The sequence below is a fragment of the Streptomyces sp. NPDC127595 genome (assembly GCF_042671685.1).
In the GTDB taxonomy this organism is placed as follows: Bacteria; Actinomycetota; Actinomycetes; order Streptomycetales; family Streptomycetaceae; genus Streptomyces.
The window spans coordinates 1-53,027 of record NZ_JBHXWK010000021.1 but is presented as its reverse complement, the minus strand read 5'-3'; the positions used below and the strand labels follow the sequence as shown (position 1 = coordinate 53,027).

Sequence of the window (53,027 nt, the reverse complement as noted above, 5' to 3'; positions counted from 1 at the left end):
GGGGGGGGGCCGGGGCCCCCCCCCCCCCCCACCACCCCCCCCGCCCCCCCCCCCCGCGCCCCGGCGCCGGCCGCCTGACCCCCGGCCCCCCCCCGCCTCTGTGTGTCGGGCAGGTTTCGTGCCGCCCGTTCCTTTTGCCAAGGGTTAACCCCCACCTCTTGACGACCCCATGACGGCGTTCTCAATATGTTCCTCATAGCGCAACCCATCGTGCATTGCGCAACAGCAGAGGAGCTTGTCGTGCCACACGAGGTCCGTGCCGTAGTCGCCGTCAAGAAGGGCGCACCCGTCGAGGTGCAGACGATCCTCGTCCCCGATCCCGGCCCGGGTGAGGTGCTCGTCGCCGTACAGGCATGCGGGGTCTGCCACACGGATCTGCACTACCGGGAGGGCGCGATCACCGACGACTTCCCCTTCCTGCTGGGCCATGAGGCGGCCGGCACGATCGAGTCGGTCGGCGAGGGTGTCACCGACCTGGTCCCCGGCGACTACGTCGTCCTCGCCTGGCGCGCGCCCTGCGGAAGCTGTCGCTCCTGTCGCCGTGGCCGCCCCTGGTACTGCTTCGACTCCCGCAACGCCACCCAGCCGATGACGCTCCTCGACGGCACCCCGCTCAGCAACGCCCTCGGCATCGGCGCCTTCGCCGAGAAGACCCTGGTCGCGGCCGGACAGGCGGTGAAGATCGACCCGGCCGCCCGTCCCGAGGCCGCGGGCCTCATCGGCTGCGGGGTGATGGCCGGGTACGGCGCCGCGGTCAACACCGGCAACGTCGGCCGGGGTGACACGGTCGCCGTCATCGGCTGCGGCGGTGTGGGCAACGCGGCGATCGCGGGCGCCTGCCTCAACGGCGCAATGAAGGTCATCGCCGTCGACATCGACGACAAGAAGCTCGACCAGGCCGAGAAGTTCGGCGCGACCCACACGGTCAACTCCCGTGGCACGGATCCCGTGGAGGCCGTACGCGCGCTCACCGACGGTTTCGGCGTCGACATCGCCATCGACGCGGTGGGCCGGCCGGAGACGTACAAGCAGGCCTTCTACATGCGCGACCACGCCGGTGTGCTCGTCCAGGTCGGCGTCCCGGACCCCGAGATGAAGATCGAGATCCCGCTGATCGACCTGTTCTCGCGCGGCGGCGCCCTGAAGTCGTCCTGGTACGGCGACTGCCTGCCGAGCCGCGACTTCCCGTTCCTCATCGACCAGTACCTCTACGGTCTGCTGGACCTCAACGCCTTCGTCAGCGAGACCATCTCGCTCGATCAGGTCGAGGAGGCGTTCGCGAAGATGCACCGGGGCGAGGTACTGCGTTCGGTGGTGGTCCTGTGACCCCCGACGGCACGCGCCAAAGCGACGGCGTGCGCGTCCAACGCCTCGTCACCTCGGGCACGTTCAAGCACGGCTTGCGCGCCCAACACATCGTCCCCCAGCGGCCCGACGTCCCCACGCCCTGAGCGCGTCCGCTCCCCACCCCGGCAAGGAGGGGCATGTCCAGCACACCCGAAACCCATCCCCGTGTGGTCATCGTGGGCGCCGGCATCGTCGGCTGTTCACTCGCCGACGAGCTGACCGCCCGCGGCTGGACCGACGTCACCGTTCTCGAACAGGGGCCGCTGCCCGCCCCGGGCGGCTCCACCTCGCACGCACCGGGGCTGGTGTTCCAGACGAGCCCGTCCAAGACGCTCACGGCGTTCGCCCGCTACACGGTCGAGAAGTTCAACTCACTCCAGGTTGACGGAGTTTCCTGCTTCAACCAGGTCGGCGGTCTGGAACTCGCGACCACGCCGGAGCGCCTGGCCGACCTGCACCGAAAGGCCGGCTACGCCGCTGCCTGCGGTGTGCGCGGCGAGGTCGTCAGCGCGACCCGCTGCAAGGAACTCTGGCCGCTCATCGACGAGTCGACCGTCCTCGGCGGCTTCCACACGCCCGACGACGGCCTGGCCCGCGCCCTTCTCGCAGCCCGTGCCCAGCTGGCAAGGGCGACCGAAAGGGGCGCCCGCTTCCTGGACCGCCACACGGTCACCGGGATCGAGCAGGAGGACGGCCGGGTCACCGCCGTCGTCACCGACCGGGGCACCTTCCCCGCCGACCATGTCGTCTCCGCCGCCGGATTCTGGGGGCCGGTCATCGGCCGTATGGCCGGAGTCGAGGTCCCACTGCAACCGCTCGCGCACCAGTACGCGAAGACGAAGTCACTACCCGAGCTGGCCGGCGCGGAGTCGGAAGCCTCCAGGCCCATCCTCCGCTTCCAGGACCGCGACCTCTACTTCCGTGAGCACAACGACCGTATCGGCATCGGCAGTTACGCCCACAAGCCGCTCCCCGTCGACCCGTTCGCGATCCTCCCGTACGACGAGGCGCGCGCGAACGACCTGGAGATGCCGTCCTCGTTCCCCTTCACCGAGGAGGACTGGGCGCCGAGTTGGGACGACTGCCGCCAACTGATGCCGGCCCTGCGCGAGACGGAGATCGAGGAGGGCTTCAACGGCGTCTTCTCCTTCACGCCCGACGGCATGCCGGTCCTCGGCGAATCACGGAAACTCCGCGGCTTCTGGCTGGCCGAGGCCGTCTGGGTCACCCACTCCGCCGGGGTCGCGAAGGCGGTCGCCGAGTGGATGGTCGACGGACGCGCCTCCATCGACCTGCACGAGTGCGACCTCACCCGATTCGAGGATGCGCAGCGTTCACCCTCGTACATCCTTGAACGCGGTTCACAGCAGTTCGTCGAGGTGTACGACGTCCTGCACCCGCTCCAGCCGATGGAGCAGCCCCGTCCGCTGCGTGTCAGCCCCTTCTACGCCCGGCAGCAGGAACTCGGCGCCCACTTCCTGGAGGGCGGCGGCTGGGAACGCCCGCACTGGTACGAGGCGAACGCCCCGCTCGTCGACGCCCTCGGGCCGCTCCCCGAGCGTGACGCCTGGTCGGCCCGCTACTGGTCGCCGATCGCGGCCGCCGAGGCGAAGGCGACCCGCGAGAAGGTCGCGCTGTACGACATGACCCCGCTGCGCCGCCTCGAAGTCACCGGCCCCGGCGCCCTCGCCTTCCTCCAGCGGATGACCACCAACAACCTCCGCAAGAAGCCCGGCGCGGTCACGTACACACTGCTCCTGGACGAGACGGGCGGCGTACGCTCCGACCTCACCGTCGCGCGCCTCGCCGTCGACCGCTTCCAGGTGGGCGCCAACTCCCCCACCGACCTTGACTGGTTGATCCGGCACGCACCCGCCGACGTACACATCCGGGACATCACCTCCGGCACCTGCTGCATCGGTGTCTGGGGCCCGCTCGCCCGCGACCTCGTCCAGCCGTTGACCCGCGACGACTTCTCGCACGAGGGCTTCGGCTACTTCCGCGCGAAGGAGGCCTACCTCGGGCATGTCCCGGTGACGGCGATGCGGCTGTCGTATGTCGGCGAGCTGGGCTGGGAGTTGTACACCAGCGCCGACCTCGGGCTCCGGCTCTGGGACACGCTGTGGGAGGCGGGGCAGGAGCACGGCGTGGTCGCGGCCGGGCGCTCCGCCTTCAACTCCCTCCGCCTGGAAAAGGGTTACCGCGCCTGGGGCGTCGACATGACCGACGAGCACAACCCCTACGAGGCGGGCGTCGGTTTCGCCGTCCGTATGGACAAGGACGGCTTCGTCGGCCAGGAGGCGCTGCAAGGACTTGCTCAGGCCGAGCCGGCGCGCAGGCTCACACCGCTGCTCCTCGACGACCCGGCCGCCGTCGTCCTCGGCAAGGAGCCGGTGTACGTGGACGGCACCCCCGTCGGCTACGTGACCAGCGCCTCGTACGGCTACACGCTGGGCCGCTGCGTCGCGTACGCCTGGCTGCCGGCGCTGGCGAGCGGCACGGGCGTGCACATCGAGTACTTCGGCGAGAAGATCCCCGCGACCGTCGCCGACGAGCCGCTCTTCGACCCGAAGATGACCCGCATCCGGCGCTGACACACCTGCCGTCGACACACCCTCAGGAGGCTTACTGTGTCCCCGACTTACGACGTGATCGTGATCGGTCTCGGCGGTATGGGCAGCGCCGCCGCTCACCACCTCTCCGCGCGCGGCGCCCGTGTGCTCGGCCTGGAGAAGTTCGGCCCGGTGCACAACCGCGGTTCCAGTCACGGCGGTTCGCGGATCACGCGCCAGTCCTACTTCGAGGACCCGGCGTACGTACCGCTGCTGCTGCGCGCCTACGAGCTGTACGACGAGGTGGAGCGGGCCACCGGCCGGGACATCGCGACGCTCTGCGGCGGCGTGATGATCGGCCCTCCCGACTCGCTGACCTTCTCCGGCTCGCTCCGCTCCGCCAAGGAGTGGGACCTGCCGCACGAGATCCTGGACGCGGCCGAGATCCGCCGCCGCTTCCCCACGCTCAACCCGCACGACGACGAGGTCGCGCTCTACGAGGCCCGCGCCGGGTTCGTCCGCCCGGAGAACACCGTCGCCGCGCACCTCCAGCTCGCCACCCGTCAGGGCGCCGACCTGCACTTCGACGAGCCGATGACGCGCTGGGAGCCGTACAAGGACGGTGTACGGGTTCACACGGCCGAGAACACTTACACGGCAGGCCAGTTGGTGATCTGCCCGGGGGCGTGGGCGCCGCAGCTGCTCACCGATCTGGGGGTGCCGTTCACGATCGAGCGGCAGGTCATGTACTGGTTCCAGCCGAAGGCCGGCGTCCGGCCGTTCCTGCCCGCCAACCATCCCATCTACATCTGGGAGGACGCGGCCGGAGTACAGGTCTACGGCTTCCCCTCGATCGACGGGCCCGATCTCGGCGCCAAGGTCGCCTTCTTCCGCAAGGGCGTCGAGTGCACCCCGGAGAACATCGACCGGACCGTGCACGAGGACGAGATCGGGGCCATGGCTGACCACATGTCCCGCTGCATCCCCGACCTGCCCGGCACCTTCCTCAAGGCCGCCACCTGCATGTACTCCAACACCCCCGACGAGCACTTCGTCATCGCCCGGCACCCGGCGCACCCGGAGTCCGTCACCGTGGCCTGCGGGTTCTCCGGGCACGGCTTCAAGTTCGTGCCGGTCGTCGGCGAGATCCTCGCCGACCTGGCACTGAACGGCAGCACCGAACACCCGATCGACCTCTTCGACCCCCAGCGCCTCGCCGCCGCGCCCGCCTGAGGAGTACGCACGTGACGACGACCCCCATCTCCCCGAGCCCCCTCTCCCCCAGCCTGATCGCCACCCTCCCCGGGCGCTACTACACCGATCCGGAGATCTTCCGCGCGGAGCAGGAGCGGCTCTTCGAGTCGATGTGGTTCTGTGCCGTCCGCTCCGCCGATCTCACCAAGCCGGGCGCCTTCCGCACGGTCCAGGTCGGCCGCGAGAGCGTTCTGGTCACCCGTTCGCGCACCGGTGAGCTGCGCGCGTTTCTCAATATCTGCCGCCACCGCGGGGCCCGGCTGTGCACGGAGGAGGCGGGCGAGGTCCGCCGCAATCTTCAGTGCCCGTACCACGCCTGGACGTACGACCTCGACGGCAAGCTGGTCGCCGCACCGAATCTGATCAAGATGCCGGACGTCGACCGCGTCGAATACGGCCTGGTCAAGGTCGCCCTGCGGGAATGGCTCGGCTACGCCTGGGTATGCGTGGCCGAAGAGCCGCCCTCCTTCGAGGAGACGGTGATGGGCGCGGCCGTCGAACGGCTCGGCAACGCGGCGGCCATCGAGCACTACGGAACGGAGAACCTCGCCCTCGGCAAACGCATCACCTACGACGTGAAGGCGAACTGGAAGCTGATCGTCGAGAACTTCATGGAGTGCTACCACTGCGCCACGATCCACCCCGAACTCACCGACGTACTTCCGGAGTTCGCGGAGGGTTACGCGGCCCAGTACTACGTCGGTCATGGCGCCGAGTTCGGCGAGGAGATCAAGGGATTCACGGTCGACGGCAGCGAGGGATTCGCCAAGCTGCCCGCGGTAGCGGAGGATCAGGACCGTCGTTACTATGCGATAACCGTCAAACCGACCGTATTCATCAATCTCGTCCCGGACCATGTCATCCTGCACCGCATGTTCCCCCTCGCCGAGGACCGCACGGTCGTGGAGTGCGACTGGCTCTACGCTCCAGATGTCGTCGCATCGGGCGCCGATGTGTCGAAGTCCGTGGAACTCTTCCACCGGGTCAACACCCAGGACTTCGAGGCCTGCGAACGTACGCAGCCCGCGATGGCGTCCCGCGCCTACCGGCGGGGCGGGGTCCTGGTGCCCACCGAGCACCACATCGGGATCTTCCACGAGTGGCTCATAGGCATGCTGGGAGGCATGGATGGCTGATCTTTATATCGACGGCGCATGGACGAGTGCCCGGGAGAAACGGACCCGGGAGATCCGCTGTCCGGCGGACGGCTCGCTGGTCGCCGAGGTGGACGAGGCGGGCGGCCAGGACACGGTCGACGCGATCGCGGCGGCGCGCCGCGCCTTCGACGAGGGCCCCTGGCCCCACACGCCGGCGAACGAGCGCGGCGACCTGCTGCTGCGGGTCGCCGACCTCCTGGTACGCGACAAGGACGCACTCGCCCGCGCGGAGTCGCTCGACACCGGCAAACGCCTGGTGGAGAGCGAGTACGACATCGACGACATCGTGAACTGCTTCCGCTACTTCGGAAAGCTCGTGACGAGCGAGTCCGGCCGGGTCGTGGAGACGGGTTCGGCGGGCGTCGACAGCCGGGTCGTATACGAACCGGTCGGTGTCTGCGCGCTGATCACCCCGTGGAACTATCCGCTGCTCCAGACGGCATGGAAGGTCGCCCCGGCCATCGCGGCGGGCAACACCTTCGTCCTCAAGCCGAGCGAGCTGACCCCGCACACCGCGATCCATCTGATGCGCCTCCTGGAGGAGGCCGGGCTGCCCGCCGGCGCGGGCAACCTGATCCTCGGCGCGGGGCCCGAGGCCGGCGCGCCGCTGGGCGAGCATCCGGACGTGGACCTGGTGTCCTTCACCGGCGGTCTGCAGACCGGCCGCAGGCTGATGGCCGCGGCGGCCGGGACGGTGAAGAAGGTCGCCCTCGAACTCGGCGGCAAGAACCCCAACATCGTCTTCGCGGACGCCGACTTCGACACGGCCGTCGACATGGCACTGACCGCCGTCTTCCTGCACTCCGGACAGGTGTGTTCGGCGGGCGCCCGCCTCCTGGTCGAGGACTCGCTGCACGACCGCTTCGTCGACGAGGTCGTCCGCCGGGCCCAACTGATCAGGCTGGGCGGGCCGTTCGACGAGCGGGCACAGACCGGACCGCTGATCTCGGCGGCGCACCGGGCGAAGGTCGAGGCGTATGTCGCCAAGGGCCTGGCGGAGGGCGCGGTGCTGCGCTGCGGCGGGGAGCGCCCTGCCGATCCTCCGCACCCGGAGGGCTTCTACTATCCGCCGACCGTGCTCGACGAGTGCTCCGGCGGGATGTCCGTCGTACAGGAAGAGTCCTTCGGTCCCGTACTGACCGTGGAGCGGTTCACCGACGAGGCGGAGGCCGTACGACTGGCCAACGCCACCATCTACGGTCTCGCGGGCGGGATCTTCACCTCCGACGAGGCGAAGGCCCAGCGGGTCGCGTCCGCGCTGCGCATCGGCACCGTGTGGATCAACGACTACCACCCGTACGTCCCGCAGGCCGAGTGGGGCGGTTACAAGCAGTCCGGGTTCGGGCGGGAGCTCGGGCCGGCCGGTCTCGCCGAATACCGCGAGACGAAGCACATCTGGCGTACGACGAACCCGAGTCCGCAGGGCTGGTTCGACTGATCCGACCAGTTCCGGCCGTCGGAGCCGTGAACCCCGGCAAGCGCTGATCCGCTGATCCGGCACCCACGGACCGGCCCTATGATCCAGCACCCACACACCTACGACCCCGCACGAGCCGCACTCCCCCTCCCGCCCGGGAGAACTTCCCCCTTTCCAGGAGGCCGCTCATGACCACCACGGCTCAACCACCCGAGAAACACAGTCACGACGACTCGGAGCTCAACGAGTTCGGCTACAAGCCCGAGCTCAAGCGCACGCTCGGCAACTTCCACACCTTCGCCGCCGGCATCAGCTACATCTCCATCCTCACCGGTACGTTCCAGCTCTTCTACTTCGGCTACGGCAGCGGCGGACCCGCCTACTGGTGGTCCTGGCCGATGGTCTTCATCGGCCAGTTCATGGTCGCGCTGTGCTTCGCCGAACTCGCCGCCCGCTATCCCGTGGCCGGCTCCGTCTACAACTGGTCGAAGAAGGTGGGCAACCCGCACGTGGGCTGGCTCGCGGGCTGGACCATGCTGCTCGCCTCGATCGTGTCGATCGCCGCCGTGGCCCTTGCTTATCAGTTGACGCTTCCTCAGATCTCTTCCGTGTTCCAGTTCGTGGGCGACGGCACCGGCAAGTACGACGTCGCCACCAACGCCGTGCTCCTTGCCTCCGTACTCATTGTCTTCACCACCCTGGTGAATGCCCTCGGCGTGAAGCTGATGGCCAGAATCAACACGGCGGGCGTCTTCATCGAGCTGATCGCGACCGTCGTACTGATCGTGCTGTTCGCGGTCCACATCACGCGCGGTCCGCAGGTCGTCATGGAGACGAACGGCACGGGAGCGGGCATGCCCGGCGGCTACCTCGGCGCGTTCCTGGTGGCGTCGCTCGCGTCCGCGTACGTGATGTACGGCTTCGACACGGCCGCGTCGCTCGGGGAGGAGTCCGTGGACCCCTCGCGCAACGCGCCGCGCGCCATCCTCCGCGCCATCATCGCCTCGTTCGTGCTCGGCGGACTCGTCCTGCTGTTCGCCCTGATGAGCGTCTCCAGCCTGAAGGGCGAGCAACTCTCCACGGACGGCCTGCAGTACATCGTCCTCAACGTGCTCGGTGAGAACGCGGGCAAGGCCATGCTGTGGTGCGTGTTCATCGCGGTCACGGTGTGCGCCCTGGCCGTGCATACGGCGGCGATCCGGCTGGCCTTCGCGATGGCCCGCGACAACAATCTGCCCGCCGCCTCCAAGCTGGCCAAGGTCAACCCGCGGTTCCAGACCCCGGTCCTGCCCGCGGTGATCATCGGCATCCTGGCGCTGGCGATCCTGGTGGTCAACATCCGCCAGCCGCAGATCTTCACCGTGGTCACCAGCATCGGCATCATCATGATCTACCTCGCGTATCTGGGGGTCACCGTGCCCATGCTGGTCGCCCGGTTGCGCGGCAAGTGGCAGCCCGCGGGCGACGGCAAGTTCTCGCTCGGCCGCTGGGGCCTGGTCGTCAACATCGTCGCGGTGCTGTGGGGCACGGCGATGACGGTCAACCTGATCTGGCCGCGCTCCGCGGTCTACAACGCGACCCCTCCGTTCCACTGGTATCTGCAGTGGGGTGCGCTCCTCTTCGTCGGCATCGTGATGGGAGGCGGCTTCGCCTACTACTGGTTCGTGCAGCGGCACCGGACCGGGGTGCTCGCCGAGCACCAGTTCCAGCAGGCCCCGTCCGTCCCGCCCGAGGCAGCGACGGCGGCCGAGTAAGCGCACCGAAGTCAACAGCGACCGAGTAAGCGTCTGACTCAAGGAGGTCAACTCCCCATGAACGCAGATGAGTTCGACTACGTCGTGGTCGGTGGCGGCACCGCCGGCAATGTGGTCGCGGCCAGGCTCTCCGAGGACCCGTCCGTCACGGTGTGCGTGCTGGAGGCAGGGCCCAGCGACGTCGGCGACGACGACGTCATGAAGCTGGAGCGCTGGATGGGCCTCCTTGAGTCCGGCTACGACTGGGACTATCCGATCGAGCCGCAGGCCAGCGGCAACAGCTTTATGCGGCACGCCCGCGCCAAGGTGCTGGGCGGCTGTTCCTCGCACAACTCCTGTATCGCCTTCTGGGCACCCGCCGAGGATCTGGACGACTGGGCCGCGGCGGGCTGTACGGGGTGGAGCGCGGCGGAACTCTTCCCGCTCTACCGGCGGTTGGAATCGAACGACGCTCCCGGCGACCACCACGGCCGCACCGGCCCGGTGAAGCTGCGCTCCCTGAAGGGCGAAGACCCTTGCGGCACCGCCCTGCTGGAGGCGTGCGCGCAGGCCGGCATTCCCACCACCGCCTTCAATTCGGGCCGGACCGTGGTCCGCGGCGCCAACTGGTTCCAGATCAACTCCGACGAGAACAACATCCGCCAGTCCTCATCAGTGGCGTACCTGCACCCGATCATCGGGAAGCGGCCCAACCTGGAGGTACGCACCGGAGTTCGGGCCAAGAAGCTCGTCCTCGACGGCCGTCGCTGCGTCGGCGCCGAGTACCTGGACCCGGACCTGATCCACACCCGGACGGTACGCGCCCGCCGCGAGGTCATCGTGTCCTGCGGATCCATCGACACGCCCAAGCTGCTCATGCTGTCGGGCATCGGGCCCGCCGAACAACTGCGCGAGGTCGGGGTCGAGGTGGTGGTGGACTCGGCGGGCGTCGGCGAGAACCTCCAGGACCACCCCGAGGGCGTCATCATGTGGGACGCCAAGCAGCCAATGACCACCACCTCCAGCCAGTGGTGGGAGGCGGGCATCTTCTACGACACCGAACCGGGCCTGGACCGGCCGGACCTGATGTTCCACTACGGCTCGGTGCCGTTCGACATGAACACCCTGCGCTGGGGCTATCCGACGTCGGAGAACGCCTTCTGCCTCACCCCGAACGTGACCCGCGCCAAGTCGCGCGGCACCGTGCGGCTGCGCACCCGCGACTACCGCGACAAGCCCGTGGTCGACCCTCGCTACTTCACGCACGAACACGACGTGCGCGTGATGACGTACGGCCTGAAGCTGGCACGGAAGATCGCGTCACAGCCCGCGCTCAGCGGCTGGGCGGGCGCGGAGCTGGCCCCCGGACCAGATGTCCGCACGGACGACGAGCTGCTCGACTACATCCACAAGACCCACAACACCGTCTACCACCCGTCCTGCACGGTGAAGATGGGCGCCGACGACGACACCTCGGCCCCGCTCGACGCCCGTCTGCGCGTCAAGGGGATCGAGGGCCTGCGGGTCGCGGACGGCTCGGTGATGCCGGACCTCATCTCCGTCAACCCGTGCATCACGACGATGATGATCGGCGAGAAGTGTGCCGACATGCTGAAGGAGGACGCGTAAAGCGTCCCTTCAGGGGCGCGGGGAACTGCGCGACCAGCCACAACCGGTCCGCAGGTTCCCCACAACCGTTCGTCTACGAGACGCTCGGCGCCGGGCGCTTGAACATCCGCGTCGCCGTGATCTCGGTATGCACAGCTTCCCCGGCGGGAGCCTCGCGCGGCAGCCCCGGCCGGAGATGTTCCTCCACGCTGATGTACTTGAGCCCCGCGCGCAGGTCGGCGTCATTGCGCAGCCGGATGACGAGCGGGAACTCCGCGAGCGCCGTGGTGTCGAACAGCCCCGTCGTGTAGAGGAGTTGGACACCGAGCGCGTCCGACACAGCGCGCTGGAGCTCCAGCAGATACGTCGCGTTGGCGCGCCCGATGGGGTTGTCCAGGAACAGCGTGCCCGCGTGCCGGTGCCTGTCGCGCCCCCGGTCGTTGCTGCGCAGCGCCGCCATCGTGCAGTACAGCGCGATGGCGGCGGTGAGCAGCTGCCCACCCGAGAACACGTCGCCCATCTGCCCGACGGGCACACGCTCGGCGCGCAGCACGGCGTCCGGTTTGAGGATCTCGACGGCGACGCCCTTCGGCTGGAGCGCGGCGCCGACCCCGCGCAGCAACAACGACATCCCGTCTCGGCGCATGTCCGAGTTCTTCTTGACCGCCGCCCGGGTGGCCTCGTCGACGACCTCGCCCAGCCGCTCGGCGAGCGTGGCCTGGTCGGGCTCCTCGAACCGGATGCGCAGGAACTCCTGCCCGGACCACTCGCCGAGCCCCTCCGGCAGGCGCGACAGCCGCTGCGCGGACCGCAGGGTGGCGAGCGCCGACTCGACGAGCCCGCGCAGCCGGTCCACGATCGAGTCCCGGTTGCGCTCCAGCTGCGCCAACTCGTCCGTCAGGACCCGCAGTCGGGGCGCGAAGGCGTCCGCCCACTTCTGGGCGTGCTCCGGCAGCGCGGACGCGGGCAGTTCACGGATCTGCTGCCGCGCCGGGGTACGGACCTGCTCGTACCGCGTGGAGTTGGCATGCCGTACGAGGATGTCCGAGGCCTCGCGCACAGCGGCCTCGGCGGCGGAGAGGTCGGCGGCGCAGCCGCGCAGCGAGCGGCGGGCCTCGGCGGCCGAGTGCCGTGCCTCTTCGAGGCTGCCGGGGTAGGGCTCGGTCTCCTCGTGCTCCTCGTCGGAGTGTTCGCGCAGCAGGTCCCTGAGCAGAGCGGCCGTCTCGTCGAAGCCGCCGCCCGCGTCCTCGGCGGCCCGGTGGGCGGCGAGGAGTTCGGCGTGGGCCTCGCGCGCCCGGCTCAACGCCTCGGTGCGGGAGGCGAGTTCACCGGTGGCCGCGCGCAGCAGCACCTGTGCGTGCTCGGCGTCGCGCGGGACCAGGTCCTCCGACAGCTCGGTGTGGGCCTCGCCGTCCTCGGGCGCGTGCCGCTCGGCCTCGCCGCGCAGCCGCCCGAGCTGCTCGCTCGCGGTCGACATCCGGGTCTCCAGGAGCTGCACCAGCTCCTCGGCGCGGGCGGCCGCGGCCTGCCGGGAGGGCCCGTCGGAACCGTCCGTCGACTCCAGGAGCTGCCCCGCGCGTGTACGCACTTTGTTGCTGAGCCGGTCCCATTCGGCCAGCGCCGAGCTTTCCTCGCTCTCGGCCCGCGCCTGCTCGGCCCGCAGATCGGCGCCGACGCCGACCTTCTCGTACAGCTGCGACGCCGCCCGGTACGCCTCGCGGAGGGCAGGCAGGGACGACTTCGCGGCCGTCGACTCGTCTTCCGGTACGTCGTCCGGGGCGCCCGCGATCTCCGCGCGCTCGGCGCGCAGTGCGCGGGCGGTGCGGCGTGCGTCGTCGGCGGCGCGCTGGGTGGCGCGGCGGTCCTCGTCGGCGGCGCGGGCGCGCTCCAGGCAGACTTGGGCCCGGGTCTCCGACTCCGTTGCCTCGTCGGCGAGTTCGCGCACCTTGACCTGCCAGCCGGCCCGCTCGCGCAGCCGGAACGCGAGCCCGGCGAGAGCGTCGGCGGCGCGCCTGGCGCGCTGGGCGGCCTCCTGCCGCTCGTCCCGTACCAGGGCTGCCTCGGCCGCGGCCTCGTCGGCTTCGGCCCGTACGGTGCGCGCCTCGGTCAGCTCGGCCTCGGCCTCCTCGGCGAACGCGCGCGCGTCCCGTGCCGCGGCGGCGAGTTCGACGAGCCGCCCCGCGGGACAGCCGGTGCGCCAGGACGCGAGCCGCGCCGCAAGCTCACGGTCCTTGGCGAGCCGTCCTGCCAGCTCACGGATCTCCTCGTCCCGCCGCGTCGCGCGCGTGCGCAGCGCCTGCCGCTCCTCGTCGGCGGCGTGCTCGTCGTGCATGGCCGGGTTCGGCGGTACGAGGAAGACGTCACCGTCGCCCGCGTCGGGCGCCGGAGTCGGGGCGAGCAGCGCGGCGGCGGTACCGACGGCCACCGCGGACCTCGGCAGCAGGGCGGCGTCGGTGAGCGCCTCGCGGGCCCGGGCGTGTGCGGCCGGGTCGGTGATGATCACGCCGTCGACCAGTTCGGGCCGGGCGGCCAGCACGCGCGCGTGGTCGACGGGGTCGACGGCCTGCGCGAGGTAGCGCCAGCCCGGAAGCGCCGGGATCCCGTGCTCGCCGAGGAACTCGACGGTGGCGAGCACGTCCGGGCCGGGTGGCAGCAGCCCCCCGTCTCCGAGCGCCCCGAGGATCCGCGCGTCGTCGGCCGCGGCGGTGCGCAGGTCGAAGAGCTGACGCTCGGCGGAGGCGACACCGTCGTCGAGCAGCTCGCGCAGTTCGTCGGCGTACTGGTCCAACTGCTCGGGGGCGAGAGCGTGTTCTTCCGTCGGCCACGTCTCGGTGAGAGCCTTGCTCGCCCCACCGGCCGCGCTCCCCGAGCGGGCAGCCGCCGCGCCACCGTCGCCGCCTTGCGCGCCAGGTCGCCTGCGCGCCGTACCGCCCGTGTCGGCGCCGATGCGGTCGGAGTCGTCGCCCACCGCCCCGCGGCCCGCGGAACCGTCCGCTCCGGCGCGGGGCACCGGCACCCCACCGCGCCCTCCCCCGGAGACACCGGAGACACCGGGCAGGCTCAACAACTCCGCCAGCCGCTCCTCCCCCGCCAGCCCCTCAGCGGTCCCCCGCTCGGCCTCGTACGACCGCTCGGCCGCCGTCGCCGCGTCCGCCGCGCGGGCTGCCGTCAGCTCCGCACGGGACGCCTCGGAAGCCGCCTCGCGGGCGTGCTCCGAGGCGTGCCGCGCGGCCTCCCGTGCGGTGTCCCAGGCGGCTACGGCCGTCTTCTCGGCGTCGCTGGCGGCGAGCGCGGCCCGCGCCGGGTCGGCGTCGGGGGCGCTGTCGTCGAGCCACCCGGCCCGCACCGCCTCGGCGGTCTCCTGCTCGACCTCGCTCAGGCGCTGACGCAGATGCCCGACCTCACTGCGGGCACGCTGCGCGGCGGTGGCGGCGGCCGTCGCGTCCGCGTGGGCCGTCTCGCCGACCTCCTGGAGCCCGGCGGACCGCTCCTCCTCCTCGTTGGCGTGCTCCTCGGCGCCCTCGGCGGCGCGGTGCAGGGCCCGTACGAGGTCCACGGCGGCCTTGGCCCGTGCGGCGAGCGCCGGCGCGGCATCCCGCTCGGCCTCGCGGATCGCGGCGGCCACGCGCGCGGAGCGGTCGGCGGCCGAGCGATGGCGCAGCACGGCCTCTGCGGCCTGCCAGGCGGAATGCAGCGTGCGCGCGTCGGCCAGCTCACGCTTCTGCGCGGCAGCGGCCTTCTCGGCGCCGGCGAGTGCCAACGAGGCGTGACGGTAGGCCAGTTCCGCCGAGATCAGCGCGCTCGTCGAGCGGGCGTGCTCGGCCTCGGTGACGGTGTGCGCGGCGCCGGTGACCCCCTGCGCCAGCTCGCCTGCCCGGCCCCGCTCGCGTACGGCACGCGCGGACAGACGCCTGGCCAGGGTCCTCGTACGCCGCTCGGCCCCCGCGTGGATGTCACGCGCGCGTGCCCGTCCCTCGGCGGCTTCCACGATTCGCCCGAGCAGGTCCACGGAGCCGGCCGTGAAGTCCCGCTCGGCGATGAGTTCGGCGCGCCGGCCCAGCTTGTTGCCGAAACCGCCGACCAGGTCGGCGAGTCCGTCCGTGTCCCGGGTGTCGGTGACCGCGCGCAGCAGCAGGTCCGTGAAGTCGGAGTCCTTCTTGACCGCGAAGAGACCGGCGGCCTCACCCTCGTCGGCGTTCATCTCCCGCTGGTAGCGGAAGAGTTCGGGGTCCAGGCCCAGGTCTCCGAGGTGTTCGTTCCAGCGGTCGTGGATCTCCTCCCAGTGCACTTCGAGGTGCGGGTACGCCTTGCCCGCCTCGGTGATCGCGTCCCGGAAGCCCTTCATGGTGCGCCGTCGCCCCTGCGCCCCGGACGCGCCTTCCACGGGCGGCCGTACGGCGGTGGCCTCGGCGACCGGCAGATTGTCCAGGCTCAGTCCAGGGCCGGGCCGGAACGAGTACCAGGTCTCGGCGAACTTCCGCGGGTCGTTGGAGACCTGGCGCCCCCGCCACTCGCTCACCTTGCCGACGACCACGCACTCACCGGTCAGCGTGTGCTGCCACTCCAGCGCCACATGGCCGCAGTCGTCGGCGAGCAGGAACTTGCGCAGCACACCGGAACTGGCGCCGCCCAGCGTGTTCCGGTGCCCCGGCAGCATCACCGAGAAGATCAGCTTGAGCAGTACCGACTTCCCGCCGCCGTTCTCCAGGAAGAGCACACCCGCGGGCGCCGGGCGACGCGGCGGCCCGACGGGTTCCACTTCGAAGAACTCCGCCTGGGTGGGCGCGGGGTCGGGCACCGGCTGACCCACTCCTCGCAGGTCAAGCACGGTGTCGGCGTAGCGCGCACCGGCAGGCCCGATGGAGTAGAGGCGGACCCGGGACAGCTCGTACATGGCGGCGAACTCTCGTAGTCGTAAAGGGAGTTGTGACGGTCGGTCGGTACTGACTTGGTCGGTTGTCGAGCGGCTCGGTCAGGAGTGGAAGGGCAGTCCGGCGCCCACCGCCAGCTCCACGTCGTCGGTGTCCTCGGCGGGCATGAGAGTCGCGGTGCCGTCGGTCACCGGGACGATGCCCAGCTCGAGGAGCTCGGCCATGGCCGCGCTGCCGGCCATGTCACGGACCTGGAGCTGATAGCGGGCCGTCGTCCGGTACGTCCCTCCGGAGTCGTCCCCGGTGCGCTGCAGAAACCCGGAGTCTGTGAGGAACGCGACGGCCTTGCCGATGATTCCGGTGGTGGAACCGGCCAGTCTTCGCGCGTCCTTGGTGGCCCCGGTGGAGCTGCGCCGGGCCCAGATCCGCCAGGCCGCCTCCAGTCCCGGCGCGTCCGTCGCCGGATCGCTGTTCTGCCCCTGCTCCTCGGCCCGCTCCTCCAGCCGGCGGCAGGCCTGTCGTACGAACGCGTCGACTCCGTTGACCGAGACCCGTCCGATGTACCCGTCGTCCGCGAGGTCCTCGGGGCGGGGAAAGGACATGGCGGCGACGGCGAGATGGGCGAGCCCGTGCAGGAACCGGTCTCCCGAGTCGGTCGAAGCCCGACGCGCGTAGTCGCCCATGCGGACGGCGAACACGGAGTCCTCGGCGGCGGTCACGGCCATCCCCGCCCGCGGGGACACCTCCAGGACGACCAGCCCCAGCCCGGCCGCCACGGCGTCCGCGAGCCGCGCGAACGGCGGGTCCTCGCGGTACCGCCGCAGCAGCTCCGCGTACTCCTGGTCGCGCGCGGGCTGCAGCTTGGGCTGCAGCCCGAAGGCGACCAGCCGCGCGGCATCGGCGGCGTCGGCGGGCGTGATGGGCGCGTTGGCCGGTACGGCAACGGCCTCCGGCTCACTCCACTCGACGTGCTCGGTCACGGTTGAGACTCCTTGATCTGACAAACGAAGCTGCGGAGAAGCGCCCCCTCAGGGGCGCGGGGAACTGCGCGACCAGCCACAACCGGCCCGCAGCCAAAGGACAACCCACAGATCACGCCGCCTCCGACCTGCCCGCTGCCATCCCGACCGCATCCAGCAAGGCCATGCCCACGATGAGATCCGCCCCGCCGAACTCCGGATCATCCAGCTCGGTCCCGTCGTCCACGGCGAACAGCAGCTTCGCCTCACCCTGCCGGTAGGCGGTCCCGACCGGCGGGCTGGCCGCGTGCACGGCCAATAGGGCAACCAGGTAAGGCAGTTCGGGATCCCGCCGCCGGGCGTCCGCAAGCAGCCCGGACAACCGCCGCGGCGCATCCGCGGGCAGGTCGAGAAGCTCCATGGCGCTCGCCAGCTGCTCCTCGCTGAACCGGCTGTCGTCGGGCGTGGCGATCAGATCCGGCTCGGGCATCTCCGCGCCCAGGTGCTCCCGCTCCATGGGAGGCGTCAGCAGTATGTCCACGAGGTCCCCGACCCGCACCGACACCGGCGTACGCAGCCCCGTCCCGCGGGCGAAGAACGCGTCCGTCACCCGCAGCGCCTGCTCGACCGGCAACGGCAGCACGGGCGCGACGAGATGACCGTAGAGATCTATCCCCGAGGTCGTCATCGGCGTGGCGAAGGCCTGCCGGTCCTGCTCGGCGCGGAACAGCGGCCCGGCCTCCAGGAGCCGGGACTGCAACTGCGTGTGCCTGCGGATGCAGTCCTTGACGATGTCGACGAGCTCGGCGGCACGCCGCTTCTGTTCGGGGTCCTCGGAGCCGTCGCGGGCCTTGCGGATGTTGGTGAGGATCGCGTTCTCGTGGCGGTACCGGTCGGCGACATGGTCGAGGGCCTCCGCGATCATGTCGGGCACGGCCTCCAGCCAGTCGACGGCCCGCACATTGCGCCGCGTCGCGTCCAGCGCCCTGCGGAGCGTCTCCGAGAACTGCACGGTCCGGTATCTGGCCTGCTCGGCGGCGAGTTGGGCGTCGGCGAGCCGGCCGCGGCTGATCAGCACCTCCAGCTTGACCTCTGCGGCGATCTGCGCACTGGTGACGTCGGTGTCGAGGGCACCCACGAGCACGTTGACCGCTTCATCCGTCGTACGGAGATACACACTTCCGCCGTATCCGGGGACTTCCTCGATCAGCTTGAAGTCGTAGTCCCGGCGTACATAGGAGCCGTCCGGCGCGAAGGTGCCGTATACGGCACGGAAGCCGCGGTCGACGCTGCCGACGTTGATCAGGTTCTCCAGGACCCAGCGGGCGACGCGCTCGTGCTCGGCCACCGGCCGCTGCGGAGCCTGCGCGGCGATGCGCGGGATGAGCCTGGCCACTATCTGGTCGTGGTCGGCGCCCGTGTCGAAGTCCATGTTCAGCGTGACGAGGTCGATGGCGGCGAGGGCCACCTCCGCCATCCCGTAGACCGAGTACTCGCCGGCGAGATTCGCTTTGCGTACGTCGAGGTCGTGCAGCGGCGCGGTGCAGGCGAGCGCGCGCAGCCGCCGCGCCAGCCCCTCGTCGGCGGCCGGGCCCGGAGCGGGGCGCGGCCCCGCGCTGAGCTGGGGCGGAACGCTGTCCGTCGATGCAGGCGAAGTCACGTTGCACAGACTAGGTCCTCGGTCTGACAACGGTCGAAACGACGCAGAAGCGACCCCCGTCACATCGGCCATGACCACGCGGAAGGACACCAGCCGCGCCCACGCAGAAGCAACCACCGTCACAACAGCCGTACCGCCCGATCCCGCCGCTCTCAGTCAACCCCCTGCGCCCCGTCACCCACCCGCCGCCCGTACACAGCCACAAGACCCTCGCGCGAGTCGTCGAGATAGACCGCGAGCAGTCGCTCGGCCCCGTCCCGGTCGCCCTTCTGGAGGGTCTGGAGGATCTCGCGGTTGCGCGCGAGATACGGCTCGTGGAGCCGGCGCGGGTCGTCCACCACGTGGAACGCGAGGCGCAGTTCGGCGAAGACGCTGCGCATCAGCTCGTCGGTGCGGGCGCTCCCGGCGAGCGCGACGAGCTCCCGGTGGAAGTGGATGTTGGCCGTCGAGACGCCCGTCCACTCGCCTTCGCGCGCCGCCCGCTGCCCGTTCGCCACGGCTGCCGCGAGGCCGTCCACGGCGTACGGCGGCTCACCGAGCCCCCGGACCACGGCGCACTCGACGAGCGTGCGGGTGCGGTAGATGTCCTCGACGTCCTCGACGGTCAGGACCCGCACAAAGACCCCGCGGTTGAGCTCGTGGACGAGCAGCCGCTCGTGTGTGAGCAGCCGGAACGCCTCGCGCAGGGTGTTGCGCGAGACGCCGAGCGCTCCGCCGATGCTGTCCTCGGACAGCCGGGTGCCGGGCGGGAAGTACCCCTCGGCGATGCGACTCCTGAGGATGTCCGCGACCCGCTCGGCGGTGCTGGTACGGCCCAGCAGGGCCCGATCGTCGGCCAGTCCGGTCAGCTCTGCCATGTCCGGAATTCAATCGCAGATACAAGAACGAAACAACATGGGTATTGAGGGATTGTTCAACGATCCTCTACCTTGTCGGTCAGGCGCCTGTCGCATGGCTGCGAAAACACGGCGCCCACGCGCTTCCCGCACGGCACGGCTCAGTCCAAGCACCCTCCGTCCCTCATTGCGAGGTGCCCATGAGCACGACCCCTCCACCCCAGGCCCTGACCGCCGAAGACCGCTCCGAGGCGGCTGAACCCACCACCCAGGACGGCCCGTTCGCCTGGCTGCAGGCTCTCGGTCCCCGCGGCCGCCGCGCCTTCGCCGGTGCGTTCGGCGGCTATGGCCTCGACTCGTACGACTACTTCACCCTGCCGCTGAGCATGGTCGCGCTGGCGGCGTACTTCGGCCTGGACAGCGGCCAGACCGGCCTGTTCACCACCGTCACGCTGGTCGTCTCCGCTGTCGGCGGCGCCATCGCGGGCGTGGTCGCGGACCGGATCGGGCGCGTCAAGGCCCTGATGATCACCGTGATCACGTATGCGGTGTTTACCGTGGCCTGCGGTTTCGCGCCCAACTACGAGACGCTGCTGGTTTTCCGCGCCCTTCAGGGGCTCGGTTTCGGCGGCGAGTGGGCGGTCGGCGCGATCCTGGTCGCCGAGTACGCGAGTCCCAAGCACCGTGGTCGTACGCTCGGCGCGGTCCAGAGTTCGTGGGCCGTCGGCTGGGGACTGGCCGTGATCGTCTACACGGTGGTCTTCCAGTTCCTCGACGACGACCTCGCCTGGCGCGTGATGTTCTGGACCGGCGCGCTGCCCGCGCTGCTCGTCGTCTGGGTGCGGCGCAGGGTGGAGGACGCTCCGAAAGCGACCGCCGTGCGTGAGAAGAGCGCCAAGAAAGGCTCGTTCACGGCGATCTTCAAGCCCGCCACGGCCGACGCTCCCGGCCTCCTGCGCACCACGTTCTTCGCGGTCCTGCTGTCGACGGGTGTCCAGGGCGGCTACTACACGCTCGCCACCTGGGTGCCCACCTATCTCAAGACGGAGCGCGGACTATCCGTCGTCGGCACCGGGGGCTACCTCACGTTCCTGATCTCCGGGGCCTTCATCGGCTACCTCACCGGCGGTTACCTCACCGACAGACTGGGCCGCAAGCGCAACATCCTGCTCTTCGCGATCCTCTCGGCGGTGTGCATCCTCGCGTACGCCAACATCCCGAGCGGCGCCAACACCCTTGTCCTGGTGCTCGGTTTCCCGCTCGGCTTCTGTATGTCGGCCATCTTCAGCGGCTTCGGCTCCTTCCTCAGCGAGCTGTACCCGACGGCGGTGCGCGGCACAGGACAGGGCTTCACGTACAACACCGGGCGCGCCGTGGGCGCCGTCTTCCCCACCACGGTCGGTTTCCTGGCCGACAGTTGGGGCGTGGGCGGGGCGCTGGTCTTCGGCGCCATCGGATACGCCCTCGCGGCGCTGGCGCTGATCGGGCTCCCCGAGACACGCGGAAAGGAACTCCTGTGACGGCCACGTCCGCTGTGCTCCATACCCCCCAGGACCGCCCGTTGAGCCTCCTCGACAGCCACGCGCACGCGTGGACCCCCAAGAAGGCGCGCGCCAGGTTCCGTTCGGGCGTGTCGGGTCCCACCGCCGGAGTCGCCGCGGGCCACACCCAGGCGAACCTGATCTCGGTGCCCGCAGACTGGGCGTACGACATGCTGCTGTTCTGCCAGCGCAACCCGAAGCCCTGTCCGGTCCTCGACGTCACCGACGCCGGTTCCTGGACCACTCCGCTCGCCGAGGGCGCGGACCTGCGCACCGATCTGCCGCGCTACCGGGTGTGGGAACACGGCGAGTTGGTGGCCGAGCCCACGGACGTGGTCGGTCATTGGCGCGGCGACCTGGTCTCGTTCCTCATCGGGTGCAGCTTCACCTTCGAGTGGGCGTTGAGCGAGGCGGGCGTCCCGATGCGCCACCTGGAACAGGGCCGCAACGTCTCCATGTACGTGACGGGCCGCCAGTGCCGTCCGGCCGGGCGGCTGCACGGCCCCATGGTGGTCTCGATGCGTCCGGTTCCGCCCGAGCATCTGGCCGCGGCCATCCGGGAGAGCAGTCTGCTGCCCGCCGTGCACGGAAGTCCGGTGCACTGCGGTGAGCCGTCGGGTCTTGGCATCGGGGATCTCGCGCACCCCGACTTCGGCGACCGGGTGGACGCCGAGCCGGGCGACATCCCGGTGTTCTGGGCCTGTGGAGTGACACCGCAGGCAGCCGTGATGGCGTCCCGCCCGCCGTTCGCCATCACCCACGCGCCCGGCCAGATGTTCGTCACGGACACTCGTGACGAGCAGTATCGCGTGGCCTGAAGAGGAGAGACAGCACCTGATGACACCGATCGATCTCAACGCCGACCTGGGCGAGGGCTTCGGCCGCTGGCACCTGACCGACGACGAACAGCTGCTGTCCGTCGTCACCAGTGCCAATGTGGCCTGCGGTTTCCACGCCGGGGACGCGATCACCATGCGGCGGGTGTGCGAGCTGGCGGCCGAGCGCGGTGTACGGATCGGCGCCCAGGTCTCCTACCGCGACCTGGCGGGTTTCGGGCGGCGCGCGATGGATGTGCCGCCCGACGAACTGACGGCCGAAGTGGCGTACCAGATCGGCGCCCTGGAGGTCTTCGCGCGTGCGGCGGGCTCGCGCGTGTCGTACGTGAAGCCGCACGGCGCGCTCTACAACCGTGTCGTGCACGACGAGGAGCAGGCGGGGGCGGTCGTCGAGGGCGTACTGCTCGCGGACGCCTGCCTGCCTGTCCTCGGTCTCCCGTCCTCCCGTTTCCTGAAACTGGCCGAGCGGGCGGGACTGCCCACCGTCACCGAGGCGTTCGCCGACCGCGCGTACACCGAGGAGGGCACCCTGGTGCCACGCTCCCAGGACGGCGCGGTGATTACGGACCCGGACAGCGTTCTCGAACGCTCGCTGGGCCTGGCCCGCTTCGGCGTCGTGACCTCGCACTCCGGGGAACGCGTCGCGGTCCGGGCGCGGTCGCTGTGCCTGCACGGGGACACCCCGGGCGCGGTGGACATGGCCCGCCGGGTCCGCGCCGGGCTCGAGTCCGCGGGCGTCCGCGTGGAGGCGTTCGTATGAGGGCACTGCCGGTCGGCGACCGTGCCCTGCTCGTCGAGGTCTCCTCCGGCGACGAGGCACAGGCCCTGCACGCCGAACTGCTGCGCCGCCGCGCGGAAGGCTCCCTCTCGGTCACGGAGATCGTCCCCGCGGCCCGTACGGTCCTCCTGGACGGCCTGGACGACCCCGTGCGCCTGGCGGCCCGCCTCGCCTCCTGGGACATCCCGGCAGTGCCCGCGCGCGCGGAGCAGGCGATCGAGATCCCCGTACGGTACGACGGTCCCGACCTGGCGGACGTCGCGGCCCTGTGGGGCGTGCCTGAGCACCGGGTGCCCGAGATCCACGCGGCCGCCGAATTCCGGGTCGCCTTCTGCGGGTTCGCGCCCGGCTTCGGCTACCTCACGGGCCTGCCGTCCGAGTACGACGTCCCCCGGCGGGCGACCCCGCGTACGACGGTTCCGGCGGGTTCCGTGGCGCTCGCGGGCCCGTACACCGGCGTGTACCCGCGCTCCTCGCCGGGCGGCTGGCAGCTGATCGGGACGACGGACGCGGTGCTGTGGGACCACGCGCGCGTGCCGGCCGCGCTGTTGGCTCCGGGCACCCGGGTCCGTTTCGTACCGACGAGGCGCTCATGACGGACCGGGCTCTGTCCGTCGTACGTGCCGGGGCCCTGACCACCGTCCAGGACCAGGGCCGCCCCGGCCACGCCCACCTCGGCGTACCGCGCTCGGGCGCGCTCGACGGGCCGGCTGCGGCGCTGGCCAACCGGCTCGTCGGGAACGCCTCCGACGCGGCCGTCCTGGAGACGACGCTCAACGGATGTGCTCTGCGCCCGCGTTCGCCGGTCACCGTGGCGGTGGCGGGCGCACCCTGCCAGGTCACCGTGGACGGCCGTCCCGCGCCCTGGGGAGCGGCCCTGCGCGTGCCCGCCGGCGCACTGCTGGACGTCGGTCCCGCGCGCGCGGGACTGCGCAGCTATGTGGCCGTCTCCGGAGGGATCGCCGTGGATCCCGTCCTCGGCAGCCGCTCGACGGACCTCCTGTCGGGCCTGGGCCCGCCTCCCCTGACGGACGGCATGGTGCTGCCCCTGGGCCGCCCCGAAGCCGTCCACACGCGCGTGGACGTGGTCCCGCACCCCGCGCCGCCGTCCGAACTGGTCCTGCGGGTGACGCCGGGCCCGCGCGACGACTGGTTCACGGCATCGGCGCTGCGCACCCTGACCGCCGGTTCCTACCGGGTGTCGTCGGCGAGCAACCGCATCGGCCTGCGTATGGAAGGGCCCTCATTGGAGAGGGCCGTTTCCGGCGAACTCCCCAGTGAGGGCATGGTCCTGGGTGCCGTCCAGGTACCGCCCGACGGCAGACCGGTCGTCTTCCTGGCCGACCACCCGACCACCGGCGGGTACCCGGTGATCGCTGTCGTCCGCCCGGCCGGCCTCCCGGCGGCCGCTCAGGCCGTCCCCGGCACACCGGTCCGCTTCGTGGCCGTACGCCGGCGTTGAAGCGGACCCGGGGGAAGCAGAGCCGTCATGCCGGGTCCGGCTGGTGCTCGGTCACCGACAGGGCGGCCAGCGCGGCGGCCACGGCGTGCGAGGCGCTCAGGTCGAGGCGTGAGCTGGTACCGCGCGCCTTGTGGCGTACTTCGGCGGCGGCGAGGGTGAGCAGTTGCGGCAGCAGGTCAGTGCACCGGCGCGCGACCCACCCGGTCCCGGCGGTGGCCAGCCACCACATGCTCGCCGACCGCGTGGGCGCGGGGAACTCGGGCTCGGCCGAGGGCCGGCCACCGGTGGCGATGCCCTGCTCGGCGAGCAGCGCGTGGAACCGGAGCGCGAGCGCCCGGTGCCCCTGCTCCCCCGGGTGCAGTTTGTCCGCGCTCCACATCGCGCGGTCCTTCAGCCAGTCCTCCTCGGCGGCGTGCAGATGCAGCGCGCCGTGCCGCTCGGACAGTGCGTGCACGACCGCGTTGACGGCCCGCTGCCGCCGGGCCAGCGGCCGCGCCAGCGCGCCCGGCAGCCCGAGCATGTAGCCGGGGTCCGGGAGACAGGCCGTCATCACCACGGCTCCCTGGGCCCGGAACGCGGCGTACACCTTGTCGAGCCGTGCGGCCACGGAGTGGATGTCGAAGGTGTACCGCAGGGTGTCGTTGACTCCTATGACGACGGAGACCACGTCAGGGCCGAGGGCCATCGCCTCGGGCGTCTGGCGCTCCAGCACGTCACGCGTCTGGGCGCCGCTGACCGCCAGGTTGATGAACTCCACGGGTGCGTCCGCCGGGGCGAGCCCCTGCGCGAGCAGTGCGGCCCACCCCCGCCAGGTTTCCCCGACGGGGTCGCCCACCCCTTCCGTCAGCGAGTCCCCGAGGGCCACGAAACGAAGCGGTCTCATCCCACGCCCTCCTGAAGGCGCGGCCGCACCTCGACCACCGCGTCATGCGCGGCGAGGAAGCCCTCGACGGCGGTGTTCCATCCGAAACACTCGGCACGCGCGCGTGCGGCCTCCCTGCGCTCGCCCTCGGGGCGGCTGAGGAGCAGCCGCACCGCGTCCGCGAAGGAGTCCCCGTTGTCCGCGGCGGTCGCTCCGGCGGACCCGATGACCTCCGGCAGGGCGGACAGGGAGCTCGCCACCACCGGCGTACCGCAGGCCATCGCCTCCAGGGCGGCGAGGCCGAACGTCTCGGCGGGCCCGGGGGCCAGGCAGACGTCGGCGGAGGCCTGGAGCGCGCCGAGCGCGGCGCGGTCCGCCAGGTGGCCGAGGAAGGTGACGGGCAGCCTCCGCTCCCGGGCGCGCTGTTCGAGCCGGGCCCGCAGCGGTCCGTCCCCGGCGACGACGAGGACCGCACGCTGTCCGCGCCGCAGCAGCGCCTCCAGCCCGTCCAGCGCCGTACCCGGCCGCTTCTCCACGGACAGCCTGGAGCACATCACGAGCAGTGCCTGGTCCACGCGCGCGTAGCGGGCACGAACCGCGGGATCCCGCAGCGAGGGGTCCCGTCCCACCAGATCGACGCCCAGGGGAGCGCGTACGACATTGCGGGCGCCGATCCGGACGAACTCGCGCTCGGCGAATTCCGTGGTGCACACGACACGCGAATAGGTGTGTGCGGTACGCACGTTGAGGGCGTCGGCGGTGCGCCGGGCCATTCCCTCGGGGAGCCCCCAGGTCCGCAGCACGCCGTCGGCGGTCTCGTGGGAGACCATCACGGCGGGCACCCGGGCCCGCCGCGCCCAGACGCCGGTCCAGCGCAGGGTGGTCCGGTCGGAGACCTCCAGGCGGTCGGGTGCGAGCGACTCCAGGAGCCGCGCGACCCGCCGCTTGTCGGTGAGGACGCGATAGCCGCCGGTGCCGGGCAGCACCGGCCCGGGCAGCGTGATGACACGCCCCTGCTCGGTCTCCCGGTCGGTGGCGCGCTCGCCGGGGACGATGAGCACCGGCTCGTGTCCCGCGTGCAGGTAGCCGGTGCCCAGCTCGCGCAGCGCGGTGCGCAGGCCTCCGGAGGCGGGGGCGACGAAGTTGGCGAGCCGTACGATGCGCAGGCTCATGCCGCCACCACCATCCGCGCGGAGAGCACATCGTTGTAGTGCCCGATGAGCTGATCGCCGACGGCGGCCCAGGTGCGGCCCTCGACCATGTTCCGCGCCGCGGCACCATAGGCGGCCCGGAGCTCCGGATCGGCCGCCAGGGCCCACACCGCGTCCCGTACGGCGTCCGCGTCGCGCGGTGGCACCAGCAGTCCGGTACGCCCGTGGGCCACCAGGTCGAGCGGTCCGCCCGCGGCCGGTGCGACGACGGGCACCCCGCTGGCCATGGCCTCCTGCACGGTCTGGCAGAAGGTCTCGAACGGACCGGTGTGCGCGAAGACGTCCAGCGAGGCGAAGATCCGGGCGAGTTCGTCGCCCGTGCGACGCCCGAGGAAGACCGCTCCGGGCAACTGCTCGGAGAGGCTGGCCTGGCTCGGCCCGTCCCCCACGATCACGAGACGCACGCCTTCCAGGCCGCATACCCCGGAGAGCAGTTCGACCTGCTTCTCGGGGGCGAGCCGCCCGACGTAGCCGACAATCAGTTCGCCGTTCGGCGCCAGCTCGCGGCGCATCGCCTCGTCCCGGCGGTCGGGACGGAAGCGCTCGGTGTCCACGCCACGCGCCCACAGCTTCACCCGCGGCACACCGTGTGCCTCCAGGTCGTTCAGGGCCACGCTGGACGGAGCGAGCGTCCGGTCGGCGGCGGCGTGCACGGAGCGGATGCGCCGCCACGCGGTGGCTTCGCCGGCACCCACGTACGTACGGGCGTATCCGGCGAGGTCGGTCTGGTAGACGGCGATGGCCGGGATGCCGAGCCGGGCGGCCGCGGCCATGCCGCGGACGCCGAGGATGAAGGGGCTGGCCAGGTGAACGATGTCCGCGCGGTGTTCGGTGATGGCCGCGGCGACGCGTCGGCTGGGGAGAGCGACGCGGACCTGGGGGTAGCCCGGGAGCGGAATTGAGGGGACTCGGATGACAGGGCACGGCGCGGTGGCGTCGGGCCCGCTCCCGGCGGCGGTGGCCGGGGCGACGACGAGGGGAACGTGACCGCGATCGACGAGGTGCCGGGCGGTCTGAAGCGCGCAGTGGGCCACGCCGTTCACATCGGGGGGAAAGGATTCGGTCACGATGACGACACGCATACCCGTGTTCTCGCCCCGCTGGACGTGGCCGGGTCAACGTGGATCTTTCCGTACGGGGAACGTCCCATGAGCGTTGGGCTCCGCACCCGTCCAGGTCAGTCCGTGTCCACGACTTCCTGACTCATGAGTCACCGAACGTTCATACGGCGGGCATGTCCGGACCGATTCTGCTCCGTACCGCTGTCTGTACTTCGGCCTCTTCGGCCGGATCCGCCGCCAGCCTGCGCAACTGGTCCACCACCCGCGCATCAGCGGTCTCCGCATGCCGCGCGGCGACCTCGCGGGTGGTCTCCTCGCAGTCCCACAGGCACTCGACGGCGAAGCCGGCGGGGAAGGACGGATCGGTGGCGGCGAGCGCGCGGGCGGCGCGCCCGCGCAGATGGGACGAGGCGGTCTCGCGGTACACATGCCGCAGGACGGGTGCGGCGCAGATGATGCCGAGCCGTCCGGCCCCGTCGACCAGGGTCCACAGTGTGGGGGCGTCGGGGCCCTCGCCCCGTACGGCCTCGCGCAGCGCGCCCAGCACCAGTTCGCTGTCCTGCGTACCGCCCCGGCAGGCGAGCATCCGGCCCGCGGCGGCTCCCAGGGGGTCGGGCCGGTGGGCCCAGCTTCGCGCCCGGTCGACGGCGGCGATGCTCCGCATCCGTTCGAAGGCGTCTACGGCGGCCTCGGCCACTGCCGTCGAACCGGTGGCGGCGGCGCCCTCGATCAGGTCGAGAGCGTCCGGGTCATTGCTGTCGGCGAGATAGCGCAAGGCGGTGCAGCGCGCTCCGTCGCCGCCGTCTCGGGCGGCCTCGATAATCTCGGGCCGGTCCTCGGGACCTGCGACGGCGCTGAGGCAGCGGGCGGCCGGGACATGGAGCGCGGCTCCCCGTTCGATGCCCTGCTGGGCCCACTCGAAGACGGCCTGCACGCTCCAACCCGGGCGGGGCCCGGCCGGTCGCATCTGGCGCTGCCAACGATCGAAGGAGCCCTGTTCCTGGGCGGCACGCACGCGCGTGCCGATGGATTCGCGCGGATCGTCGGCCCACAGCCGCCAGGGCCGTGGTTCGAACGCGTCGCGCACGGTGGCGGCGAGCGCGGCCTCGCCCTCTGCGTCGGCCGGGAAGCGGGCGAGCACGGGGGCGGCCAGGGCGCGCAGGCCGGCGTCGTCGTCGCGCAGGGCCAACTCGTCCAGGGCCCAGGCCCAGTTGGTGCCCGAGGCGGCGTACCTGCGCAGCAGTTCGAGCGCGTCCTGCCTGCCGTACGAGGCGAGGTGCCCGAGGACCGCCAGCGCGAGCCCGGTGCGCGACTCGCAGTCGTCGATGACGTCCTCGGAGTCGAAGAGGTGCCGCTCGATCTCGTCGAGCTCACCGCTCACATCGAGGTAGAGACGGGCGTAGTAAAGGGAGCGGTTCTCCACCTGCCAGTCGTGGCGGGGGTCGCGCAGCACACAGTGGTTCAGCGCCGCGAGCGCCTCGGCGCGCGGTGCGGTGAGCGCGTGCAGCGTGCCGTCGCCGCGACCCCTCTGAAGCAGGCCGAGCAGCGTACCGCTGGGCGCTATGACCGGATCGAACATGGGAAACAGCCTCACATCAAGCGTCGACGCAACCGGGATCCTGCATTACCTGGCCACGTGACAACACGTCGGAGCGCCCGCCGTCTCTTGCTTGCTGTAGACCATCTTCCTCTGCCTCTCGTCGGTGGCCCATGCGGGCCGCATCACGGCCCGCGCGGTGCGGCAACACCTGCCCAGCCATCGCGTCCGTGAATCACGACGTCATGATGACCCAGCGGTTCTTCCCGCCGCGACCGCATTTCCGGCGGCCCCGCTCCGCCTCCCCCATTTTCTTCGTTTCGCCTGTTCAGGGCGTTGAAGTCATCGTGTACCGAACAACTCGAGCAACTCGGTCTTGCCGAACATACGCGCCGTGTCGACGGCCGAGGGAGTGCCCGCGGCCGGATCGGCGCCGCCGTCCAGGAGCGCCCGGATCACCGCCTCCTCGCCCTTGAAGACGGCACCCGCGAGGGGTGTCTGCCCCCGGTCGTTGATGCGGTCCGCCTCGGCTCCCCGCGTCAACAGAGCGCGTACGGCGTCGGCATGGCCGTGATAGGCGGCGAGCATCACGAGCGAGTCGCCACGGTCGTTGGTGAGGTTGGCCGGAACGCCTGCGTCGACGTACGCGACGAGCGCCTCGGTCTCGCCACGGCGCGCAAGATCGAAGATCTTGGTCGCCAGCTCCACGACCTCCGGGTCGGGGGCTTCACTCATCGGCCGGACCACCTCTCACTGCAACCGTTCGGGTGAATCGCCAGAGTACTGGCTCCGCCAGCACATGACCGGCACCCTCTGCGGCAAAGATCACAACGGATTTCCAGGGTGCAACGAGCCTGTTCAGGCTGCCCGAATGGCTCCGCCACTCGGGTGAAATTCGCCGAACTTCACCCCATTGCACCTTTTGTCGTATGGATACATGCTGTGATCCTGGAAGAACTCATGGTGACTGTCCCCCGCGAACCAGGAGAGCTCAAATGATTCTGTCCATCTCAGGCGTCGTCCTTCTCGGCATCATCGTCTTCCTCTTCTTCAAGAAGGACGGGCTCAAGGGGTCGCATGCCTTTGTCGCCGCGCTGTTCGGGTTCTACCTGGCGAGCACGGCCATCGCTCCGAGCATCAAGGCCGGCGGGGAGAGCCTTGCGGGCCTCCTCGGCGGGATCAAGTTCTGACGTCCCTCCCTCTCGTACGCACCATCAGGAGACAGCAGTGGCCCGGCGCCCTCTCCCCCGCATTCTGAGCAACGGCAGCGCGCAGATCGCCCGAAGCCGGGATCTGGCCCGGACGGCAGCCGACAGTGCCACCGACGTCCTCCACCCGCTGATCACGATCACTCGTGGACTGCGCCGGCTGGCGGCTGCCGGGCGGCGCAGGTGGGCCGACACGCCCAAGGACCGGCGCGGGCCACTGCTGTTCCTGGTGGCCTCCGTGGTCCTGGTCGTGGCACTGGTGCCGTACGGACCGCTGCTCGCCGTCATCACACTGATGGCGGCGGCAGCCTGGGCGGGCCGCGAACGCGTCGCGCCTGCCCCCACGGGCCCCGACGAGCCGCAGACCCAGCGCCTCCAGTCGCTGTACGAGGCCCTGGTCCCGTACTTCTCCGCCGCCGAGGACCCCGCTCCCCTCTATGCCCACGGCGGCGACTGGGAGAAGGCCTTCTCGTCGTACGACTTCGACGACGACGGACGCGTGTCCCAGCTCCACCTCCGCTACCCGGCGTACTTCACCGACGGAGAGACGAGTTCGCGCGCCCGGATCGAGCAGCTTCTGCACGCCAAGTCCGGCCGTGGACGGGAGTACCACTTCGAGTGGGACGAGGAGGGCAACGAGCTGAGGATCACGGTCCTCCCGCCGCTCCCCACCGACATCGCCGCCCAGCGGTTCGTGACCGCACCCGGTGAGACGGTCCTCGGCTTCACCGACCCCGCCGACGTCCAGCGCACGCTCCCCCTCACCTACGGTGAGGAACTGCGTGACGTTCCCCCGGTCGTCTGGCGCACCGGGGGCCGCTCCACGGAGCCGCATCTGCTGGTCGCCGGCGAACCGGGCAGCGGCACCACGACACTCCTTCGCTCGATCGCCCTGCAGTGTCTCCAGTACGGCGATGTCGTGATCGTCGAGGGCGCGGGCACCGGCGAGTACGCGTGCCTGACCGGCCGTCAGGGTGTCCTGGCCGTCGAGTGCGGGCTCGCCGGGGCGCTCGCGAGCCTGGAGTGGGCCGCCCATGAGACGGAGCGGCGCCTCATCGCCGCCAACCGCGCCCGGCAGGCGGGCCAGGCCGCGCCGGACGACACCAAGCACCCGCTGTGGATCCTGCTGGACCGCCCGAGCGCCTTGGGGCACTTCGCCGCCGTGGACGGCCGCAACGACCCCCAGTCACTCCTCCAGGTCCCGCTGCGCCATGGCCGCGCGGCCGGGGTCACGGTCGTCGTCGCCGAGCATTTCGAGAGCCTCGACTCCCTCAGCGACGCCGTCCGCCAGCACACCCGCGCGCGCGTGGTGCTCGGTCCCGCGTCCCCCGCCCAGCTGGAAGCGGTCCTCGGCGCACCCCCGCACACCACTCCCACCCGCGACGTACCCCCCGGCCGCGGCTACGCCCGCCTCGGCACCGGACCCGTCCTCCGCCTCCAGGTCCCGGCCACCCCGGACCCCTACGACGACGCGACCAGCGAGACCCACCGCAGGGCGGTCCTGAACCTGCTCCCGGAGCGGACAATCCCTGCGGAGGCCGAGATCAGCCCGTCCGGCGTTTGAGAACGAGGCCGTGTCTGGGGCGAAGCCCCCAGACCCTAGGGACGGGCAGGGGCGGAGGGGCGAAAACCCTCCCTGGCTAAGCCACAAACGTCCGAGGCGCCTCGCTCCCCGAGGCACCCCCCGTCTCCACCAACCGCGCCGCCGCAGCGAGCCGCACCGCCGCCTCCTCCGCCACCGCGCCCCCGACTGTGAACGGCAACCGCACATACCCCTCGAAGGCACCGTCCACCCCGAACCGCGGCCCGGACGGCACCCGGATCCCCACCCGCTCGCCCACCTCGGCCAGCCGTGACCCGGAAAGCCCACCGGTCCGCACCCACAACGTGAGCCCGCCCCGCGGCACCGAGAACTCCCACTCCGGTAGCTCACGCCGTACAGCGGTGACGAGCGCATCCCGGTTCTCCCGGGCCTGCGTCCGCCGGATCTCCACCGCCTGCTCCCAGCCCCCGGTACTCAGCAGCCAGTTGACGGCCAGCTGCTCCAGCACGGGCGTGCCCAGGTCGGCGTACGCGCGCGCGGCGACCAGGCTGCGGATCACATCCGGAGCGGCCCGCACCCATCCGATCCGCATCCCGGCCCAGAAGGCCTTGCTTGCCGATCCGACCGTGATGACCGTGGACCCGGAAGGGTCGAAACTGCACACGGGACGGGGCATGGCGGAGACGTCGTCGTCCAGGTGGAGTTCGCTCATCGTCTCGTCCACGACGAGCACGGTCCCCGCGGACCGGGCCGCGTCCACCAGCACGCGCCGCCGGTCCTCGTCGGCAAGGGCGCCCGTCGGGTTGTGGAAGTCGGCGACGACATACGCGAGCCGGGGGGCCGAGTCGCGCAGGACCTGCCGCCAGCGGTCCATGTCCCAGCCGGCGAGCCCCTCGGCCATGGCGACGGGCACCAGCCGGGCCCCGGCCTCACGCATCAGTTGAAGGATGTTGGCGTACGAGGGGGACTCGACGGCGATCCGTTCGCCGCGCCCGGCGAAGAGATGACAGATCGCGTCCATCGCCCCCATCGCCCCGGTGGTCACCATGATCTGTTCGGGCATGGTCGGGATGCCGCGCGCGGTGTACCGCTCGGCGAGCATCGAGCGCAGCGCCGGCAGCCCGGCGGGATAGTCGCCGTGGGTGTGCGCGTAGGGCGGCAGTTCCTCCAGAGCGCCCTGCACAGCCCGGGTGAGCCATGGCTCGGGTGCGGGCAGCGCCGCGCAGCCGAGGTCGATCATGGATCCGAGGGCCTCGGGAGGCAGCGGCTCAAGTCCGCGCGCGGGCAACGGATTACCCGCGGGTACGGCGGTCCAGCTGCCCGCTCCGCGGCGGGACTCCAGGAACCCTTCGGACCGCAGCGCCTCATAGGCCGCGGCGACCGTCGTACGGCTGACGGACAGGGACACCGCGAGCTCGCGCTCGGCGGGCAGCCGCGCGGCGACCGGTACCCGGCCTTCGAGTACGAGCAGCCGGATGCCGTCGGCGAGCGCGCGATAGGCGGGCGGGCGACGGGAGCCGGGCCCCGCGGGACGTTCCTGCTGGGAGCTGAGCAGCCGGGCGAGCTGAGCGGCACCCACCGCCGAAGTCCACTGAGTCATGATTCCCAGTCCACCTTCCCAGAATTGGCCATGGATGCGATGACTTCTCAAGCCACAGAGTGTCATGTGTCAGGCCACGACGACCACTGCAGGGGGCTTCTCTTGTCCACGCGCTCCACCCGCCCGGAAACCGGACTCCTCACCTCCGGACAGCTCCCGCGCCGACTCGTCCAGCTGTACGCCGGCCTGGCGCTGTACGGCGCGAGTTCGGCCCTGCTGGTGGAGTCCGGCCTCGGCCTGGAGCCCTGGAACGTGCTGCACCAGGGTCTCGCCGAGCTGACCGGCCTGACGATCGGCGTGGTGTCGATCTTCGTGGGCGCGGCGGTGCTGCTCCTGTGGATCCCGCTCCGCCAGCGCCCGGGCCTGGGCACCGTCTCCAACGTCTTCGTGGTCGGCATCGCCATGGACGGCGCCCTCACCCTCCTGCCCGACGCGCACAGCCTGGCCGTACGGATTCCCCTTCTTGTGGCGGGCATCGTGCTGAACGGCGCGGCCACCGGCCTCTACATCGCCGCGCGCTTCGGTCCAGGGCCGCGCGACGGCCTGATGACGGGCCTCCACCAGCTCACCGGCCGCTCGATCCGCCTGATGCGCACGGCCATCGAAGTGGCGGTCGTGGCGACCGGCTTCGCCCTCGGCGGGACGGTCGGTATCGGCACCGTCCTGTACGCGGTCGCCATCGGCCCGCTCGCCCAGTTCTTCCTGCGCGTGTTCGCCGTCCGCCCGGCACCGGGCGGCAGCACGGTGGTTGCCACCGGTCAACCGGAGCGCGCCATACTTCCCGGGTGAGCACGCGTATACGTCACCCGTATCTCGACCACCCCGGCCCGATCGCCTTCGCACACCGGGGCGGGGCGGCGGACGGCCTGGAGAACACCCTGCTGCAGTTCCGGCGGGCGGTGGAGACGGGCTACCGCTACATCGAGACGGACGTGCACGCGACGGCCGACGGCAAGCTCGTCGCCTTCCATGACTCGACCCTGGACCGGGTGACGGACGGGGCCGGCCGGATCGCGGACCTCCCGTGGGAGGACGTGCGCCAGGCACGCGTGGCCGGCAAGGAACCGATACCCCTCTTCGAGGAACTGCTCGAAACCTTCCCCGAGGTGCGCTGGAACGTCGACATCAAGGCCGAACCAGCCCTGCATCCCCTGCTCAACCTGATCGGCCGCACCGACGCCTGGGACCGCGTCTGCGTCGGCTCCTTCTCCGAGGCGCGCGTCTTCCGCGCCCAGCGCCTGGCCGGACCGCGCCTGGCCACCTCGTACGGCACCCGGGGCGTCCTGGGACTGCGACTGCGCTCGTACGGCATACCGGCCGCGGTGCGCGGTTCGGCGATCGCCGCCCAGGTGCCTGTGTCCCAGTCGGGCGTGCCCGTGGTCGACCGGCGGTTCCTGCGTGCGGCCCACGCGCGTGGGCTGCAGGTCCACGTGTGGACGGTGAACGACGCGGATCGGATGCACCGGCTCCTGGACCTGGGAGTCGATGGCATCATGACCGATCACATCGACACGCTGCGCAGCGTCCTGGAGGACCGGGGCACTTGGGTCTGAGCCCCGCCGCGCGGTCCATTCAGGGGAAGCGAGGAGCACGGGTGGGCACTGACACCGTGCGCGCGGAGGCGGCGGACTCAGCAGGCGGAGACGCCGGGCGGCGGCGCGAGCAACACGGCTGGTACATGTACGACTGGGCGTGCTCCGTCTACTCGACGAGCGTGCTCACCGTGTTCCTCGGCCCCTATCTGACGTCGGTCGCCGAGGCGGCGGCGGACCCGGACGGTTTCGTGCATCCCCTGGGGATCCCGATCCGCGCCGGTTCCTTCTTCGCGTACGCCGTCTCGGCGTCCGTCATCCTGTCGATCTTCGTGATGCCGATGGCGGGCGCGGCCGCCGACCGCACGGGCCGCAAGAAGCCGCTGCTCGCGGCCGCCGCCTACGTGGGTGCCGCGGCCACCACCGGCATGTTCTTCCTGGAGGGCGACCGCTATCTGCTGGGCGGGCTGCTGCTGATCATCGCCAACGCCTCGGTGGCCGTGTCGATGGTCGTCTACAACTCCTACCTGCCGCAGATCGCCCCGCCCGCGGAGCGCGACGCGGTCTCGTCCCGGGGCTGGGCCTTCGGCTACGCGGCGGGCTCACTCGTTCTGGTGGCAAACCTGGTCCTGTTCACGGCGCACGACAGCTTCGGCCTCTCGGAGTCGATGGCGGTACGCATCTGCCTCGCCTCGGCTGGCGTCTGGTGGGGTGCCTTCACCCTCGTACCGCTCAAGCGCCTGCGCGACCGCAGTACAGCTCCCCCCGGGACGACCTCCGTGCACGGATGGCGGCAACTGGCGGCCACCGTGCGCGACATGCGCGGCAAACCGCTCACCCTCTCCTTCCTGCTCGCCTACCTCATCTACAACGACGGCATCCAGACGGTCATCTCCCAGGCCTCGGTCTACGGATCGGAGGAGCTGGGCCTCGGCCAGTCGACGCTGATCGTCGCCATTCTGCTGGTGCAGGTGCTGGCGGTCGGGGGCGCCCTGGGCATGGGTCGTCTGGCGCGCAGATACGGCGCGAAACGTACGATCCTCGGCTCGCTCGTCGCCTGGACGGTGACCCTCTGCGCCGGGTATTTCCTGCCCGCCGGCGCGCCCGTCGGATTCTTCGTCCTGGCCGCCGGCATCGGGCTCGTCCTGGGTGGCAGCCAGGCACTCTCGCGCTCCCTGTTCTCCCATCTCGTGCCGAGTGGCAAGGAGGCCGAGTACTTCTCCGCCTACGAGATGAGCGACCGTGGCATGAGCTGGCTGGGCCCGCTTCTGTTCGGGCTCACCTACCAGCTGACCGGAAGTTATCGGGACGCGATCATCTCGTTGGTGGCCTTCTTCGTCATCGGGTTCGTGCTGCTCGCGAGGGTTCCGGTGCGCCAGGCGATACGCGACGCGGGGAATCCCGTACCCGACAGGATTTAGCGCCGGAGGCCAAAGGCCGGTAGTGTACGCGTTTGGCCTGCCAGGCGTACCGTTACTGCGCGTCAAGATACTGAAACGCCGGGTTATATCTGCTCTCAGATGTGACAAAGCGGGCGCAGGTGGGTACAACAAGGGGCGGCTACGACGGCGACGCATGACCCGGAACGGGAATCTTTACCGCCGACCGGACGTTGACCGGATGACGACGACAGCGACACCTGTCCTGTGGGCGACAAGCCCGGGAGGCACGATTCATGAGTGAGCGAGCTCTTCGCGGTACGCGCCTCGTGGTGACAAGCTACGAGACGGACCGCGGCATCGACCTGGCCCCGCGCCAGGCCGTGGAGTACGCATGCGAGAAGGGACATCGCTTTGAGATGCCCTTCTCGGTCGAGGCGGAGATCCCGTCCGAGTGGGAGTGCAAGGTCTGCGGGGCGCAGGCACTCCTGGTGGACGGCGACGGCCCTGAGGAAAAGAAGGCCAAGCCCGCGCGTACACATTGGGACATGCTGATGGAGCGACGCACCCGAGAGGAACTCGAAGAGGTCCTTGAGGAGCGTCTGGCGGTTCTGCGCTCCGGCGCGATGAACATCGCGGTACATCCGCGGGACAGCCGCAAGTCCGCGTAACCCCCGCCGGGGTTGGGTGGCATACACGAACGCACGCAGCCGCGGGCGCCGTACCTGACGGGTACGGGGTCTGCGGCTTTGTGCGTTTCGGGGACGGCCGGGGTGCGGGGCGTGGGGGCCCCGGGGGGGGGGCCCCGCGCCGCACCCCCACGCGTGGCCGGGGGGGGGGGCGCCCCCGCGCCGAGGGGGCCGCCCCGGCGCCGCCGCGCCNNNGCGTGCGGGGGGGGGGGGGGGGGGGGGGGGGGGGGGGGGGGGGGGGGCGGGGGGGGGGGGGGTGGGGGGGGGGGGGGTGGGGGGGGGGGGGGGGGGGGGGGGGGGGTGGGTGGGGGGGGGGGGGGGGGGGGGGGGGGGGGGGGCCCGCGGGGGCCCCGCCCCCCCCCCCCACGACTCAGCCGTTGAGCGGCGGGCGCGGACCCGGATCCTGCTGCCGGCCATCCTGCCGGCGGCCCGCGTCGTCCCTGATGACCTCGCCCTGGACGACCTTGCCGTCGGGACGGCGCATCCGCGCCTGCTGGAAGGCGTCGCCCAGCGTGCCGGGGGGAGCCGCCGCGATCTTGCGCTCGATGGTCCGCTCGGCGTAGCGGCTGAGGGCCTTCTGCACCGGCGGGATCAGCAGGAGGAGGCCGACGGCGTCGGAGATCAGGCCGGGGATCATCAGGAGGAGGCCGCCGAGCATCATCAGCCCGTTGCCGTCACCCTTACCGGTCCCCACCGCGGGCGCCACCCCGCTCTGCTGCTGTTGCAGCGTCTCGCTGAGGTTGCGGAAGGCACGGCGTCCGGCCCGCTTGATGACCACGGAGCCGAGGACGAAGGCCCCGACCAGCAGCAGGAGCACCGTGAAGCCGCTCGCCGCCCCCGCGACCACGGTGAGCAGCCAGATCTCCAGCACCAGCCACACGGCGACGCCGAGGGGCAGGAAGGTGCGCAGCCGCGAGCGCCGCGGGCGGGCGGGGTACGTGGGAGTCGGAGCGCCAGTCGTCATGTTCCCAGTGTGCCTGGAGGCGGCTCAGTACGGGATAAGCGGATGATCAACAGCACCTGTGGACCGGGGGCGGAACCTGTGAGAGCCAGCGCAGGAAGCCGTGCACCGGTCGACGTGAGACCAAGGGAAGCGCAGAGAGCCGTACGCCGGTCGATGTGCACGCCGGGGCAGCGGGAAAAGCCGTACGCCGGTCGACGGGAAGGCCCCGGGGCGCAGAAAGCCTCACGCCGGTCGACGGGCAAGCTGGGGAGCGCAGGAAGCCGTATGCCGGTCAACGGGAAAGCCGCGGCAGCGCAAGGAGCCGTACGCCGACCGGATCGCCTCAGAGGGACTTGCGCCCCGTGATCCGCCCGACCCGCTCCCCCACGCCCCACGTGGTGACCCGCCACAGGGCCTCCACCAGGATGTCGCGGCTCATCTTGGAGTCGCCGAGCTCTCGCTCCACGAAGGTGATCGGAACCTCGACGACGTGATAACCGGCCTTGACGGCGCGCCGGGCCAGGTCGACCTGGAAGCAGTACCCCTGGGAGGCGACCTCGGTGAGGCCGAGGCCCTCCAGGGTCTCGCGGCGGAAGGCGCGGTAGCCGCCTGTGACGTCGCGGATCGGGACGTCCAGCAGGACGCGGGAGTACAGGCTGCCGCCGCGCGAGATGAACTCGCGGGACTTGGGCCAGTTCACGACGCGCCCGCCCGGCACCCAGCGCGAGCCGAGTACGAGGTCGGCGCCCTTGAGGGCGGTCAGCAGACGGGGGAGTTCCTCGGGCTGGTGGGAGCCGTCGGCGTCCATCTCGACGAGTACGCCGTAGCCGTGCTCCATGCCCCAGCGGAAGCCCGCGAGGTAGGCGGCGCCGAGGCCTTCCTTGCCCTTGCGGTGCAGCACCTGGACCTGCTCGTCCTCGGCGGCCAGCTCGTCGGCGAGTTTCCCCGTGCCGTCGGGGCTGTTGTCGTCCGCCACCAGAACGTGCGCCTCGGGCACAGCGGTGCGCACCCGGCCGACGATCTTCTTGATGTTCTCGGCCTCGTTGTAGGTCGGAATGATCACCAAGGCCGTACCGAGCGGGCCGAACTGTCTCCCCTGGGCTTCCGCGGCCAGGGTCCCGTCGCCGTCGTTCACTGCTGCCCCTTCGAGTACGTACGCAGAGGTCCACCATAGTGGCCGCAACCTGCGCTGCCACGCCGTGGCGGTAGTACGGGGGTGTCGATTCTCCAAGAGGCGGGTAAGACGTAAACCCGCCCGGCGCAGCACGCGTGCTGCGGATCGGGGCCCGGCGCCCTTCGGGCCGACCAGGGACCCGCTGGCTGCGGGTCGACCGAAAGCCGTTGTCTACTGAACGTCCGGGCCCCACCCGGGTCGCACCTGCCGACTTGTCGGAACGTTCCCTCGCCTCTCGCTGCGTGGGTGCTGGGCCTGGCTCCCAGTGGTGGTGCGCCGGTGCGGCACACCGCCCCTGACCCAGCGGCGCTTCGAGGCCGCGCGGAGGTTCCCCGGTCGGACGTCCGGTGGTGGACCCGGCCGAACCTACCCGCCACCGGCGGCCAACTGTCAACAGCCGTTTGACCTGCGATTTCTTCCTCAAACGCCTGGTCAGTGCAGAGGATGCGCAGGTCGCGCGACGGGGCGGCGGGCGGTGATCCGAGGCGCGCCACCCCGGGACATCACTCGTTAGGCCGTACGAATACCGTCCGACCGCCCACCACGGTGCGCAGGCAGACGGGCAGGTCGTTCCCGGGGGTCAGATCCGGCAACCCAGGGGTGCCGGAGCGCGGATCGGTGGACCAGCGCGCGACCCGGTCGTCCGGGGCCTGCACGACGAGCTCCTCGGTGCGCCACACGGCGTAGTCCGCGGGCGCGCCCGGCACCAGGACACCCGCGTCGTCCCGTCCGACGGCCCGCCATCCACCGCGCGTATGCGCCGTGAACGCGGCGCGGGCGGACACCCGGTGCTCGGGCGTGCGGTGGAAGGCCGCGGCGCGGACGGTGCCCCACGGGTCGAGCGGCGTCACGGGGCTGTCGGAGCCGAAGGCGAGCGGCACGCCGGTGCGCAGCAGGGCCGCGAACGGGTTGAGCGTGCGGGCCCGCTCGGCGCCCAGACGCTGGGCGTACATGCCGTCCTCGCCGCCCCACAGCGCGTCGAAGGCGGGCTGCACGGAGGCGGTGAGGCCCAGTTCGGCGAAGCCCGCGATGGTCTCGGGGGTGAGCATCTCGGCGTGCTCGACGCGGTGCCGGGCGGCGCGTACGCGGGCGAGGCCGACCTTCTCGGCGGCGGAACGGACACCTTCGACCACGGAAGCCACCGCGGCGTCCCCGATGGCGTGGAAGCCCGCCTGGAGGCCCGCCTCGGTGCAGGCGACGACATGGGCGGCGACGGCCGTCGCGTCGAGGTAGGCGGTGCCGCTGTGCTCGGCGTCACCGTACGGCTGGTGCAGACAGGCGGTGTACGAGCCGAGGGAGCCGTCCACGAAGAGGTCGCCGGCGGCGCCGACCGCGCCCAGGGCCCGCACCTTGTCGACGTCCTGTTCGGCCCAGTAGCCCACGACGCGGGGTCCTGCCTCCTCTGCGGCGAGCCGCAGCAGCCCGGTGAAGTCGTCCTCGGAGGAGATGTCCGGGCCCGCGCACTCGTGGACGGAGCCGATGCCGAGCGAGGCGGCACGGGCGAGCGCGGCGCGCTGGGCCCGGGTGCGCTGCTCCGCGGTGATGGCGCCGAGGGCGGCCCCGCGGACGGCGTGGTGGGCGTCCCGGGTCAGCGGACCGTCCATGTACCCGGCACGTTCGGTGACCCCCGGCACGAGGTCCAGGAGCGCGGTGGTGACCATGGCGGAGTGCACGTCGATGCGGGAGAGGTAGAGCGGGCGTCCGCCGGTCGCCTCGTCGAGTTCGGTACGCGCCGGGGGGCGTCCACCGGGCCAACGGGCCGCGTCCCAGCCGTGTCCGAGCAGGACCCGGTCGGCCGGGCGGGCGGCGGCGAAGTCCCGTACGAGGGCGAGTGCCGCGTCCAGCGAGGGGGCGTCGGACAGGTCAAGGCCGGTGAGTGCGAGGCCGGTGGCGGTGGTGTGCACGTGTGCGTCGGTGAACGCCGGGGTGACCAGGGCGCCTTCGAGGTCCACGACCTCGTCGACCCCGTCGGCGAAGGCGTCTGCCGCGCCTTCCGAGCCGACCCAGGCGACCTGCCCGCGTTCGACGACCATCGCGGTGGCGAAGGGATCGGCGGGGCTGTGGACTTCTCCACCGCGCAGCAGCACGGTGTCCGACGAGGCGGTGCTCTCACTCATGGGGAACAGTCTCGCCCCTGCCGGCACGCGTCCCGTGCCGGGGTCCGTCAGATCCGGGGTGGCCGCGCCTCGTACGGCGTCGACAGCACCACTGTCGTCCGTGTCGACACCCCCGCCTGGCCGCGCAGCCGTGCGAGGAGTTCTTCCAGCTCGTGCGGGGTTGAGACGCGCACCTTGAGGATGTAGTTCTCGTCGCCCGCGACGCTGTGGCAGGCCTCGATCTCGGGCACGTCGGCGAGGCGTTCGGCGATGTCGTCGGGGGCGCTGGGGTCGAACGGCTTCACCGAGATGAAGGCGGTCAGGGGCAGTCCGACGGACTCCGGGTCCACGACCGCCGCATAGCCGCGGATGACCCCGCGTTGCTCCAGTCGGCGCACCCGCTGGTGCACGGCAGACGTGGACAGGCCCGTGGCCTTGCCCAAGTCGGTGTAACTCATCCGCCCGTCCGCGACGAGCAGCTGCACGATCTGTCGGTCCAGCTCCTCCATGGCGCAGAACCTACAGGGCCCTTGATCCCCTCGGATACCTGAGCGGCGCAGGTCATACCCGGTTTGTGATGTGGCAGAGTGCGACTGGTGAGTCGGCCGGGGGACAAACCCACCGGGCCGGGCACCTGCGGGCGGCATGTGACGAACGCCACATAGTCGGAACCGGGTCCGTGATGTTCTCGTGATTACCGCAGAGACGGGGCGGGAAGTGCTTGCTGTGGTCGAGGTCGCAGCGCCTTGTCGGCCCACCCAAGGGGGAGAAGCCCATGCAGAGTCTTAAGCGCCCTGGTCGTACCGCACCAAAGCGGCAGCAGCCGGTCGTCGACCCCGAGCCGGAGGGCGTCGAATCGGACGCCCTGGACGGTGAGGAGTTCGACGCGTACGACACCTTCGAGATGTACCGGGTGATCTGCCCGGACTGCGCGCAGCCCATCGCGCTCCTGGCGGACGAGGAAACGCTGCCCGAGCACGCGCTGTGCGCCTCGCCGTGGAATCCGTTCGGGCTCACGGTCTGCACCGGCACGGGCCGGGCCGCGGACGACGCAGAGCCCGCGGACGAGACGACGGAGCTTCAGGAGCAGGACACCGCCCTGCTGTTGACGCTCCCTCAGGGCCTCGACTGGCGGACCCAGCCGTTCTCGCACGTCGGCGGCCCCAGCTCGCGCCCGATGCGGGTCCCCGACATGCGGCGCCTGGCCGCCTGACCGTCTCGCGCCCGCACCGCGACTGACGCCCGGTCAACTCCGTTAGCTGCCCTGCACCATGGCCCGCAGGCTGCCGTGGTGCAGGATCAGTGTGTCCGGGGCAGGCGGTCCCCGTCCCGCAGGGTGACGTACGCGTCGATCACCCCGACGTTCGGATACACCCCGAGCCTCATGATCAGGAGCGCCCGGCCCTGGTGTCGAAGACGTGGAAGATGCAGCGGGCGTAGGCGTTCCGGTCGCCGGTCGCGACCTGCTTCATGGCCATGGGCACCTGGTGAACGGGGTACTCGTCGTGGGCAACGGGGCGGTCGTCGGGCATCGCAAGCCCCCCTGGGCGCGCGGCAGTTGACGTCGCCCGGAGGGGTACGGCCCCCGGCTGCGCATTTGACGGTACGTCAGATGTGAGGCGTGGGCCAGATGCCGGAAGCCGGCCCGAGCCCCCCACATGGGCCCGTCGCGAACGCACGGGCGATTCCAGGGGCCGGTGACCTGCCCGCCCGCCTACGCGTTGCCCCGGTATGACCCCCACATATTCAGCGACCGGGCGTCGGCGCAGGACCGTCGTACCGGCGACCGCAGAATCGGTTCAGCGGCCGGTTCAGCAGGCGCCGCCACTCCCGGATCCCCCCATCTACCGCGCCCTCATCCGCACCTGGGCCGATCGCGGCCGCACGCTGCCGGGGCGGCACGACCCGGAGTGGGTACGGCTGGTGTCGCCATCGGTGATGTACGGCCACGGGCAGTTCAGCGTGACTCGGGACCCGCGAGGTGACGGGCGATGACCATCCGCTGGATCTGATTGGTGCCCTCGACGATCTGGAGGACCTTGGCCTCGCGCATATAGCGCTCGACGGGGAAGTCGGCGGTGTAGCCGTACCCGCCCAGGACCTGGACGGCGTCCGTGGTGACCTTCATCGCGGTGTCCGTGCACAGCAGTTTGGCCATGGCCGCCTGCTTGGAGAACGGCCGGCCCGCGTCGCGCAGGCGTGCGGCGGTGACATAGAGCGCCCTGCCCGCCTCGATCTGCGTCGCCATGTCCGCGAGCATGAAGCGCAGCCCCTGGAAGTCCGAGATCGGCCGCCCGAACTGCTGCCGCCCGGTGGCATAGCCCAGAGCCTCGTCAAGGGCCGCCTGGGCCACGCCGATCGCACAGGCCGCGATGCCGAGCCGCCCGGAGTCGAGCGCGGACAGGGCGATCGCGAAGCCCTGGCCCTCATCGCCGATCCGCCAGCCCTCGGACACCCGTACGCCGTCGAAGTGGACCTGCGCGGTGGGCGAGCCCTTCATGCCCATCTTCTTCTCGGGCGCCGCGGCGCTCAGTCCCTCGGCGTCGCCGGGCACCAGAAAGGCCGTGATGCCGCGGGCGCCCTCGCCCCCGCTGCGCGCGAGCACCGTGTAGAAGTCGGCGACTCCGCCGTGGGTGATCCAGGCCTTGGTGCCCGTGATCACCCAGTCGTCACCATCGCGAACAGCTTTGGTACGGAGTGACGCGGCGTCCGAGCCCGAGGACGGTTCGGAGAGGCAGTACGCGCCGAGGAGGCCGCCGGAGAGCATCGCGGGCAGGTGCTCGGCCTGCTGTTCCTTGGTGCCGTAGTTCGCGAGGGCGTGGCAGGCGAGGGAGTGCACGCTGACGCCGAGGCCGATGGTGAGGCGGGCCCCGGCCAGCTCTTCGAGGGCCTGGAGATAGACCTCGTACGGCTGGTCTCCGCCGCCGAACTCGGAGTCGTACGGCAGTCCGAGCAGTCCCGACTCGGACAGCAGGCGGAAGACATCGCGCGGGAAGTGCCCCGCCTCCTCCTGCTCGGCCGCCTGCGGGACGATCTCGCGCTGCGCGATGTCCCGGACGAGCGAGATCAGATCCCGGGCCTCGTCCGTGGGCAGTTGACGGTCCACCGGCTGCGGGGCGCGGTCGGGCATGGCGACGCTCTCCTCCCTGTTGGGCACTGGCGGGCGCGCACCTGGGTGGGGTGACTCCCGCCGGGTCTCACTGGCCTCTGCCGATGCTGCCGTCCCGGGTTGCGGAAGCGGCTGATCAGCGGCGGTGGCGCTGTAAGCATGCCCGATCGGAGGCATCGAGTCACCAGTTAACGACCGCTTACTAAAAGAAAGGGAAATTGGTCCGAACCATTGACCGCACTGGTCTAGTCCTCCTAGGGTTCCTTCCACGTCACCGCGTTCATGCCAAACGGACATGTGCGTCTGGCAGTGCTCAGCAGGTCCCAGCACCACGCCCCCCGGCTCCCCTCCCCCACGAGGAGACATCGATGCGCAGACCGCACCTCCCCCGCGCGCCCTTCCGCGCGCTCCTGTCCGCCGCCTGTTGCGCCGTTCTCGGCGCCGGGCTCCTGGCAGGCGCGGGTACCGCGACCGCCACCACCGAGTCCGCGCCCGCCGTGGCCGACACCCAGACCGGCGCCGTCCAGGCCGCCGCGGCCGGTTCCAAGGTCGTCGGGTACTTCACCGAATGGGGCACCTACGACCGGAAGTACTACGTCAAGAACATCGAGACCTCCGGCTCGGCGGCCAAGCTCACCCACATCAACTACTCCTTCGGCAACGTCGTCGACGGCAAGTGCGCGATGGGCGACGCCTACGCCGCGACCGACCGGACGTACACCGCCGCGGAGTCCGTGGACGGCGTCGCCGACACCTGGGACCAGACGCTGCGCGGCAACTTCAACCAGCTCCGTGAGCTGAAGAAGCTGCACCCGAACCTCAAGGTCCTCTGGTCCTTCGGTGGTTGGACCTGGTCGGGCGGGTTCGGTGCGGCCGCCGCGAACCCGACCGCGTTCGCCCAGTCCTGCTACGACCTGGTCGAGAACTCCAAGTGGGCCGATGTCTTCGACGGCATCGACATCGACTGGGAGTACCCCAACTCCTGCGGCAACACCTGTGACACCAGCGGCAGGGAGGCGTACAAGAACCTGCTGGCGGCACTGCGTGCGAAGTTCGGCACGAGCAACCTCGTCACCTCGGCGATCACGGCCGACGCCACCACCGGCGGCAAGATCGACGCGGCCAACTACGCGGGCGCCGCACAGTACGTCGACTGGTACAACCCGATGACGTACGACTTCTTCGGCGCCTGGGCCACCACAGGACCGACGGCCCCGCACTCGCCGCTGACCTCGTACACCGGCATCCCGACGGCCAACTACTACACCGACGCCACGATCGCGAAGCTCAAGGGCCTCGGCATCCCGGCCTCGAAGCTGCTGCTCGGCATCGGCTTCTACGGGCGCGGCTGGACCGGCGTCACCCAGTCGACACCGGGCGGCACGGCGACCGGAGCGGCGGCGGGTACGTACGAGGCGGGCATCGAGGACTACAAGGTGCTCAAGACGAAGTGCCCGGCCACCGGCACGGTCGCGGGCACGGCGTACGCCAAGTGCGGTACCAACTGGTGGAGTTACGACACCCCGGCGACCATCGCGACCAAGATGACGTACAAGAACGCGCAGGGCCTGGGAGGCACCTTCTTCTGGGAGCTGAGCGGTGACACCACGAACGGCGAGCTGATCAAGGCGATCAACTAGCCCTACTGGTACGTCACTAGGGGCGGAGGTCCGGCGGCCTCCGCCCCTTCTTCATGTGTCCCGACGGGCCGGCGCCGGAGCCACGTACGAGGGGTCCAGCTCCTCGACCGCCCGCATGGCGCCGCCCAGCATCTTCACCAGCAGCTCGCGCATGGTGTCGCGGGCCAGCACCTGGTCCTGGTGGCCGATCCAGTCGAGGGTCGCCCCCTCGACGCTGCAGAGCCAGCCGAGCAGCGCCATCCTCGGCAGCGGGGCGATCTTGCGCCGCCCGTACGCCCCTTCGGCGATGGTCTCGACGATGACCTCGCGGACGCCGTCCCGGATGGCGTGCACCTCGGCGTCGAAACCGACGCCGCCGCTGATGATCGTGCGGTACGCGGACTGGTTGTGCTCGGCATAGCGCAGATAGCCGTCGATGGTGCGGTGCACCCGCTGCGCCGGGGGGAGTTCGAGGCCGCCCGCCGCCCGGGAGACCAGCTCGGTGACCGAGTCCTCGATGATGGCGAGGTAGTAGCCGCGCTTGGACTTGAAGTAGTAGTAGATCAACCCTTTGGCGACATGCGCGTGCCGCGCGATGTCGTCCATCGACAGCGCGTCATAGGACGTGTCGGCGAACAACTTCCGTCCGATGGCGATCAGTTCGGCGCGGCGCGCCAGGGAGCGATCGGTACCGCGAGCCCGTGGGCGCTCGACGCCGCGCTGTTGACTACTATTCAATTTCGATCCTGGTCTCCGGCTGCCGGCGGGACATCCGCAGTATGGCAGACCGGCACCACCTGCTCGTTCGACTCTCATCGACCTCACAGGCGCCCGCTGGAGGCGCCGACCGGGGTCAGCTCACAGCAGGCCGAGCTGGGTGACGAGCATGGCCAGAACCACGACGAGGGTCCAGCCCGCGAGGTGCTCCAGAATCCTGGGGCCGTCGTCCTTGGGGCCGCCCGTGCGGGCGCGGCTGGCGGTGGCGGAGGTCGTGGTCATGGCATCTCGCAGACGTAGTGGTGCGGTGGACTCCCCCGCCTCCCGTCGGCTCCCCACCGACTCGACCACTTTGCCACCGGAAACAGTTTCAGTGGTAGAGACCTTGGTCACGCCCGACGGCCCGACACTTCGATCAGCTTCGAATCCCACGGTTCCCACAACTGTGCACGCGCTGTGTGCGTCTCCTCACACGCAAGTGGTCAGCCAACCGAAAGGTTCTCGATGAGCACGTTCCGGACGCCGCGCCGCAGCGCCCGCCTCGCCCTCGCGACCGCCATCACCGTGGCTGCCGCCCTGACGGGCCCGGTCTCCCAGGCCGCCTCCGCCGGCTCCGGGGCCGCGTCGCCGGGCGCGGCAGGGCTCGGCGACCCGATCTTCCCGCTGGACGGCAACGGCGGCTACGAGGTGAGCCGCTACACCCTCGACTTCGACTGGCAGGCGCCGAGGACACCCTTCGAGGCGTCGACGACGATCAAGGCCACCGCGACGCAGGCCCTGTCCCGCTTCAACCTGGACTTCGCGGGCAACACCCTGCACACGGTGACCGTGGACGGCAAGACCGCCAAGGCCGTACGCGAGGGCGACGAGCTGGTGATCACACCGGCGAGCGCCCTGGCCCGCGGCAAGGCCTTCACCGTCAAGGTCACCTACACCGCCGACCCGACCCAGATCCGCCACCGCGACGACGCCATCGAGGACTACGGCTGGATCCCGACGCCGGACGGCACGGTGCTCTACCCGCAGCCCAACGGCGCCAAGATGATCTTCCCGTCGAACGACCACCCCAGCCGGCGGGCGCCGATCACCTTCCACATCACCACCCCCGCGGGCCTGTCGGCCGTCGCCAACGGCAAGCTCACCGGCCGCACCGAGCAGGCCGACGGACGCGTGCGCTGGACGTACGACTCCGAACAGCCGGTGGCGGCCCAGCTCGCGCAGCTGGCGATCGGCAAGTTCACCTTCGAGGACAGCACCGGCCCGCACGGGCTGCCGATCCGCGATGTGGTCCCGGACGACCTGGTGGCGCCGACCGAGCAGTACCGCAAGCTCACCGCCGGCCACATCGCCTGGCTGGAGGAGCGGCTCGGCCCCTACCCCTTCAACCGGTACGGCCTCCTCGTCGGGGACACCGACCTGGGCGTCGCCCTGGAGACGAACACGATCTCCCTGATCCCGAAGGCCGACCTGCTCGGCGACCAGGTCAGCGCCGAGCGGAACCTGGTGCACGAACTCACCCACCAGTGGACCGGCGACAGCATCGGCATCAAGACCTGGTCCGACCTGTGGCTGAGCGAGGGCCACGCACGGTTCTACGAGCGGCTGTACTCGGAGGAGCACGGCGGCGTGAGCTTCGAGGGAACCATGAAGACCGCGTACGAGAACCACGACCAGTGGCGCCACGACTACGGCGCCCCGGCCGAGCCGACCGAGCCGAACCTCTTCAAGCGGATGCGGTACGACGGCTCGACGCTCGTCCTCTACGCGCTGCGTGAGCAGGTCGGCCAGGAGACGTTCGGGAAGATCGAGCACGCCTGGGTCACCAAGTACCGCGGCAAGACGGCGAGTACGCAGGACTTCGTCGATCTGGCGTCGAAGGTCGCGGGCGAGGATCTGGACGGTTTCCTGCACCCGTGGCTGTACGGCGCGAAGACGCCGCCGATGCCGGGCCACCCCGACTGGGTGGTCAATCCGGTGCAGAGCTGAACCGACGGGCGGCCCCTTCACGGGGGTGAGGGGCCGCCCGTCCCCTCAGCGGACGCCGACCGCCGCGAGCGCCGCGAGCTGCATCGCCGACAGCTCGGCCGGGAAGTACAGGTAACAGACACCGCCGCTGCCCGAGGCGACTTTCCCGTTGGCGTTGTACCGCTTCGTGCGAAGCCAGACGTTCTCGAACTCGCGCCGCTTGTAGACGCGACGCACCGCGCTGTCGCTGGCCGACGCCGGGTCGTTGGCGATCACGTCACCGTCGGCGGTGAACCCGATGACGGCCATCAGGTGGCCCGAGGTCCCGTAACGCGACCCCGCCAGCTCGGACTTGAGGTACGACTGGGACGTCATGGCTGGGATGCCGGCGGCGATCAGCGTCTCCAGCTCGGTGAGCGAGCCGAGCCGGGTCACCACGCCCTGGAGGTTCTGGTACGTCGCCGCGTACGCGGCGTTGAAGGGCCAGTTGCCGCAGCCTGCGTACTGGTAGTCGTAGGTGGAGCGGGCCGCGTGACACACCTGCGGGTTCGTGAAGTCCGGGTCGACCCAGGCCAGTTGGGCCGCCGTCGGCTTGTGGCCCCAGTACTCGACGATCATCTGCGAGGAGGTGGGGCTGCACCAGGCCTCACCGCCGTTGTCGAACTGGGGGTACTGGCCCGCGTGGGTCTCCTGCGAGTAGCGCGGGACCTTCAGCTCCTGGGCGAGACCGGGTGTGGAGGCCGGGACAGTGAACCGGTCCGGAATGTCGGAGCCCATCGCGCCCAGGCGCCACACCGTGGGCGTGACCTTGGTGCCCGGAGTGCGGTACAGCGTCAGCCGCAGCCGGTACGAGACCAGGCGCAGGCCCGAGGCCGCATTGTCGATGGAGAAGGTGTCGGTCCAGACGCTGCTCTTGCCGTCGCTCTGGCCGTCGACGGAGGTCCGCTTGATGTCCTGGTCGCCGGCCGCCCAGCGGCCCAGTACGTACCAGGGGGTGCCGGTGCCGTCCGAGTAGGTGCCCGTCAGCTCGACCTGGAGCCAGGTCCCGGCCGGGGTGTCCGCGTTCCAGGAGGCGACGGCCTCGGTGGCGGGGACCGCGAGCTCATGGACGGGAGAGGTCCAGGTCGCGTACTCCCACAGGGCGGTCTTCTTGGTGTGCGGATCGGTGTACGTCCTGGTGCCGGCCGCGGCCGCGATCACCAGACCGGGACGGACGCCGGTCACGGCCCGCGTGCCCTGCGCCGCGCCGCCGCGCCAGTCGGTGTACGAGAGCCAGGCGCGGTTGTCCACGAGGCCGGACGGCGCCATCGACGGGGCCGCCGACGACGCTTTCGACCAGGCTCTCGCCGGGCGCTCGGGTGAGTCCGCGGCGGCCGCCGGACTGGCGCCGCCCGCCGCGGCCGCGGCCACTGCCGCGGTCAGGACGGTTCTGCGGGACGGTTGTTCAGCGCTGGGCATGGGTGGGTGACCCCCGGGTGTCCGATTCGAAACGGGCGAGTCCAATGCGCGGGTGTGCGCCAACTATGAATGGCTCCCCGGCCTTCTGCCAGCGCTTTTGACCTCGCGGCGCGCCTCGGAGTTCTTTCTCGGCAATAATCCGATAAGACACCGGATCCACCCGTCTCATCCCTCTCAGGAACTCCCATTCACCACCTCGTCTCACATCTGCGCCGACTGCCGCCCTCCTGCGGCCCGGTCCGCATGGTCGGCGTCGACGGGCACGCCGGCTCCGGAAAGACCACGTTCGCCGGGCGGCTGGGCGCGGAACTGGGCGGTGCTCCCGTTCTGCACCTCGACGACATCGCGACGCACGAGGAGCTCTTCGCCTGGACCGGGCGACTGCTGAGCCAGGTGGTCGAACCGCTGCGGCACGGCGAGACGGCGCGCTACGTCCCGTACGACTGGACCGCCCGGGCCTTCGGGCCGGTCCGTGAGCTGCCGCCCGCCCCCGTGGTCCTCCTGGAGGGCGTCGGCGCGGGACGCCGCGCGCTGCGGCCGTACCTCGCGCGGCTGCTGTGGATGGAGTTGCCGAAGGAAGACGCGTGGACGCGAGGGCGGCGGCGGGACGGGGACGCGCAGGACGAGTTCTGGGACGAGTGGGTCTCCGCCGAGCGCCGGCATTTCGCCGAGGACCCCTCAAGGCCCTATGCCGATCTTCTGGTGCGGCAGTGCTCCGAGGGCTACGAGGTGCTTCCGGGGCCCGCCGGAACCCCTGGACCGGACCAGGGAATCACTCACGGTGACGGACCATCCGCAGTGTGCTGAACTTGTGAAGACCCTTGCGTGAGAACTTTCTTCAGTGCCTCAACTCGGCTTGACCGGGGGGCCGTACAGGTCTTACGTTCTGAATGTGCGGCCGTTCGAGGCCGCCCCGCAGACGCGAAGCCCCCGGTTGTTCCCCCGTGATCGGGGGCTTCGTTCTGCCCCGGACATGTTTTCCGGACGCTGCGAGGCGTGATTCGCTCACCCTCGGTCACCAAGCTGAGTGCGCCCCATCTGCTCCCACCTCGTGGAACGGGGTGTGCCGCACCCTTCGGCCCGGCCCTCCCCCGCAGGTACGATGCCTCTCGGTGCGATAGTCGGACGGCTGCTCGGCGCACCAGTGCAACTCCCGTCCGCGGCACAGGGGTTCGACCAAGGCTGCCGACGGGCACCGGCCCGGCGGAGGACCATCGGGGGCACGGTTTGTGGGGGGACGTGATGGACTTCGGCACGCAGGGCCCGGAGGCCCCGGCCGACCTCGCCTGGCTGCGGGGGGTGGATGCCTACACGATGGGCGCCTATCCGCAGGCGGAGGAGGAATTCCGTATCGCGGTACGGATGGACCCGGGCATGGCGGACGGCTGGCTCGGACTGCACGCGCTGCGGGTGGACACGACGACCGCGCTGCTGAGGATGTTCCGGCACCGGGAGCGCTTCGGGGAGCAGCGCACCCGCCATCGCCGCACGCTCAACTCCTGGTACTGGCTGGGCTGGTGGGTACAGCCGGTCCTTGAGAGTCCGCGCGACCTGCTGCTCGCGCACGCCTCCCACTGGCTGGACGGCCGCCATGTCCCCGAGCTGGACCGGGCGTTGGCGGGACTGCCGCCGGTCGACACCGATCCGCAGGTGCGCTTCCTGCACGCCTGCCGCGCCTATCTGGTCAAGGACTGGGAGCAGTTGGTCCGGCACACGGATCCGCTGATCCACGATCCGATGCTGGGCATCGAGGCCGGTCTCTTCGGCGGCATGGCCCGGGTGCGCCTTGAGATGTTCGGACAGGCCGAGCCGTTGCTGTCCGCGGCGCTGATGCGCTGTCGCAGCGAGCAGCCGCAGCGCAAGGAGCTGCGGTACTGGCTGGCGCGAGCGCACGAGGGCACCGGGCGTTCCGCCGCCGCCCTGCCGCTGTACCGGGCGGTGCACCGGGTCGACCCCGCCTTCATGGACACCTCGGCGCGGCTCGCGGCGATCTCGGAGGGCGACGGGTACGACGAGGTCAGCGACCTCGCGGCGATCACTCTCGCCGGGGTCGGGCAGGACATGATGGAGGGGCCCGACGGTATCGATCCGCTGTTCGGTCCCGAAGGGCGGGACCTGAAGCTCTCGGAGCCCGGTTTCGTACCGCCGGGCTCGCTGCCACCGGAGAGGGACCCGGTGCGCGAGAAGGCCATGGTGCCGGTGCAGCCGCTGCCGCCGGGGCCGACCGACCCCGCCTTACTCGACGAGGCGCTCGCCGAACTGGAGCGCATGGTGGGCCTGGAGCCCGTGAAGCGCCAAGTGAAGGCGCTGTCCGCGCAGTTGAACATGGCGAGACTGCGCGCCGGGCAGGGCCTGCCGGTCCAGCCGCCCAAACGGCATTTCGTCTTCTCCGGCCCCTCCGGCACCGGGAAGACCACCGTGGCCCGCATTCTCGGCCGGGTCTTCTACGCGCTCGGGCTGCTCGGCGGCGACCATCTGGTGGAGGCGCAGCGGGCGGACCTGGTCGGCGAATACCTCGGCCAGACCGCCGTGAAGGCCAACGAGTTGATCGACTCGGCCATCGGCGGTGTCCTCTTCGTGGACGAGGCGTACTCGCTCTCCAACTCCGGTTACGGCAAGGGCGACGCCTACGGCGACGAGGCCCTCCAGGTGCTCCTGAAGCGGGCCGAGGACAACCGCGACCACCTGGTCGTCATACTCGCCGGCTACCCCGAGGGCATGGACCGCCTGCTGACCGCCAACCCCGGCCTGTCCTCCCGCTTCACCACCCGCGTCGACTTTCCCTCCTACCGCCCGCTCGAACTCACCTCCATCGGCGAGGTGCTGGCCGCCGAGAACGGTGACGCCTGGGACGGGGAGGCGGTGGACGAGCTGCGCTCGATCGCCGGGCACGTCGTCGATCAGGGGTGGATCGACGAGCTCGGGAACGGGCGGTTTCTTCGGACGCTGTACGAGAAGAGCTGCGCGTACCGCGATCTGCGGCTGTCCGGCTATCCGGGGGTCCTGTCGCGCGACGACCTGTCGACGCTTCGGCTGCCGGATCTGATGCAGGCGTACGGGGAGGTCCTCTCGGGGAGAGGGCCACAGGATCCTTCGGCCCTGTGAGCGGGGGTTGCGCCGGGCAGTTTTTCGCCCCCGCCGCCCCTACCCATTCCCGTCCCCTGGGGGCTGCGCCCCCAGACCCCCCTGGGTGGTTTTTATTCACTGCCGCGCGGTGGGGGCCTGTCGCGCAGTTCCCCGCGCCCCCGCCGGGGGGCGGGGGCCGGCCCGGGGGGGGGGGGGGGGCCCCCCCGCGGGGCGGGGCCGGGGGGCG

The 53,027-nt window shown here is 70.9% G+C and carries 42 protein-coding genes and 1 pseudogene; 24 read left to right on the top strand and 19 right to left on the bottom strand.

Annotation, left to right across the window (positions count from 1 at the left end; all coding sequences use genetic code 11):
* Positions 1-240: 240 nt before the first annotated feature.
* The 7 genes from ACFVKT_RS39060 (at position 241) to ACFVKT_RS39030 (ending at position 11,089) form a co-directional block, all read left to right on the top strand.
* Positions 241-1,326, top strand: coding sequence for an S-(hydroxymethyl)mycothiol dehydrogenase (locus ACFVKT_RS39060; protein ID WP_385741373.1), 1,086 nt, complete (start codon positions 241-243; stop codon positions 1,324-1,326).
* Between the two features lie 158 nt (positions 1,327-1,484).
* Positions 1,485-3,941 (top strand): FAD-dependent oxidoreductase, encoded by a 2,457-nt coding sequence (locus ACFVKT_RS39055; RefSeq protein ID WP_385741370.1) that lies wholly within the window; start codon positions 1,485-1,487, stop codon positions 3,939-3,941.
* 36 nt (positions 3,942-3,977) lie between these two features.
* Positions 3,978-5,132 carry an N-methyl-L-tryptophan oxidase gene (solA, locus tag ACFVKT_RS39050; protein WP_385741367.1) on the top strand — a complete coding sequence of 385 codons (1,155 nt, stop codon included), beginning with the start codon at positions 3,978-3,980 and terminating at the stop codon, positions 5,130-5,132.
* Between the two features lie 11 nt (positions 5,133-5,143).
* Positions 5,144-6,289: an aromatic ring-hydroxylating dioxygenase subunit alpha gene (locus tag ACFVKT_RS39045; protein WP_385741364.1), complete on the top strand. Its 1,146-nt coding sequence runs from the start codon at positions 5,144-5,146 to the stop codon at positions 6,287-6,289.
* Entirely contained in the window at positions 6,282-7,748 is a 1,467-nt protein-coding gene (locus ACFVKT_RS39040; RefSeq protein ID WP_385741360.1) for an aldehyde dehydrogenase family protein, read from the top strand. Before ACFVKT_RS39045 ends, ACFVKT_RS39040 begins: the two co-directional genes overlap by 8 nt.
* A 167-nt stretch (positions 7,749-7,915) precedes the next feature.
* Positions 7,916-9,481 carry an APC family permease gene (locus ACFVKT_RS39035; RefSeq protein WP_385741357.1) on the top strand — a complete coding sequence of 522 codons (1,566 nt, stop codon included), beginning with the start codon at positions 7,916-7,918 and terminating at the stop codon, positions 9,479-9,481.
* A gap of 57 nt (positions 9,482-9,538) precedes the next feature.
* Entirely contained in the window at positions 9,539-11,089 is a 1,551-nt protein-coding gene (locus ACFVKT_RS39030) for a GMC family oxidoreductase (RefSeq protein WP_385741354.1), read from the top strand.
* A gap of 73 nt (positions 11,090-11,162) precedes the next feature.
* Here ACFVKT_RS39030 and ACFVKT_RS39025 read toward each other — a convergent pair whose 3' ends face one another.
* From ACFVKT_RS39025 to ACFVKT_RS39010, 4 genes are all read right to left on the bottom strand, one after another.
* A complete protein-coding gene (locus ACFVKT_RS39025; RefSeq protein ID WP_385741351.1) occupies positions 11,163-15,962 on the bottom strand; it encodes a hypothetical protein in 4,800 nt (1,599 codons plus the stop codon).
* Between the two features lie 78 nt (positions 15,963-16,040).
* The gene (locus tag ACFVKT_RS39020; protein WP_385741348.1) at positions 16,041-16,919 is read right to left on the bottom strand and encodes a hypothetical protein; all 879 of its coding nucleotides are present in this window, start codon (positions 16,917-16,919) and stop codon (positions 16,041-16,043) included.
* A gap of 112 nt (positions 16,920-17,031) precedes the next feature.
* Entirely contained in the window at positions 17,032-18,558 is a 1,527-nt protein-coding gene (locus ACFVKT_RS39015) for a hypothetical protein (protein ID WP_385741345.1), read from the bottom strand.
* A 152-nt stretch (positions 18,559-18,710) separates the two neighbouring features.
* Positions 18,711-19,415 carry a GntR family transcriptional regulator gene (locus tag ACFVKT_RS39010; protein ID WP_385741342.1) on the bottom strand — a complete coding sequence of 235 codons (705 nt, stop codon included), beginning with the start codon at positions 19,413-19,415 and terminating at the stop codon, positions 18,711-18,713.
* Between the two features lie 179 nt (positions 19,416-19,594).
* Here ACFVKT_RS39010 and ACFVKT_RS39005 point away from each other — a divergent pair, with 179 nt between their 5' ends.
* Genes ACFVKT_RS39005 through ACFVKT_RS38985 form a run of 5 tightly spaced genes read left to right on the top strand, consistent with a single transcriptional unit; the run spans position 19,595 to position 24,011 of the window.
* Positions 19,595-20,914, top strand: coding sequence for an MFS transporter (locus ACFVKT_RS39005; RefSeq protein WP_385741339.1), 1,320 nt, complete (start codon positions 19,595-19,597; stop codon positions 20,912-20,914).
* Positions 20,911-21,753 carry a putative hydro-lyase gene (locus tag ACFVKT_RS39000; RefSeq protein WP_385741336.1) on the top strand — a complete coding sequence of 281 codons (843 nt, stop codon included), beginning with the start codon at positions 20,911-20,913 and terminating at the stop codon, positions 21,751-21,753. Before ACFVKT_RS39005 ends, ACFVKT_RS39000 begins: the two co-directional genes overlap by 4 nt.
* Before the next feature lie 19 nt (positions 21,754-21,772).
* Positions 21,773-22,531 carry a LamB/YcsF family protein gene (locus ACFVKT_RS38995; RefSeq protein WP_385741333.1) on the top strand — a complete coding sequence of 253 codons (759 nt, stop codon included), beginning with the start codon at positions 21,773-21,775 and terminating at the stop codon, positions 22,529-22,531.
* Positions 22,528-23,145 (top strand): 5-oxoprolinase subunit PxpB, encoded by a 618-nt coding sequence (pxpB, locus tag ACFVKT_RS38990; RefSeq protein ID WP_385741330.1) that lies wholly within the window; start codon positions 22,528-22,530, stop codon positions 23,143-23,145. Before ACFVKT_RS38995 ends, pxpB begins: the two co-directional genes overlap by 4 nt.
* The gene (locus ACFVKT_RS38985; protein ID WP_385741327.1) at positions 23,142-24,011 is read left to right on the top strand and encodes a biotin-dependent carboxyltransferase family protein; all 870 of its coding nucleotides are present in this window, start codon (positions 23,142-23,144) and stop codon (positions 24,009-24,011) included. The genes pxpB and ACFVKT_RS38985 overlap by 4 nt, the downstream gene beginning before the upstream one ends.
* A 25-nt stretch (positions 24,012-24,036) precedes the next feature.
* On the opposite strand, the gene ACFVKT_RS38980 is transcribed toward ACFVKT_RS38985, so the two are convergent.
* The 5 genes from ACFVKT_RS38980 to ACFVKT_RS38960 form a co-directional block, all read right to left on the bottom strand.
* On the bottom strand, positions 24,037-24,894 hold the full coding sequence (locus tag ACFVKT_RS38980; RefSeq protein WP_385741324.1) for an SGNH/GDSL hydrolase family protein: 858 nt from the start codon (positions 24,892-24,894) through the stop codon (positions 24,037-24,039).
* Positions 24,891-26,045: a glycosyltransferase gene (locus ACFVKT_RS38975; protein ID WP_385741321.1), complete on the bottom strand. Its 1,155-nt coding sequence runs from the start codon at positions 26,043-26,045 to the stop codon at positions 24,891-24,893. Before ACFVKT_RS38975 ends, ACFVKT_RS38980 begins: the two co-directional genes overlap by 4 nt.
* On the bottom strand, positions 26,042-27,166 hold the full coding sequence (locus tag ACFVKT_RS38970) for a glycosyltransferase family 4 protein (protein WP_385741318.1): 1,125 nt from the start codon (positions 27,164-27,166) through the stop codon (positions 26,042-26,044). Before ACFVKT_RS38970 ends, ACFVKT_RS38975 begins: the two co-directional genes overlap by 4 nt.
* 139 nt (positions 27,167-27,305) lie before the next feature.
* Positions 27,306-28,724 carry a HEAT repeat domain-containing protein gene (locus ACFVKT_RS38965; RefSeq protein WP_385741315.1) on the bottom strand — a complete coding sequence of 473 codons (1,419 nt, stop codon included), beginning with the start codon at positions 28,722-28,724 and terminating at the stop codon, positions 27,306-27,308.
* Positions 28,725-29,024: 300 nt separating this feature from the next.
* A complete protein-coding gene (locus ACFVKT_RS38960) occupies positions 29,025-29,417 on the bottom strand; it encodes an ankyrin repeat domain-containing protein (RefSeq protein ID WP_385741312.1) in 393 nt (130 codons plus the stop codon).
* Between the two features lie 260 nt (positions 29,418-29,677).
* On the opposite strand from ACFVKT_RS38960, the gene ACFVKT_RS38955 reads away from it, so the two are divergent.
* Together ACFVKT_RS38955 and ACFVKT_RS38950 are read left to right on the top strand one after the other, a co-directional pair.
* Positions 29,678-29,872 (top strand): hypothetical protein, encoded by a 195-nt coding sequence (locus ACFVKT_RS38955; protein ID WP_266824614.1) that lies wholly within the window; start codon positions 29,678-29,680, stop codon positions 29,870-29,872.
* Between the two features lie 37 nt (positions 29,873-29,909).
* On the top strand, positions 29,910-31,454 hold the full coding sequence (locus ACFVKT_RS38950; RefSeq protein ID WP_385741308.1) for a hypothetical protein: 1,545 nt from the start codon (positions 29,910-29,912) through the stop codon (positions 31,452-31,454).
* A 76-nt stretch (positions 31,455-31,530) separates the two neighbouring features.
* On the opposite strand, the gene ACFVKT_RS38945 is transcribed toward ACFVKT_RS38950, so the two are convergent.
* Positions 31,531-33,033, bottom strand: coding sequence for a PLP-dependent aminotransferase family protein (locus ACFVKT_RS38945; protein ID WP_385741305.1), 1,503 nt, complete (start codon positions 33,031-33,033; stop codon positions 31,531-31,533).
* A gap of 30 nt (positions 33,034-33,063) precedes the next feature.
* On the opposite strand from ACFVKT_RS38945, the gene ACFVKT_RS38940 reads away from it, so the two are divergent.
* From ACFVKT_RS38940 to ACFVKT_RS38925, 4 genes are all read left to right on the top strand, one after another.
* Positions 33,064-33,822, top strand: a complete 759-nt coding sequence (locus ACFVKT_RS38940; protein ID WP_385741302.1) for a YitT family protein — start codon at positions 33,064-33,066, stop codon at positions 33,820-33,822.
* The gene (locus ACFVKT_RS38935; RefSeq protein WP_385741299.1) at positions 33,819-34,586 is read left to right on the top strand and encodes a glycerophosphodiester phosphodiesterase; all 768 of its coding nucleotides are present in this window, start codon (positions 33,819-33,821) and stop codon (positions 34,584-34,586) included. The genes ACFVKT_RS38940 and ACFVKT_RS38935 overlap by 4 nt, the downstream gene beginning before the upstream one ends.
* 41 nt (positions 34,587-34,627) lie before the next feature.
* On the top strand, positions 34,628-35,986 hold the full coding sequence (locus ACFVKT_RS38930; protein WP_385741296.1) for an MFS transporter: 1,359 nt from the start codon (positions 34,628-34,630) through the stop codon (positions 35,984-35,986).
* A 254-nt stretch (positions 35,987-36,240) separates the two neighbouring features.
* Positions 36,241-36,615, top strand: coding sequence for an RNA polymerase-binding protein RbpA (locus ACFVKT_RS38925; RefSeq protein WP_164314920.1), 375 nt, complete (start codon positions 36,241-36,243; stop codon positions 36,613-36,615).
* A 388-nt stretch (positions 36,616-37,003) separates the two neighbouring features.
* On the opposite strand, the gene fxsA is transcribed toward ACFVKT_RS38925, so the two are convergent.
* The 4 genes from fxsA to ACFVKT_RS38905 form a co-directional block, all read right to left on the bottom strand.
* Positions 37,004-37,597 (bottom strand): FxsA family membrane protein, encoded by a 594-nt coding sequence (fxsA, locus tag ACFVKT_RS38920; RefSeq protein WP_385741293.1) that lies wholly within the window; start codon positions 37,595-37,597, stop codon positions 37,004-37,006.
* Between the two features lie 322 nt (positions 37,598-37,919).
* Complete coding sequence (locus ACFVKT_RS38915) at positions 37,920-38,711, bottom strand: polyprenol monophosphomannose synthase (RefSeq protein ID WP_385741290.1); 792 nt, start codon at positions 38,709-38,711, stop codon at positions 37,920-37,922.
* A 542-nt stretch (positions 38,712-39,253) separates the two neighbouring features.
* Entirely contained in the window at positions 39,254-40,867 is a 1,614-nt protein-coding gene (locus tag ACFVKT_RS38910) for an amidohydrolase (protein ID WP_385741287.1), read from the bottom strand.
* A gap of 47 nt (positions 40,868-40,914) precedes the next feature.
* Complete coding sequence (locus ACFVKT_RS38905) at positions 40,915-41,355, bottom strand: Lrp/AsnC family transcriptional regulator (protein WP_385741284.1); 441 nt, start codon at positions 41,353-41,355, stop codon at positions 40,915-40,917.
* 266 nt (positions 41,356-41,621) lie between these two features.
* Here ACFVKT_RS38905 and ACFVKT_RS38900 point away from each other — a divergent pair, with 266 nt between their 5' ends.
* The gene (locus tag ACFVKT_RS38900) at positions 41,622-42,059 is read left to right on the top strand and encodes a hypothetical protein (RefSeq protein WP_385741281.1); all 438 of its coding nucleotides are present in this window, start codon (positions 41,622-41,624) and stop codon (positions 42,057-42,059) included.
* Positions 42,060-42,160: 101 nt separating this feature from the next.
* Here the strand turns inward: ACFVKT_RS38900 and ACFVKT_RS38895 are convergent.
* A pseudogene (locus ACFVKT_RS38895) lies at positions 42,161-42,378 on the bottom strand (hypothetical protein); the annotation flags it as partial.
* Between the two features lie 199 nt (positions 42,379-42,577).
* On the opposite strand from ACFVKT_RS38895, the gene ACFVKT_RS38890 reads away from it, so the two are divergent.
* On the top strand, positions 42,578-42,841 hold the full coding sequence (locus ACFVKT_RS38890) for a hypothetical protein (RefSeq protein WP_385741278.1): 264 nt from the start codon (positions 42,578-42,580) through the stop codon (positions 42,839-42,841).
* On the opposite strand, the gene ACFVKT_RS38885 is transcribed toward ACFVKT_RS38890, so the two are convergent.
* Positions 42,804-43,976, bottom strand: coding sequence for an acyl-CoA dehydrogenase family protein (locus tag ACFVKT_RS38885; protein ID WP_385741275.1), 1,173 nt, complete (start codon positions 43,974-43,976; stop codon positions 42,804-42,806). The two genes, ACFVKT_RS38890 and ACFVKT_RS38885, sit on opposite strands and share 38 nt — an antisense overlap.
* 347 nt (positions 43,977-44,323) lie before the next feature.
* On the opposite strand from ACFVKT_RS38885, the gene ACFVKT_RS38880 reads away from it, so the two are divergent.
* Positions 44,324-45,595: a glycoside hydrolase family 18 protein gene (locus tag ACFVKT_RS38880; RefSeq protein WP_385741272.1), complete on the top strand. Its 1,272-nt coding sequence runs from the start codon at positions 44,324-44,326 to the stop codon at positions 45,593-45,595.
* Between the two features lie 51 nt (positions 45,596-45,646).
* Here the strand turns inward: ACFVKT_RS38880 and ACFVKT_RS38875 are convergent, their stop codons facing one another.
* Positions 45,647-46,312, bottom strand: a complete 666-nt coding sequence (locus ACFVKT_RS38875; RefSeq protein WP_385741270.1) for a TetR/AcrR family transcriptional regulator — start codon at positions 46,310-46,312, stop codon at positions 45,647-45,649.
* A 120-nt stretch (positions 46,313-46,432) separates the two neighbouring features.
* Positions 46,433-46,573 (bottom strand): SCO1431 family membrane protein, encoded by a 141-nt coding sequence (locus ACFVKT_RS38870; RefSeq protein WP_385741267.1) that lies wholly within the window; start codon positions 46,571-46,573, stop codon positions 46,433-46,435.
* 222 nt (positions 46,574-46,795) lie between these two features.
* Between ACFVKT_RS38870 and ACFVKT_RS38865 the strand changes: the two genes are divergently transcribed.
* Positions 46,796-48,277 carry a M1 family metallopeptidase gene (locus ACFVKT_RS38865; RefSeq protein ID WP_385741265.1) on the top strand — a complete coding sequence of 494 codons (1,482 nt, stop codon included), beginning with the start codon at positions 46,796-46,798 and terminating at the stop codon, positions 48,275-48,277.
* 45 nt (positions 48,278-48,322) lie between these two features.
* Here ACFVKT_RS38865 and ACFVKT_RS38860 read toward each other — a convergent pair whose 3' ends face one another.
* Complete coding sequence (locus ACFVKT_RS38860; protein WP_385741263.1) at positions 48,323-49,714, bottom strand: peptidase C39 family protein; 1,392 nt, start codon at positions 49,712-49,714, stop codon at positions 48,323-48,325.
* A 243-nt stretch (positions 49,715-49,957) separates the two neighbouring features.
* On the opposite strand from ACFVKT_RS38860, the gene ACFVKT_RS38855 reads away from it, so the two are divergent.
* Together ACFVKT_RS38855 and ACFVKT_RS38850 are read left to right on the top strand one after the other, a co-directional pair.
* Positions 49,958-50,521: a uridine kinase gene (locus ACFVKT_RS38855; RefSeq protein ID WP_385741262.1), complete on the top strand. Its 564-nt coding sequence runs from the start codon at positions 49,958-49,960 to the stop codon at positions 50,519-50,521.
* A 435-nt stretch (positions 50,522-50,956) separates the two neighbouring features.
* Positions 50,957-52,819, top strand: coding sequence for an AAA family ATPase (locus ACFVKT_RS38850; protein ID WP_385741259.1), 1,863 nt, complete (start codon positions 50,957-50,959; stop codon positions 52,817-52,819).
* The last annotated feature ends 208 nt before the right edge of the window (positions 52,820-53,027 follow it).

Bases quoted from the DNA above. Each gene is read 5' to 3' on its own strand.
- ACFVKT_RS39055 (WP_385741370.1), top strand. From the start codon at position 1,485: ATGTCCAGCACACCCGAAACCCATCCCCGTGTGGTCATCGTGGGCGCC.
- ACFVKT_RS39040 (WP_385741360.1), top strand. From the start codon at position 6,282: ATGGCTGATCTTTATATCGACGGCGCATGGACGAGTGCCCGGGAGAAA.
- ACFVKT_RS39035 (WP_385741357.1), top strand. From the start codon at position 7,916: ATGACCACCACGGCTCAACCACCCGAGAAACACAGTCACGACGACTCG.
- ACFVKT_RS39030 (WP_385741354.1), top strand. From the start codon at position 9,539: ATGAACGCAGATGAGTTCGACTACGTCGTGGTCGGTGGCGGCACCGCC.
- ACFVKT_RS39025 (WP_385741351.1), bottom strand. From the start codon at position 15,962: ATGTACGAGCTGTCCCGGGTCCGCCTCTACTCCATCGGGCCTGCCGGT.
- ACFVKT_RS39010 (WP_385741342.1), bottom strand. From the start codon at position 19,415: ATGGCAGAGCTGACCGGACTGGCCGACGATCGGGCCCTGCTGGGCCGT.
- ACFVKT_RS39005 (WP_385741339.1), top strand. From the start codon at position 19,595: ATGAGCACGACCCCTCCACCCCAGGCCCTGACCGCCGAAGACCGCTCC.
- ACFVKT_RS38995 (WP_385741333.1), top strand. From the start codon at position 21,773: ATGACACCGATCGATCTCAACGCCGACCTGGGCGAGGGCTTCGGCCGC.
- pxpB (WP_385741330.1), top strand. From the start codon at position 22,528: ATGAGGGCACTGCCGGTCGGCGACCGTGCCCTGCTCGTCGAGGTCTCC.
- ACFVKT_RS38985 (WP_385741327.1), top strand. From the start codon at position 23,142: ATGACGGACCGGGCTCTGTCCGTCGTACGTGCCGGGGCCCTGACCACC.
- ACFVKT_RS38980 (WP_385741324.1), bottom strand. From the start codon at position 24,894: ATGAGACCGCTTCGTTTCGTGGCCCTCGGGGACTCGCTGACGGAAGGG.
- ACFVKT_RS38975 (WP_385741321.1), bottom strand. From the start codon at position 26,045: ATGAGCCTGCGCATCGTACGGCTCGCCAACTTCGTCGCCCCCGCCTCC.
- ACFVKT_RS38970 (WP_385741318.1), bottom strand. From the start codon at position 27,166: ATGCGTGTCGTCATCGTGACCGAATCCTTTCCCCCCGATGTGAACGGC.
- ACFVKT_RS38965 (WP_385741315.1), bottom strand. From the start codon at position 28,724: ATGTTCGATCCGGTCATAGCGCCCAGCGGTACGCTGCTCGGCCTGCTT.
- ACFVKT_RS38960 (WP_385741312.1), bottom strand. From the start codon at position 29,417: ATGAGTGAAGCCCCCGACCCGGAGGTCGTGGAGCTGGCGACCAAGATC.
- ACFVKT_RS38955 (WP_266824614.1), top strand. From the start codon at position 29,678: ATGATTCTGTCCATCTCAGGCGTCGTCCTTCTCGGCATCATCGTCTTC.
- ACFVKT_RS38945 (WP_385741305.1), bottom strand. From the start codon at position 33,033: ATGACTCAGTGGACTTCGGCGGTGGGTGCCGCTCAGCTCGCCCGGCTG.
- ACFVKT_RS38940 (WP_385741302.1), top strand. From the start codon at position 33,064: ATGGATGCGATGACTTCTCAAGCCACAGAGTGTCATGTGTCAGGCCAC.
- ACFVKT_RS38925 (WP_164314920.1), top strand. From the start codon at position 36,241: ATGAGTGAGCGAGCTCTTCGCGGTACGCGCCTCGTGGTGACAAGCTAC.
- fxsA (WP_385741293.1), bottom strand. From the start codon at position 37,597: ATGACGACTGGCGCTCCGACTCCCACGTACCCCGCCCGCCCGCGGCGC.
- ACFVKT_RS38910 (WP_385741287.1), bottom strand. From the start codon at position 40,867: ATGAGTGAGAGCACCGCCTCGTCGGACACCGTGCTGCTGCGCGGTGGA.
- ACFVKT_RS38905 (WP_385741284.1), bottom strand. From the start codon at position 41,355: ATGGAGGAGCTGGACCGACAGATCGTGCAGCTGCTCGTCGCGGACGGG.
- ACFVKT_RS38900 (WP_385741281.1), top strand. From the start codon at position 41,622: ATGCAGAGTCTTAAGCGCCCTGGTCGTACCGCACCAAAGCGGCAGCAG.
- ACFVKT_RS38890 (WP_385741278.1), top strand. From the start codon at position 42,578: ATGACCCCCACATATTCAGCGACCGGGCGTCGGCGCAGGACCGTCGTA.
- ACFVKT_RS38885 (WP_385741275.1), bottom strand. From the start codon at position 43,976: ATGCCCGACCGCGCCCCGCAGCCGGTGGACCGTCAACTGCCCACGGAC.
- ACFVKT_RS38880 (WP_385741272.1), top strand. From the start codon at position 44,324: ATGCGCAGACCGCACCTCCCCCGCGCGCCCTTCCGCGCGCTCCTGTCC.
- ACFVKT_RS38870 (WP_385741267.1), bottom strand. From the start codon at position 46,573: ATGACCACGACCTCCGCCACCGCCAGCCGCGCCCGCACGGGCGGCCCC.
- ACFVKT_RS38865 (WP_385741265.1), top strand. From the start codon at position 46,796: ATGAGCACGTTCCGGACGCCGCGCCGCAGCGCCCGCCTCGCCCTCGCG.
- ACFVKT_RS38860 (WP_385741263.1), bottom strand. From the start codon at position 49,714: ATGCCCAGCGCTGAACAACCGTCCCGCAGAACCGTCCTGACCGCGGCA.
- ACFVKT_RS38855 (WP_385741262.1), top strand. From the start codon at position 49,958: ATGGTCGGCGTCGACGGGCACGCCGGCTCCGGAAAGACCACGTTCGCC.
- ACFVKT_RS38850 (WP_385741259.1), top strand. From the start codon at position 50,957: ATGGACTTCGGCACGCAGGGCCCGGAGGCCCCGGCCGACCTCGCCTGG.